This is a genomic window from Streptomyces sp. NPDC033178, assembly GCF_055577685.1.
Genome location: NZ_JBVIPT010000002.1, coordinates 400,229 through 456,199, shown reverse-complemented (window position 1 = coordinate 456,199; position 55,971 = coordinate 400,229). Strand labels below are relative to the sequence as shown.

Genomic DNA, 55,971 nt, shown 5'->3' with positions numbered 1-55,971 from the left:
AGCGCCGTCGGCACCGCCGAGCGCTGCACCCGGATCTCCGGGAGCGCCGGGGAGACGAGGGTGAGCGTGCGGACGAGATCGGGCCGTACGGCCGCGACGCGCGTGGTGACCGCGCCGCCCAGCGAGTTCCCGAAGAGGTGCACGGGACCGCGCTCGGCCGCGTCGAGGAAGCGAATGACCGCGCGCGCGTGCCCGGTCACCGAGTAGTCGCCGTCGTCCGGCGGCGGCGAGTCGCCGAAGCCCGGCAGATCGACGGCCTCGCTTTCCACGAGGCCGTCCAGGAGGGGCATCAGCGCCGACCAGTTCTGCGAGGAACCGCCGAGACCGTGCACGTACAGCGCGGGCGGCAGACCCTCCCGCACCGGCGGTCTCGACCGGACCGTCAGCGTGATCCCGGGGAGCCCGACCGTGCGCAGCCGCTCCCCCGCGGCCACCCTGACGGTCCCGACCTTCGGAGCGACGGAAGTGGCCAGCACGGACGGCAGTTCGGTCGAAGACATGCGGCAATGTTACGAGACGATCACGCACTGGATCGTGTGTTCGCAGTCACAGGGCCCGGTGTCGCACGACGGGCGGGCGGGCGGACGGCGGCGCGATCGCATAGCGTCCCGATCTCGACTCTCATACGCTTCATAAACGAGGGCACTCGTTACTCGCACAAGAGCGCACTCGCACCCACTCGGGAAGAGGACACATGACCGTCGACCCCACCGACCCCGAGACCATCGAGGAATCCGACGACACCGAGATCGGTGTCGAGGCCCCCGAAGCCGACGCGGCCGAACAGCACGCGGACCTGGCACCCCGCCGCGACGAATCGCTGACCGATGCGGACAAGGACAGCGCCGATGAGGCGGACCTCGCGGAACAGGCGAGGGTCGTCGAACTCGACGAGGACGACTACCGCTGAGCCGAGGTGAGGCGAACCGGGACGAGGTCGGAGAAGACACGACCGCCCGGTATGCCCCTTCATGAAGGTTTATGCAGGGTTTTCACCGGCGTCCGGTCCGTGAAATTCTGCGCTCGCACCGCGCACACCACGGTTACCGAAAAGTACGATGGCCGCGCGGCGCTCACCGCAATGTGGACGATTTTGGGAGGCGGCGTGACAGCCATCGAGCAGACAGAGGCGGCGCGCCCGCGGGGCACACGCCTGCCGCGCCGTGCCCGACGCAACCAGCTCCTCGGCGCTGCCCAGGAAGTGTTTGTCGCGCAGGGATATCACGCGGCCGCGATGGACGACATCGCCGAACGTGCGGGCGTCAGCAAGCCGGTGCTCTACCAGCACTTCCCCGGCAAGCTCGACCTCTACCTCGCGCTGCTGGACCAGCACTGCGAGTCACTGCTGCAGGCCGTACGTGCCGCCCTGGCGTCCACCACGGACAACAAGCTGCGGGTGCGGGCGACCATGGACGCGTACTTCGCGTACGTGGAGGACGACGGCGGCGCGTTCCGCCTGGTCTTCGAGTCGGACCTGACGAACGAACCCGCGGTGCGCGAGCGGGTCGACAAGGTCACGTTCGAGTGTGCGGAGGCGATCTGCGAGGTCATCGCGGAGGACACCGGCCTGTCCAAGGCCGAGTCGATGCTGCTGGCCTCGGGTCTCGGCGGGCTCGCCCAGGTGGTGGCCCGCTCCTGGCTGCACAGCGACCGCAGCGTGCCGCGCGACCAGGCGGTGCAGCTGCTGACCTCGCTGGCATGGCGGGGCATCGCCGGTTTCCCGCTGCACGGCAGCGAGCACCACTGATCGCGGGGATCGCAGCACCACTGATCGCGGAGACCACAGAGGTCACCATGGGGGATCACCACTGACCGCCACTTTGTTCCCACCGGATGTTCGCTCCTGGCGTTCTCGGGCGGAGCATGTACGTCCCCTCACCGGGCTAATGTGTGCTGCGTACGGCGCGGACGAACGCGCACATCAGTGACCGTCGGAGGGACATAGCCGTGGAGGTCAAGATCGGCGTGCAGCACGCGCCCCGCGAGATCGTTCTGGAGAGCGGTCAGACCCCGGAAGAGGTCGAGCGCGCGGTGTCCGAGGCGCTGGCCGGCAAGTCGCAGCTGCTCAGCCTCGTGGACGACCACGGCCGCAAGGTCCTGGTCCCGGCGGACCGCCTCGCCTACGTGGAGCTCGGCGAGCCGACGACGCGCAAGGTGGGCTTCAGCGCGCTGTAAGGCGATGAGAAGGGGCTCGGCGGCAGTTGCCGCCGAGCCCCTTTTCCATGCTCTCGCCCCAGGTGTCCGTGCTTCACCGATGGAGCACAACTCGCTCACAGAGGAGGATTGCATTCCGCAGGTCACGGGTATGCAGGGCTACGACCGAAGTGCACACGGCCGTGCGGGAGGGACCCCCTGATGTTCTTGGAAGCGCTCGGCTCCGCGATCCTCGGTCTGGCACTGGCCTGGGCCGCCGCGTATCGCCTGCCGCACCGCCTGCCCGCTCGCCGCCTCGTCCTCGGGACAGGCATCGCGGGAGGCCTCTTCGGCGCCTTCCTCACCCACACCGCCCTGGGATCCGTCGGCTTCCTGCCCGTGATGCTCGGCGCGGTGGCAGTCGCGGCAGCATCCGTCTCCCTGCTCCTGCGCCCCGCGGGAAGACTGAGCCGCCACTCGGCAACGGTGTGAGCGACGATTCCGATTAGCTTTTGGGGACGCGGGGCTGTGACAAACGCGGCTCCGCCGCGTGGGCGCGCCCAGCCCCCACGCACCCGCGGAAATCAATCGAGCCCGGAAAACGAACCGGCGCCAAAAGGGCTACGCGGCCAGCCCCAGCGCAGCCATCCGCTTCGTGTGCGCCTCGGTGATCCGCGAGAACATCCGCCCCACCTCGGCGAGATCGAACCCGTCGGCAACCCCGCCGACGAGCATCGTCGACAAGGCGTCCCGGTCGGCAACCACCCGCTGGGACTGCGACAGCGCCTCGCCCATCAACCGCCGCGCCCACAGGGCGAGTCGACCGCCCACCCGCGGATCCGCGTCGATGGCGGCCCGCACCTTCTCGACGGCGAACGACGCGTGCCCGGTGTCGTCGAGCACGGCCAGTACGAGCCCCCGCGTATCGGAGTCGAGCCGCGCCGCGACCTCCCGGTAGAAGTCACTGGCGATGGAGTCGCCGACGTACGCCTTGACGAGCCCCTCCAGCCAGTCCGAGGGCGCCGTCTGCTTGTGGAAACCGTCGAGCGCGGCGACGAACGGCTCCATCGCCTGCGTCGGCTCCGCCCCGATCTCCGTGAGCCGGTCCCGCAGCTGCTCGAAGTGGTGGAACTCCGCCGACGCCATCTTCGCCAGCTCCGCCTTGTCCGCGAGCGTCGGCGCCAGCTTCGCGTCCTCCGCGAGGCGCTCGAACGCCGCCAGCTCCCCGTACGCCAGCGCTCCGATCAGGTCCACGACCGCGGCGCGGTACTGGGGGTCGACGGAGGCCTTGGCCCAGTCCTGGGCGGCGACTCCGGTGTGAGCGGCAGATGCGTCGGAAGCGTTGTCAGGCGTCGTCATGAAGCGCACAATAGCCCGCCCACCGTACGACGGAAGGCCCTGGTCAATCAGCGTGACGACGACTACGTGACCAAATCGGCCATCGCATATGCGCGATTCCGGGGTATGGTGGTAATGCGCTCGCTGAGTTGATCTACGTAACTCGACGGGCCGCACGAATGAGGATGCCCGGTCGGTGGCCCGATCGGCTCCGACCAGACAGCCCTCCATGTCGGTACGGCACATTGCGTACGACACCCGGAGGGAACCCTCAGCGGTACGAGAGCTCGAGCGTCGGCAGTGGTCCCATGCCACCCGGCCCGCTGGTCAAGAGCGGCCGACGTCCCCGGCACGGTCCCGACACGACCCCCGCGCTCGCCTCGCACCGCGTACACAGAAGAGGCAGCACCCTGACTACTTTCCGAGACCTCGGGATCCTTCCCGAGACTGCCGAGGCCCTTGAGGCGGTCGGCATCACGAGTCCCTTCCCCATCCAGGAGATGACGCTCCCCGTTGCCCTGACCGGCACCGACGTCATCGGCCAGGCCAAGACCGGCACCGGCAAGACGCTGGGCTTCGGCCTTCCGCTCCTGGAGCGCGTGACCGTTCCCGCGGACGTCGAGGCGGGCCGGGCCAAGCCCGAGCAGCTCACCGACGCCCCGCAGGCCCTCGTCGTCGTCCCGACACGCGAGCTGTGCACGCAGGTCACGAACGACCTGCTGACGGCCGGCAAGGTCCGCAACGTACGCGTTCTGGCCATCTACGGCGGCCGGGCGTACGAGCCGCAGGTCGAGGCTCTCAAGAAGGGCGTCGACGTGATCGTCGGCACCCCGGGCCGACTGCTGGACCTCGCGGGCCAGCGGAAGCTCGACCTCAAGCACATCAAGTCCCTCGTCCTCGACGAGGCCGACGAGATGCTCGACCTGGGCTTCCTGCCCGACGTCGAGAAGATCATCAACATGCTGCCGGCCCGCCGTCAGACGATGCTGTTCTCGGCGACCATGCCGGGCGCGGTCATCGGCCTCGCGCGCCGCTACATGTCGCAGCCCACGCACATCCGCGCCACGGCGCCGGACGACGAGGGCCAGACGGTCCGCAACACCAAGCAGTTCGTCTACCGCGCGCACAACATGGACAAGCCGGAGATGGTCTCGCGGATACTGCAGGCCGACGGCCGCGGTCTCGTGATGGTCTTCTGCCGCACCAAGCGGACGGCGGCGGACCTCGCCGACCAGCTGCAGCAGCGCGGTTTCGCCTCCGGCGCGGTCCACGGCGACCTCGGCCAGGGCGCCCGCGAGCAGGCGCTGCGCGCCTTCCGCAACGGCAAGGTGGACGTGCTCGTCTGCACCGACGTGGCCGCGCGCGGCATCGACGTCGAGGGCGTCACGCACGTCATCAACTACCAGTCCCCCGAGGACGAGAAGACGTACCTGCACCGCATCGGCCGTACGGGCCGCGCGGGTGCCAAGGGCATCGCGATCACCCTCGTCGACTGGGACGACATCCCGCGCTGGCAGCTCATCAACAAGGCGCTGGACCTCGGTCTGAGCGACCCGCCGGAGACGTACTCCACGTCCCCGCGCCTCTACGAAGAACTGAACATCCCGGCGGGCACCAAGGGCGTCCTGCCGCGTGGCGAGCGCACCCGCGCAGGTCTCTCGGCCGAGGCGGTCGAGGACCTCGGCGAGACCGGCGGGCGTGGCGCTCGCGGCCGCGGTGGCCGTTTCGGCGCCCCGGCGTCGGCCTCGGCCCCGGTCGCCGAGCGCGACCGCGAGCGCCCGGCTCGTACGCCGCGCCGCCGTCGCCGCACCCGCAACGGCACGCCGCTCGACGGCACGGAGCAGCAGACCACGCAGCAGACCGCCCCGGAGACCACTGAGTCGGCGTCGGCCGGCGCGGCCACGGAGCCGCGCACGCCGCGTCGCCGTCGTCGTACGCGTTCCGGTGGCGCGTCGGAGGCGGCCGAGACGGCCGTCGCCACGGCCGAGGGCACGGTGGCGGAGGCCGCCGAGCCGACCGCGTCGGCCGAGCCGGTCGCCACGGAGGCCAGGTCGCGCCGCCGTCGTACGCGCCGGACCGCGGAAGCCGCTCAGCCCGAGATCGCCGTGGTCGAGGAGGCCCCCGCGGCCCCCGTCGCCGAGGCGGTCGAGGTGTCCGAGCCGGCGTCCGAGACCAGGCCGCGCCGCCGGACCCGCAAGTCCGCCACGGCGACGACGACTGCCACGGCTGCCGAGACCGCGGTGGACACCGCCGAGGGCACGGTCGTCGAGGTGGCGGAGGTCGCCGAGACGAAGCCGCGCCGCCGTACTCGTAAGGCTGCCCAGGCCCCCGAGGTCGTGGTGGAAGCCGCTGTCGAACCGGTGGAGGCCGTCGAGGCCAAGCCGCGCCGCACCCGCAAGGCGACGACCACGGCCGCCGCGGAGGCCGCCCTGGACACCGCCGAGGCCGCGGAGGCCAAGCCGCGCCGCCGTACTCGTAAGGCCGCCCCGTCCGTCGAGGCCGTCGAAGCCGCCATCCCGGCCCAGGTGGCCGAGGAGGCCGAGGCCAAGCCGCGCCGCCGCACCCGTAAGGTCGCCACGGCCACCACGGTCGCGGAGACCGCTGCGGCCGCTCCGGTGGACGAGGCACCCGCCGCGGACGCCAAGCCGCGTCGGCGTACGCGCAAGGCCGCCGAGGTCGCGGTGGACACCGCCGAGGGCACGACGGCCGAGGCGCCGGCGGCCACGGCGACGAAGCCCCGCCGCACGCGCAAGACCGCGGCAGCCGCAGAGGCCGCCGTGGACACCGCGGAGGCGGCCGGCACGAAGCCGCGCCGCACCCGCAAGGTCGCGGTCGCCGAGGCCGACATCCCGGCCCAGGCCACCGAGGCCGCTGCGGTCGAGGCCCCGGTCAAGCCGCGCCGCACCCGCAAGACGGCGGCCGCGGCCACCGTCGCGGACGCGGCCGAGACCGCCCCCGAGGCCACTCCCCGCCGCCGTGCGCGGAAGACGGCAGCAGCCGCCGAGCCGACGGAGAGCTGACGCTCACACTCGACGGCCCGGTCCCTCTTCGGTGGGGCCGGGCCGTCGGCGTTTCCGGGCGGGGCGCGGGTCGTCGTCGGCGTTCCCTCACGCGCGATCGCGGGCGCGTTGTCTGCGTGCACGCACACAGTCACGGGCGGGCCTCATCGTCGGCGTTCCCACCCGCTGGTCGCGGTCGCGTCGCCGACGCTCCCGTGCACAGTCACGGGCCCGTCCTCGGCACTCCCCCACACAATCGCGGGCCCACCGTCGACACTCCCATGCACGATCGCGGGCTCATCCTCGGCACCCCCGTGCACAGCCACGGCCCCACCGACGGCACCCCGCACACGGTCACGGACCCGTGTGCCCGGCCCGTCGTCCCCCGGTCGCCGCCCGGCATGCCGTTCGAAAGGTTCCCCGGATAGCCTCCTCCTCATGAGCAGGCCCGCCACCTTCGTCCCGCCCCCCGGAACCCGCGCGTATCGGCTCGCCACCGCGCGCGGGGAGTTCGCCGTGATCGAGGCGGGCAGCCCCGAGAAGGGCACCGCACTCCTGCTGCCGGGGTTCACCGGCAGCAAGGAGGACTTCATCTCGCTGCACGAACCGCTGGCCGCGGCCGGGTACCGGACCGTCGCCGTGGACGGGCGGGGCCAGTACGAGTCGCCGGGCCCGACGGACGACGAAACGCCTTATGCCCAGGCCGAGTTGGCGCAGGACGTCCTCGCCCAGATCGACGCCCTCACCGACGGCGTGACCGGCGGCCCGCAGGAGCGCGTCCACCTCGTGGGCCACTCCTTCGGCGGACAGGTCGCCCGGGCGGCCGTGCTGCTGGATCCGTCCCGTTTCCGGTCACTCACCCTGATGTCGTCGGGGCCCGCCGAGATCTCCCCCTCCCAGCAGCAGCGCGTGAAGCTCCTGCGGGACGCGCTCGCCGTGATGGACATGGGTCAGGTGTGGGAGGCCATCCAGGCCCTTGAGCCGCCGGAGGACGCCGAGGGCGACCTGGACGCCGGTCTGGACGACCAGGACGACCTGAAGCGCCGCTGGCTCGGCAACAGCCCGGCCCAACTCATCGCCGCGGGGCGGCAGTTGTGCGAGGAGCCCGACCGGGTGGCCGAGCTGGCCGCCGTCGGGCTGCCCGTCCACGTCCTGTCGGGCGAACGCGACGACACGTGGCCTGTGCCGCTCCTCGACGACATGGCGGTACGCCTGGACGCGCACCGCACGATCGTCGGCGGAGCCGAGCACTCGCCGAACTCGGACCGGCCGCGGGAGACGGCGGAGGCGCTGGGCGCGTTCTGGGACCGGGTGGGCTGACGCTCTGCCGGTGGGTTCCATGGCTGCGGGGTGCCCGTGGCTGGTCGCGCGGTTCCCCGCGCCCCCAACGGGGCGCGCCCCCACCTGGCCCGTAAGCAGCAGCCGGCCTAGTACTGCCCCTGCAAGTGTTCCCAGAACCCGTCCCGCAGTGACCGTCGCAGGTCCGCCTGCCCCCGCAGTGAGTACTGCAGCAGCCCCTCCGCCTCCACGAGCAGGTCCTGGTCGACCGGGCCGGGCAGGTACGGATGCCCGGGCAGCAGCTCCGCCAGCGCCTCGCGCCCCCGTGCGGCCAGCCACTTCGCGGCGATCTGCGCGCCCACGAACCGCACGTCCTCGCGCGTGGGCCGGCCCGCCGCCGACGTGTCGTACGAGGCGGCGGTCCGCCGGGCGACGTACGGCTTGAAGAACTCCAGGTCGAAGGTGCGCTGACTGTCGACCTCCCAGAGCAGCGGCTCCGCCTGGTTGCGCCCCTCCGGCGCCTCGATGCCCCACAGGTGCACGCGGGCCCCGTACCCCTGCGCCGCCTCGACCGCCGAGACCAGGTCCTCGTCGCCGCCGATGAGCGCCGCGTCGCTGATGGCGCGGTGCCGGGCCAGTGACTCCAGATCCGTACGGATCAGGGAGTCGACGCCCTTCTGCTGGTTGTTGGCGTTGAGGTTGCCGAGACGGACCTTCACGTCGGGCAGCTCGGCGATGGACTGCTGCTCCGCGGTGTGGATGCGGCGCCGCGCCCCGTCGTACCAGTAGACGCGCAGCAGCCTGCTGTCCGCGAAGATCGTGCGGGCGCGGTCGATGAGCGCCTCGATGAGTCCTTCGGCGTCCAGGTCGAAGGCCCGGCGGTCCTCCGTCCCGGCGACGAGCCGGCCGGCGGCCGCGTAGAGATACCCCGCGTCGACGAAGATCGCATGGGTCGACGGCGTCTTCGCCACCTCGGCGAGCATGCGCTGGAGCAGCTCGTTCGTGCGGTCGATACGCGCACCGAGCACCGCTGGATCGAGGTCGTCATTCATATACGCCTCATTGTCGCAGGCGGTCACGGGACGAACACAACCGGTCCGGAATCCCGTCCGAATACCGACCCGGGCACCGACCGGGACAGCGGTCGGATACCAGTCAGTAGTTAGCCGTTCGAAAAATTTCTTTAGCGTAGGGAATGTTTGTTACACACATGCCGTTGGATCCCTATGTAACCAAGTAGTTCTCCTCAGGAGGATGACCAGACGAAGGGAGAAGCCTGTGCGCTTCGAAATCATGCGCCTTGACGACGTCGACGGAACCCCCGTGGACAGCACCGTCGTGGACGCCGCCTCCGTCAACCGGATCGTTCAGCAGGCAGCAGCCATCGGGCAGCGCCTCTGGATCCGCCCGACCAACACCCCGGCGTCATGACGTCGGACGCTCGGCAGACCAGAACTGGCTGACCGACAGACTTCAGAACCCCCGTACGGCACCGACGCCGTACGGGGGTTCTGCGTGTACGACGCCATGGAAGGCGCCCGTACAACGGTCTTCGACCGCCGGCCCTTCAGCTGTTCTGGATGACCTGAGTCACGCCGTTGATGATCTGCTGCACGGCGATCGCGGAGAGCATCATGCCCGCGAGCCGGGTCACGAGCACGACACCGCCGTCCTTGATGACCCGGATGATCAGCAGCGAGTACCGCATCACCACCCACAGCACGACGTGGATGGCGACGATCGCGGCCCACACCGACACCTGCGACGCCACGCCGTCGGCCTTCTGCACGGCCAGGATGACGGACACGATCGCGCCCGGCCCGGCGAGCAACGGCATGCCCAGCGGTACGAGGGCGACGTTGACGTCCTTCGTCTGCTTGGGCTCGTCCGTCTTGCCCGTGAGCAGGTCGAGCGCGATGAGCAGGAGCAGCAGCCCGCCCGCGATCATCAGCGCGGGGACGGACACATGCAGGTAGTTGAGGATCTGGTGCCCGAGCAGCCCGAAGACAGTGATGACTCCGCCGGCCACGCAGACGGCCTGGAACGCCATCCGCTTCTGCACCTTGGCCGGCCGTCCGGCCGTCAGCGCGAGGAAGATCGGGGTGATCCCGGGAGGATCCATGATGACGAAGAGAGTGAGGAAGAGAGAACCGAAGACGGCGAGGTCGAACACGGTGAGCCTTGCGAGAAGAGGGACGAGACGAGGGGCGGGACGAGGGAGCGGAACAACGAGGGCAGGCCGCACCACCCACAGCCGTGGGCAGGCGTTACGCAGCCCAGTAGGGGTGGGCATGCGTCACGCAGCCCAGAAGGGGGGCGCAGCCAGGAGCGCAGGCGCATTCAAAGCGACCCGAGCGGGAACCGCACAGGAACCGGGCTGGACCGCTTACCGCTCGGCGCCCCCGCCCGCCCCCGGCACGGGAAACGCACCGGTCGCCCGCCGGGTGATCTCCCCGTAGATCTCGGGATCCGTCGTGAACTCCCCGAGCACACACGTCTTCCGGCTGCCGTGATAGTCGCTGGAGCCGGTCGGCAGCAGCCCCAACTCGCCCGCGAGCCCCCGCAGTCGGGCCCGGGTGGCCGGTTCGTGGTCCATGTGGTCGACCTCGATACCGTCGAGCCCGGCCGCCGCGAGCTCCGCGATCGCGGACTCCGGCACGGTCTGCCCGCGCTTGGCCGCGGCGGGATGCGCGAAGACGGTCACCCCGCCCGCGGCCTTGACGAGCCGGATCATCTCGAAGGGGTCCGACTCGTGCTTCTCGACGTAGGCGCGCCCGCCGTCGGCGAGCCACTCGGTCGTGAACGCGTCGGAGACGCTGCGCACGACACCCAGCTCGACCAGCGCCGTGGCGATGTGCGGCCGCCCCACGGAACCGCCGGCCGCGATCCGCTCCACCTGCTCCCAGGTCACCGGCACACCCAGCTCCTGGAGGTTGCCGATCATTGCCTGGGCCCGCGGCACCCGGTCGTCGCGTACGAGCTCGCGCTCGCGCAGCAGCTCGGGCTCCTCGGGATCGAAGAGGTACGCCAGCATGTGCAGCCCCACTCCGTCGAGACGGCAGGAGAGCTCGGCCCCGGTCACCAGCGTCAGCCCGGCGGGCAGGGCCGCGAGGGCCTCCGCGTACCCGCGGGTGGTGTCGTGGTCGGTCAGCGCGACGACGTCGAGCCCAGCGGCACCGGCGTTGTGCACCAGCTCGGCAGGGGTGTCCGTGCCGTCGGACGCCGTGGAGTGGCAGTGCAGATCGATGCGCACGACACGAACTCCAGACACGGACGGAACAAGAGGGACCGCTCAAGGATAACGGCCCCAGGAACGTCTCCTGTCACACCCAAAGCACAGGGTCACCCCCTACATGCTTTTAGGGGCACGGGGAACTGCGCACCCAGCCACCCACAACCCGCACCCGGCAGACCACGGCCACCCCACCCCCATGGCCGCCCCCACCGGCGGAGCGCTACGGCTCAAGAATCCGCGGGGACAACGCCCCACAAGGCAACAGATCCACTTCCGCCCCCGCGTCCCGCAGATCCGTCAGCACCAGCTCGTCGTACATCAGCAGCCCCGACTGCTCGGGCCACACAACGGCCCACAGCCACAACCCCCGCGCCTCCCCCGCGAAGACGGCCCGATCGTCGGGCGTCCCGGCGACGTGCCACAGCGGCGTGGGCCGCCCCGCCGCGAGCAGCTTCGCCTGGGCGGGCTTCTCGACGCTCATGTACGGCCCCGGATCGGGCCCGTCGATCCCCGCGTACCGCGCGCCGAGCCCGACCCCGAGCTCCTCGGCGATGAGCACCAGCTCCCCTATGCCACCGAGCGGTCCCGGCCCGGAGCACGCCACCGCCGTGGCCCGGCCGCCACTGCGGTCGTCGCCGGCGAACGCGGCACCCGTGAAGAGCCAGCCGACGGGCAGCGGCCACGGCATCCACACCGGTACGCGCGCACGGTGAACGACCACGCCGAGGGCTTCGACGCTGGGCGGGATCACGGGCTGCAGCGGATGCACGATGCCGTGCACATCGCACTGCCAGGAGTCGGCAAAGAGGCCGGGAGCCCTGACCCGGCCACCACACTTCGGGCAACTGGGTTCGCCCCTCATAGGGCCCAACGGTCCTCCCCGTATTTGGTTGCGTCAAGGACGATCACCCGTCCGGCGTGTGCCTGTCACCTTCCCCTCACCTCGGAAAACTAGATGTAGCTTGCATTCATTAGCTGACCTAACTTATTATGTGTATATGCCAACGATCCCGATGCGAGGAGTGAAGGAGCCGGCATGAACAGCAGTACGGCAGATCACGCAGGAGGTCCCGCCGAGGGGGACACGTTCGACGCGGGTGCCGGCGGCCTCCTGCGTCAGCCGAAGGCGGTCTGGGCGACCGCCGGGGCATCAGTCGTCGCCTTCATGGGCATCGGGCTCGTCGACCCGATCCTGCCCTCCATCGCCAGGGGCCTGGACGCCAGCGCCGGTCAGGTCTCGCTGCTCTTCACCTCGTACTTCCTGATCACGGCCGTCGCGATGCTGGTCACGGGCTTCGTCTCCAGCCGCATCGGCGGCCGCAGGACCCTGCTCCTCGGCCTCGCCCTGGTCGTGGTCTTCGCGGGCCTGTCCGGCACCTCCGGCTCGGTCGGCGAACTCGTCGGATTCCGGGCGGGCTGGGGGCTCGGCAACGCCCTGTTCGTCTCGACGGCCCTCGCCGTCATCGTCGGCGCGGCGGCCGGCGGCAGCGCCGCGGCGATCCTGCTGTACGAGTCGGCCCTGGGCCTCGGCATGGCCTGCGGGCCCCTGCTGGGCGCACTGCTCGGGGACGCCAGCTGGCGCTACCCGTTCTTCGGTACCGCGGTCCTGATGGCGATCGGGTTCCTGTGCATCACGGCGTTCCTGAAGGAGCAGCCGAAGCCCGCGCGCAAGACGGGCCTGCTCGACCCGATCAAGGCGCTCGGCCACGGCGGACTCGCGTCGGCGGCGGCCTCCGCGTTCTTCTACAACTACACGTTCTTCACCGTGCTGGCCTTCACGCCGTTCGTGCTGAACATGAGCCCGTACAGGTCCGGCGCGGTCTTCTTCGCCTGGGGTCTGCTGCTCGCGGTGTTCTCGGTGCTCGTGGCGCCGCGGCTGCAGGCACGGTTCGGGTCGCTGAAGGTGCTCGGCGGTTCGCTGGTGCTGCTCGCGGCCGACGTGCTCGTCCTCGGCTACGGCAGCCACACCACGGCCGTCGTCTGCACGATCCTCTCCGGCGCCTTCATCGGCGTGAACAACACCGTCTACACGGAGCTCGCGCTCGGCGTCTCGGACGCCCCGCGCCCGGTGGCGAGCGCCGGCTACAACTTCGTCCGCTGGTTCGCGGCCGCCGCCGCTCCCTACTTCGCGCCGAAGATCGAGGAGTGGACCGACATCCACATCCCCTTCGTGGTCGCGGCGGTCACCGCGGTACTGGGCGCGCTCGTCGTCCTCGTACGCCGCAAGTCCCTCACCCACGAGGCCGAGGAGCTGGAGACGCGGCACGCGGCCGAGGACAGTGTGGCCGTGTTTGCCAACTGACGGATTTCGGCCACGGGTTGGTGACGTTACTCACCCCGGGGCCGCCCGGATCAGTCCAGTGGGACGGACTTGCGCGAGGGATCGCGCAGGTCCGTTCCGCTCGTGAGCCAGAGCTCCTGGAGGGCCGCCGCGCCGTGCACCCGCTTCCACGCGGCCTCGTTCGGCGTCATGGGGAGCAGCGGCAGGAAACGTACGGGATCGAGGGGCGCGTCGAGCTCCAGGTCCTCGATCAGGCCGCCCGCCTCGGCGACCAGTACGGAGGTGAAGGGGGCTCCCGGCCACAGGGGGTCGCCCACGTCGAGCGAGGCGCCAGGGGCCACGACCAGTCCCTCGACCTGCGGAGAAGCGGCCAGTACGGCGAGGGGGCGGAGCACCTTGTCGGTGTCGGCGGCGCCGGCCCGTACGGAGAGGACCAGCTCGGCGCGGGGGCCCGAGACGGGATCGGCGACGACCGCCGTGGGGTCGGCCATCGGCTGGGCGGACATGCCGAGCGTCGCGTAGCGGACGATCCCCTCGTCCGTTCCTCCGGCGGTTCCGTCGGTGAAACGGAGCACCTCGATGCGGTCCGTGCCGAGGAAGGTCACCGCGGCGCGCGCGTCCGGTTCGCCCAGCGCGGTACGCAACCGGGCCTCGACCAGAGGAAGAACATCAGCCATGCGCCGAGCATAGAACTCGTCAGTGACGGGCAAAGCGACGGCTTGACACTTCAGTCGGCTGATAGTCTTGGCCGCTGGTCGGGGCAGCACGCAGAAGCGTCGCTCTCGAGTCCCGACTCAAGTCTCGACAGTCTCGACGCATGAGACTCCCCTACGGGGGATGGACCTCCCCTACGGGGGACCGGCCGGAGGAGGTGGGGCTCCATGGATCGAAGTCGACCGTGCAGTACCACCCGCTCTTCCGGCTGCTGAGTCCCTCTCAGCTCCAGAGCTCACGCTCTACTGGCTGCCACCTCTCGCACTCGCGTCCTGGCCTCCGGTGCACAACGGAAGAGCACTTCGTTTTTCCTGATCTGTCTGAATTTTTCTGATCTGTATCAGTAGCGAAGCTGCCACCGCGACGGTGCGGTGCTCCCCGCTTTGTGGACGTGCCAAACATCCGCAGTCAGGACGTCCCCATTCCGGGCAGTCTCAACCGTTGCCGGCGGCTCTCGTTCCGCGAAGGAGCCAGCCATGTCGATGATTCGTGACCTGCGTGCCGCGGTCCGTCCCTCGCTGCGCAAGGACGGCGGCGCGTACGACACCACCCGCGCGGCCGGGGACAGTTCGGCCGTCGTGGACTGCGCGGTCTACCGCGACGGCGTCCGCCTCCCGTCCGACGAAGGCCTCACGCCGCGTGCGGCGATCCGCCAGGCGCGGCGGGACGGCGGATTCGCCTGGATCGGCCTGCACGAGCCGACCGAGGCCGAATTCGCCGGTGTGGCCGCCGAGTTCGGGCTGCACCCGCTGGCCGTCGAGGACGCCGTCCACGCCCACCAGCGGCCCAAGCTGGAGCGGTACGACGACACACTGTTCGCCGTCTTCAAGACCATCCACTACGTCGAGCACGACGAGCTCACCGCCACCAGCGAGGTCGTCGAGACCGGCGAGGTGATGTGCTTCACCGGACGGGACTTCTTCATCACCGTGCGGCATGGCGGCCAGGGCTCGCTGCGGGCGCTGCGGCACCGGCTGCAGGACGACCCCGAGCTGCTCACCAAGGGCCCCTCGGCCGTGCTGCACGCCATCGCCGACCACGTCGTCGACGGGTACGTGGCGGTCGCCGACGCCCTCCAGGACGACGTCGACGAGGTCGAGACCGAGGTGTTCTCGCCCGGGCCCCGGGGCGGGGTGTCGCGCGGTGTCGACTCGGCGCGGATCTACCAGCTCAAGCGTGAGGTGCTGGAGTTCAAGCGTGCGGTGTCGCCGCTGATGCGGCCCATGCAGTTGCTGAGCGAGCGGCCGATGCGGCTGGTCGACCCCGACATCCAGAAGTACTTCCGCGATGTCGCCGACCATCTCGCGCGGGTCCAGGAGCAGGTCGTGGGCTTCGACGAGCTGCTCAACTCGATCCTCCAGGCCAACCTCGCGCAGGCCTCCGTCGCGCAGAACGAGGACATGCGCAAGATCACGTCCTGGGCGGCGATCATCGCCGTGCCGACGATGGTCTGCGGTGTGTACGGCATGAACTTCGACCACATGCCGGAGCTGCACTGGCGGTACGGCTACCCGGTGATCATGGGCATCACCGTGGTGCTCTGCCTGGGCATCCACCGCACCCTGAAGCGCAACGGCTGGCTCTGACCTGCCCCGAGGGGCCCGGCATTAGGCTGGCCCCCATGTCGGATCAGCTGCTCGATCAGGCCCTCGTCGAGGAGGCCACCAAGAAGTCCGGGCTCGTCTGGGTGCGGGGGCTTCCCGTGCAGAGTCCCGTCCAGGGTCCCCTCCCAGGGGACGGGGCGTCCTCCCAGGCCCTGTGGCACGTGTGGCACGACGGGGCGGTGTGCCTGGTCGGGGACGGGCCCGGTGAGCAGCCGTTGCCCGGGCTCGTGGACGGGGGCGAGGCCGTCGTCACCGTACGCAGCAAGGACAAGGGCGGTCGTCTTGTCTCCTGGTCCGCGACGGTGGTGGAGCTCGCTCCCGGGTCCGAGGAGTGGGACGCGGCCGTCGGCGAGCTGAAGGGCAAGCGGCTGAACGCGCCGGACGGCGAGGCCATGACCGGGCGGTGGGCCCGGGAGTGCCGGGTGGTTCGGCTCGCGCCGACGGGGTCGACTGCGTCGTTGCCGGACGGGTCGTTGGCCGCACCGCCGTTGCCTACGTCGGCGACTACGCGGCAGGCGATCCCTGCGGGGTTGCCGCGGCTGCTCTTCAAGAAACGCAAGCGCGGCTGAACGCTCCGGGGGGCGGGGTACGGCGGACCGTGTTTCGGGTGCGGGTGAGTCGGGGCTGGGTGCGCGGTTCCTCGCGCCCCCAAAAAGGCCCGGCCCCGCTTTGAGGCGCGAGGAACCGCGCACCCAGGCACGAACAACCCGCACCGCCCCCGCAACCCCCTCAGGACGACGGCAGTTGCTGCCCGTAGTCCACCGTGTCGTCCTTGTCCGGGGCCTCCAGGGCAAACCCCTTGCCCCAGTCCGTGAGGCGGAGCGTCCCCGCCCCGCCGGCGCGGACGAGCAGGAGAGGGTACGGCTTGCCCTCCAGGGAGACGTCAAGCTCGCCGCCGGAGCCCTTGTCGCCGGTGATCCGGATCGTGCGGAGCCCGCGCTGCTCATGGTGGCCGTCGGTGGCGAGCTCGCCCTGGAGGGTGAGGAGGCCGTCGAGGAGTACGTCCTTGTCGGTGAAGACGCTGAGCTGCTTGTAGGCGGGGTCGCCCTTGGGGACCTTCACGTACTTGCCCTCAAGTTTGCCCGCGGCCGTCGCGTCGGACGTACCGTCGTCGCTCTTGCCGTCCTGGTGGTCCCAGAAGTCCGCGTCGGCCTTGATGAAGAGGTGCTCGTCGACCCGCAGCAGCTGGAACGTCACTCCCTTCGAAGTGACCGAGCCGGTGCCGCCGTCGCCCTTCAGCTGCATGTCCAGCTTGTAGGTGCGCTTGCCGCTGATCACGGCACCGGACAGGCGTACGGTCTCCGCGGCCCGGGCGGCCGACTGCGTTCTGCTCTGGATCTTGGCCGGGGGCAGTTTCCCGACCCCGTTCGTGCCCGCGTCCGGGTCGTCACCGCCGCACCCCGTCACCCCTGTCCCCGTCACGACCAGCGCACACACGGCGCTCGCCAACGCGGCCCTACGGGTACGTCCCTGGGGAATCGCAGTCACAGGTGGCGCTGCCTCTCATGCGGGTGACCTCAACGGCGTACCGCAGCGTACCGGGGCTCCCTGCGCCACTCGGAGTCAGTCCGTCCGCACCGCTCACCAGGGCGTATCCGACCGGGACGGGCTAGCCTGAAGCCCACCCGAGCGGACATGACACATCAAAACGCCCGTAGTGGAGCCCGTACGAAGAAGGAGGCGCGGGCATGGCGGCAGGTGCCCCCAGGATCTTCGTCTCGCATCTCTCCGGCATCGCCGTCTTCGACCCGAACGGCGACCAGGTGGGCCGGGTGCGCGACCTGGTCGCCATGCTGCGTGTCGGGCGGAAGCCCCCTCGGCTGCTCGGCCTCGTCGTCGAACTGTCCACCCGCCGCCGCATCTTCCTGCCCATGACCCGCGTGACCGGCATCGAGTCCGGTCAGGTCATCACCACCGGTGTCCTCAACGTGCGCCGTTTCGAGCAGCGGCCCACCGAGCGGCTGGTCATCGGCGAACTGCTCGACCGGCGGGTCACACTCGTCGAGACCGACGAGGAGGTCACCGTCCTCGACGTCTCCATCCAGCAGTTGCCCGCCCGCCGGGACTGGGAGATCGACCGGGTCTTCGTACGGAAGGGGCGCATGGGCAGTGCGTTCCGGCGGGCCAAGGGCGAGACGCTGACCGTCGAGTGGTCGGCCGTCACCGGGTTCTCGCTGGAGGAGCACGGGCAGGGCGCCGAGAACCTCCTCGCCACCTTCGAGCAGCTGCGCCCCGCCGACCTCGCGAACGTGCTGCACCATCTGTCCCCCAAGCGGCGCGCGGAGGTCGCGGCCGCCCTGGACGACGACCGGCTCGCGGACGTCCTGGAGGAGCTCCCCGAGGACGACCAGATCGAGATCCTCGGCAAGCTCAAGGAGGAGCGCGCCGCCGACGTCCTGGAGGCGATGGACCCCGACGACGCGGCCGACCTGCTCGCCGAGCTGCCGGAGGAGGACAAGGAGCGTCTGCTGGCGCTGATGCGTCCGGACGACGCGGCGGACGTACGGCGGCTGATGGCGTACGAGGAACGCACCGCGGGCGGTCTGATGACGACCGAGCCGATCGTGCTGCGGCCCGACGCGACCGTCGCGGACGCGCTCGCGCGGGTGCGCAACCCCGACCTCTCCCCCGCGCTGGCCGCCCAGGTGTACGTGTGCCGCCCGCCGGACGAGACGCCGACCGGCAAGTACCTGGGCACGGTCCACTTCCAGCGGCTGCTGCGCGATCCGCCGTACACGCTCGTCGGCTCGATGATCGACGACGATCTGCAGCCGCTGGACCCGGACGCCGAGCTGCCCGTCGTGGCGGGCTTCTTCGCGGCGTACGACATGGTCGCGGCGCCCGTCGTCGACGAGAGCGGCTCGCTGCTGGGCGCGGTCACCGTGGACGACGTACTCGACCACATGCTGCCCGAGGACTGGCGCGAGACGGAGTTCCACCTGGACGGGGAGACACCGGCGGAGACGGCCGGTGAGGGGGCTTCTGATGGCTCCTGAGCGCGACGCCGCCCGCGAGCGGGCCGCCACCGGGGCGACCGCCGCCGGCCGGCCGCGCACCCGGCTCGACCAGCCGCAGCCGCCGCGTCGCCGCTTCCTGCCCGAGTACGACCCGGAGGCCTTCGGCCGACTGTCCGAGCGGATCGCCCGCTTCCTCGGCACCGGGCGGTTCATCGTCTGGATGACGGTCGTCATCATCCTGTGGGTGGTGTGGAACGTGTCCGCGCCGCGTGACCTGCGCTTCGACAACTACCCGTTCATCTTCCTGACGCTGATGCTCTCGCTCCAGGCCTCGTACGCCGCCCCGCTGATCCTCCTCGCACAGAACCGGCAGGACGACCGCGACAAGGTCAACCTCGAACAGGACCGCAAGCAGAACGAGCGGTCGATCGCGGACACCGAGTACCTGACGCGGGAGATCGCCGCGCTGCGCGTGGGCCTCGGCGAGGTCGCCACCCGTGACTGGATCCGCTCGGAGCTGGAGGACCTGGTCAGGGAGCTGGACGAGCGGCGTCCCGGGGCGCGCGGCGACGCTCGTGTCGTATTCCCGGCAGAACACCCTCGGGGACGTGACGTAGACGACCGGTGACAGGCTTTCCAGGGCCGGTGGGAAGCGCCGTACCATCGACCCTATGGCTACGGAAGACGCGGTGCGTGAAGCACTGGCGACAGTGAACGACCCCGAGATCCATCGCCCGATCACCGAGCTCGGAATGGTCAAGTCGGTGGAGATCGGTGCGGACGGTGCTGTCGCGGTCACCGTCTACCTCACGGTCTCCGGCTGCCCGATGCGCGAGACCATCACGAAGAACGTCACGGACGCCGTCGCGGCGGTCGAGGGCGTCACCCGTGTCGACGTGACGCTGGACGTGATGGGCGACGAACAGCGCAAGGAACTGGCGGCCGCGCTGCGCGGCGGCCAGGGCGAGCGGGAGGTCCCGTTCGCCAAGCCGGGTTCGCTGACGCGTGTGTACGCGGTCGCCTCCGGCAAGGGCGGCGTCGGCAAGTCGTCCGTGACGGTCAACCTCGCGGCGGCGATGGCCGCCGACGGCCTCAAGGTCGGTGTCGTGGACGCCGACATCTACGGTCACTCCGTGCCCCGCATGCTCGGCGCCGACGGCCTCCCGACCCAGGTCGAGAACATGATCATGCCGCCGTCGGCGAACGGCGTGAAGGTCATCTCGATCGGCATGTTCACCCCCGGCAACACGCCCGTCGTGTGGCGCGGCCCGATGCTCCACCGCGCCCTCCAGCAGTTCCTCGCGGACGTCTACTGGGGCGACCTGGACGTGCTGCTCCTGGACCTCCCGCCGGGTACGGGCGACATCGCGATCTCGGTCGCGCAGCTCGTCCCGAACGCGGAGATCCTGGTCGTGACGACTCCCCAGCAGGCCGCGGCCGAGGTCGCCGAGCGGGCCGGCTCGATCGCCGTCCAGACCCATCAGAAGATCGTGGGCGTCGTCGAGAACATGTCGGGCATGCCGTGCCCGCACTGCGACGAGATGGTCGACATCTTCGGCACGGGCGGCGGCCAGTCGGTCGCCGACGGCCTGACCCGCACGACCGGTGCCACCGTCCCGGTCCTCGGCTCCATCCCCATCGACCTCCGCCTCCGCGAGGGCGGCGACGAGGGCAAGCCGGTGGTCCTCACCGACCCCGACTCCCCCGCGGGCTCGGCCCTGCGAGCCATCGCGGGCAAGCTGGGCGGCCGCCAGAGGGGCCTGTCGGGCATGTCCCTGGGAATCACCCCGCGGAACAAGTTCTAGGACGTCGCGTTCGGCACCGCGGCTGCTTCTTGTGGGGCGGCTGCGGATGGTCTGTGGCTGGGTGCGCAGTTCCCCGCGCCCCTAAAGCAAAACCAGGGGCACAGGCCCGTTTTAAGGGGCGCGAGGAACCACGCACCCAGCCACGAAAGACCCGCACTTATACGCACCGGCCCCACCCCCCTTCAGCGGCGCAGACGAAACCGAGGAGGGCACCGTCAGCAGACGGTGCCCTCCTCGCTCAGCCCGCCGCCTAGGCGTACGTAGCGATGTCCTTGATCACGGCGAAGCCCAACCCGTACGCGCTCATCCCCCGCCCGTACGCCCCCAGGTGAACCCCCTCCTGCGTGGACCCCGCAAGAACCCACCCGAACTCGGACTCGCGGTAGTGGAACGGCGTCGGAACGCCGTCCACGGGAAGCGAGAGCGTGGACCAGTCGGCGCCGTCGAGATCGTCCGCGAGGACCCACGCCGTCTCGGTCTGCTGGTCCAGCCAGTCGTCCCGCAGCGTGTGGTCCATCTGGCCGGGCCAGGTGAAGGACAGCAGCCCGACCCCCGCGAGCCAGGCCGCCGAGGACACCGAGGTGGCCTCCAGCAGCCCCGTGCCGTCGGCGCTGCGCCGCACCGGGCTGGCCGCCACGGTCACCACGACCGCGAACCGCTCCTTGTCCTCGGTGGTCTCGCCGCGTACCGAGGGCTCGTCGCCGTGCCCGATCGAGCCGTGCTCGATGGCTCCGTCGGCCGAAGCACCGACCTGCATCAGCCAGCGCGGTCCCGTGAAGGCCTCGTCGAGGCCGTACCACGGGAAGGGCGCCAGCAGGTAGCCGTCGACCGTGCGCCGGGCGGAGGGGACCTGTTGTCCGCCCTCCGCAGCCGGCGCCTGCGCGCCTACCCGACTTGTCGTCTCCATCGCCCGGAAGCCTCCTCGCTCTAGTCGAACCGGGCGGCCCGCCCCCCTTCGGGCGTCCTTCCGGTCCGCACAACAACTAGGCAGGATAGCCACAGGTCCGCGGCGCCCCGGGAAACCGGTCGGCTCGTGGGTCGCGTACGCGTCAGATCCAGCCCTCTTTGAGCAGGCAGAACGCAGGTGGCGTACGGGGAAGGGGAGTGCGGGCAACCGGGCGACCCGGCTGAAGCGCGCTCCGGACGGCGGGCGTGCCGCACGTCGACGGCCCGCGGGCGTACGCCTCGGACCCGGGCCGTTCGGAGCAGCCCGGGTCGGCCCAGGTCAGAGCCGGTCGGCCGAGCGGCCGGGACCGGCTCAGGTCGCGTCGGCGTCGAACGGCGGACGCTCGTCCTGATCGAGCTTCTCGCGCTTCTTCGTCATGTCGACGGTGCCGCCGGTGGAACCGGCCGAGGAGGAGGACGACGAGGCGGAGGACTCGGACTCGCGGCCGTGCACCGCGTCCGTGACGTCGGCCATCTCCTTCTTCAGGTCGAAGCCGTTGCGGATCTCCTTGAGCCCCAGCTCGTCGTTGTCCAGCTGCTTGCGGATGAACGTCTTGGGGTTGAGGTCCTCGAACTCGAAGTCCTTGAACTCCGGGCCGAGTTCCTCGCGGATGTCCGCCTTGGCGCTCTCCGAGAAGTCACGGATCTTGCGGATGGTGCGCGTGACGTCCTGGATCATCTTCGGGAGCTTCTCCGGGCCGAAGACGAGCACGGCAAGGACAACGAGCGTCACGAGCTCGAGCGGTCCTATGTCATTGAACACCTTCAGCTCCTTGCGATGTCCTCGGCCCTCGGCAGGTCGTTCCGTGGTCCGGGCCGGGTCCACGGTACCCGGCGATCCTGTCTGTCCGGTACTGTCCAGGGCCCTCCGACCGCGTGTACACGCCGGGTTTTCCAGGATGTTTGCCTGATGGGGTCCTGGTTCCGCCCGCTTCCTGTGAAGTTCCTGTCGGTTGTCCCGCGCAATCGTTCCGTCAGTCGCCGTCAGTCGCCGTCGGCTGAACCGAGGACGAGCGTGACCTTCTTCTCCTTGCCGTCGCGCTTCAGCGTCAGCTCCAGTCGGTCGCCGGGGCGGTGGGCCCGGGTCTTGACGATGAGCTCCTCGCCGGAGTGCACGCGCTGCCCGTCGACCTCGGTGATGACGTCACCTGGCTTGATGCCGGCCCGGTCGCCGGGGCCGTCCTGGTTGACCGGGGGGCTGCCGTCGTTGCCCTTGGTGCCGACGCGGGCGCCGTCGCCGCTGTAGTCCATGTCGAGTGTCACGCCGATCACCGGGTGCGTGGCCTTGCCGGTGTTGATGAGCTCCTCGGCGACGCGCTTGCCCTGGTTGATGGGGATGGCGAACCCGAGGCCGATCGAGCCGGACTGGCCGCCCTCCAGGTCCGAGCCGCTGTCGGCGGAGCGGATGGCGCTGTTGATGCCGATGACCCGGGCCTTGGAGTCGACCAGCGGGCCGCCCGAGTTGCCGGGGTTTATCGGGGCGTCCGTCTGCAGCGCGTCCACGTACGAGATGTCGCTGCCGTCGCCCTCCTCGCCGCCCGCCGTGATGGGGCGCTCCTTGGCGCTGATGATGCCCGCGGTGACGGTGTTCTCCAGGTCGAAGGGGGCGCCGATGGCCACGACCGGGTCGCCGACCTGGACGTTGTCGGAGTTGCCGAGGGCCAGGGGTTTGAGGCCGCTGACACCGCTCACCTTCACGACGGCGAGGTCGTAGCCGCTGTCGTGACCGACGACCTTGGCCTTGGCGGTCTGGCCGCCGCTGAAGGTCACGGTTATCTCGCCGCTGCCGTCCGCGGGGTCGACCACGTGGTTGTTGGTGAGGATGTGGCCGCGCTGGTCGAGCACGAACCCGGTGCCGGTGCCCTGCGCCTCCGACCCGCTCACATGCAGGGTCACCACACTGGGCAGCGCGCTGGCGGCGATCCCGGCCACGCTGTCCGCGGCCCGTCCCTTGGCCTCGGTACCGGCCTGCGGCAGCTCGACGTCGTCGATCCCGCCGTTGCGCTCCAGATACGCCCCTACGGCCCCGCCGACGCCGCCGGACACGAGGGCGAGGAGCGCGGCCCCGAGGACCAGCGCCTGCCCCCTACGCCGACGCCGCCCGGTCGTGGTCTCGACGGCCGCCCCGTTCTGCTGGAGGGGGGCGGCGGCCCAGGGGTCGTAGTTCTGCCAGGGGGTGTGGGGTGCTTGGGGGTGGGGCCGAGGGTGGGGCTGGGGATGTGTCTGGGGGTGGGGCTGAGCGTCGGGCCGAGGGTGGGGCTGAGGATGTGTCTGAGGGTGGGCCTGAGCATCTGCCTGGGGCGCCGCGGGTGCGGGGGCGGCCGGGACGTGCGGGGCCGAGGCGTGCGGTCCAGGGGCGTGCGGTCCAGGGGCGTGCGGGGCCGCGGGGTGGGGAGACGGGGCCTGGGCGGGGGCCCCGTGGTCGGTGGGGCCGTGGTCGGGAGTGGCATGGAGGGGGGCCGCCGCCTGGTGGTAGCCGGAAGGCAGCGCCGAGCCGAGGATGCCCTGTGTGGCGGCCGGCCGCGGGGCGGAGTCCTCCGGCCCGGCTCCTGCCGGAGTGCCCTGGGGCGGAGTCACCGGATGGACGGCCGTGCCGTGCGCGGGAGTCGTCCCCGGGTGCTGGACCGGGGGCGCGGGAGCCCAGGGCCCGGGCCCGCCGTAGGGAGGCGTGCTGTAGGGATCCGGGTCGTGCAGAGGCCTGGACCGCTCGCTCAGAGACTCAGGCCGCTCGTCCGGAAACCTGGGCCGCTCGCCCGTGGGTTCGGGCCGCTCACCGGCCGCGTCGGCGCCACCCCTCGCGTCGGCCGGCACCTCGCTCGAAGCCCGGCCAGGTGTCTGGTTCGGCGCCCGGCTGGGTGTCTGGTCCAGCACCAGGTTCGGTGTCGGGTCCGGCACTCGGCTAGGTGTCTGGTCCGGCACTCGGTTCGGTGTCTGGTCCGGCACCCGGCTAAGTGTCTGGTCCGGCACTCGGTTCGGTGTCTGGTCCGGCACCCGGCTCGGTGCCACGGCGGAACCGGTCGGGGCGTCGCCGCCCAATGCGTTCGCGGCGCCGGTCGTACCCGCAACCGCACCCGCACCGCCGGAAACGCCCGCGCCGTCCGAGGCACCGGAGCCACCCGAGGCATCAGCGGCACCGGAGCCCCCCGGGGCGCCTGATGCAGCCAAGGCGCCTGAAGCGCCGGCAACCGCAGGCTTCTCCAGCTCGAAGTCGCCGTCCATGTCACCCCCGTGGAACCCACTCGTGCCGTCCCCCGTGGAAACCGGGTCCACCGGAGCGGATTCCGGCACGTGGGTCCGGGGCCGGCTCCACCACTTCGGCTTCGTGGGCTTCCCCTCGTCCATGCTCTCCCCACACCTGACCCGCGGCTCGACGCGTCGGCGGTCACCGCGGTTTGTCCACTCCGAGCCCGGGTTTCTACCGCGGGCACGGCCCATCCCTGGATTCAACCAGGTTCACGGGCCGCCGCGCAGAGGGCCGGTTCAGCCGGGGGAGGAAGGCGAGGGCGAGGCGGACGAGTCGGACGGCGGCACCAGTGGCAGCAGGGACGTCTCCAGCTCCGACGCCGTCGAGAACGCGGTCAGCGCCACCGGTGGGGCGGGGCTGAAGGGGCGTATGAGCGGGGACATGGCGGCGGCACCGGCCACCACGGGGGTGGTCAGCGCGTGCAGCGTGCGCGCGCCCTGCTCGGCGGGCGAGGGTGTGAGGGGCGCGGGCACCCCGGGCAGCAGCGGCGCGGACATCTCGGTCTGCGCGCCCCCCTCCCCGGTGAAGGAGCGCTGTCCCTGTGCGAGCAGCGGTGTGAGGGACCGGCGGCGCTGCGAGTCGGGGTTGGTCGCCCCGCCCGCGTTCGCCGTCCGCATCGGGGTCACATTGCTTCCTGAGCCCGACCCGCCGCGCGCGTCCGTGGTGTCCGTCGGCATGCCGGTCGACACCCCGCCGAGCGCGATCGCGGCGAGCGACACGGCACCGGCCGCGGCGGCCGCGAAGCGCAGTCCCCGTGAGGCCGAACGCTCGGCCTCACGCCGGCTTATGTCATGGATGCGGAATCCGCGCTGCTCGGAGGGCAGCACGGCGGCATGGGGGCCGGACGGCACGTAGCCGAAGGAGTCCGGCTTCATGCCGAAGGCTCCGGACGTGCCGAACCCTCCCCCGCCCAGCGGAGAACCGTCGCCGTCCGGGTCGCCTCCTCCGGGGAGTCCCTGCAGACGGGCCAGGAAACTCTCCGAGGGGGGTGGCGGAGCGACCTCCGCGAACACGTTCTTCAGTCGTCGCTGCTCGTCGGCCTCGGCTTTGCACTTCGCGCACGTGGCGAGGTGTGCGAGGACACGCTCGCGCGCCTCGTGACCGAGCTCGCCGTCCACGAGGGCGGAGAGCCGGTCTCCGAGGTGCTGCTCGGTAAGGGGCCGATCGGCAGGATTAAGCCGTGATCCACTCACGCGCTCGCGCCCCCTCCTCCCAGAGCGGGCACTCCGGTGACCGCGAAACCGCGGCGCTCGGCACGGGCCTCGGGCGAGCGGTGGGCGAGCGCCTTGCGCAGCTGGGAGCGGCCGCGGTGGATGCGGCTGCGGACCGTGCCGAGCTTGACGCCCAGGGTCGCGGCGATCTCCTCGTACGAAAGGCCTTCGATGTCGCACAGGACGACCGCGGCGCGGAACTCCGGGGCGAGTGTGTCGAGGGCCTGCTGGACGTCCGCGTCGAAGTGCGTGTCGTTGAAGACCTGCTGCGGGGAGGGCTCGCGGCTGGGCAGTCGCTCGGCCGCGTCGTCGCCGAGGGCGTCGAAGCGGATGCGCTGCTTGCGGCGGACCATGTCCAGGAAGAGGTTGGTGGTGATGCGGTGGAGCCAGCCCTCGAAGGTGCCCGGTGTGTACGTCGACAGGGAACGGAATACCCGGACGAAGACTTCCTGGGTCAGGTCCTCGGCGTCGTGCTGGTTGCCCGTCAGGCGGTAGGCGAGACGGTAGACCCTGGTGCTGTGCGTGCTGACGATCTCCTCCCAGGTGGGCGGAGTCCACGCCTGCGAGTCCGCGTCGGACGTGAAGGTCGCGGTCTGAGCGGAGTCAGCGATGGGGGTCCCCCCGTTCGGGCGCAGCCGAGAATGGGGGAGGAAACGGTCAGCGGTGTCGTTCACAGATTTCGGCTCACCCGCCGATCTGAGCAGGCGCCTCAGCACCCCTCCCCGATCCACAGGCGCAGCCGCACCTCCCCTGTCGGCTCTGGTGGTGTCCGGTGGAGCCCCTACCATAGCCACCTCGCCCGTTAGCTCCGGATAAGCGGTTTTACGAGAAATTGATACGCGCTCATATGGCTGCGTCAGCACTTGCTCGGTGTCCTGATCCATCTGCTACCCCCGCGTAGTTCTCCACCCCCTCTAAACGCCCGGTCCCATCTGCGGGTTCCCGGCGGCAACGGATACAGTCACGCCCAGGCAACCACGGGGACAGGAGAGGGCCATTACCGGCAACCGGCTGACGAGCTGGGCGTTCGCCGACGCCTTTGTCGCCGAGGACGAAGCACTGAACTGGGCCCGGGACCGGGCCCGGGACGCAGGGCTGCGCTCTGTGTCGCCCGGCACGGGCGCCGCGCTGCGACTGCTCGCCGCCACCGTGGACGCCAAGGCGGTCGCGGAGATCGGGACCGGCACCGGAGTCTCCGGAATGCATCTTCTGCACGGCATGCGGCCGGACGGTGTACTGACGACCGTGGATCCGGAGCCGGAGCACCAGCAGTTCGCCCGCCAGGCCTTCCGCGCGTGCGGCTTCGCGAGCAACCGGGCCCGCTTCATCCCGGGCCGCGCGCTGGACGTCCTGCCCCGGCTGGCGGACGCCGGCTACGACCTCGTCTTCTGCGACGGCGACCGTCTTGAGAGCCTCGACTACCTCGCTGAATCGTTGCGCCTGCTCAGGCCCGGCGGCCTGGTCGTCTTCGAGGGTGTCTTCGCGAACGGCCGGACCGTGGAGTCGGGCCCGCAGCCCACGGAGGTCCTGCGGCTGCGCGAACTGCTGCGCACGGTCCGCGAGAGCCAGGAGCTGATTCCCTCGCTCCTGCCGGTCGGCGACGGCCTGCTGTGCGCGGTCAAACGCTGATTCCGGCCTCTCGCCGAACTACCCCTGAACCCCTGCTGACCTGCGCGAACACGCATGGCATACGTCGCTGACGTACCCCTGAAAACCCACTGCCCCGGCATCACTTTGGATGCCGGGGCAGTGGACAGGTATGGTCGCGTTCCGCGTCAGCCGACGACCTTCTTGAGGGCGTCGCCGAGCGCGTCGGCCTCGTCAGGGGTCAGCTCGACGACGAGCCGACCGCCGCCTTCGAGCGGAACGCGCATGACGATGCCCCGCCCCTCCTTGGTCACCTCGAGCGGGCCATCGCCCGTCCGCGGCTTCATGGCCGCCATGCTCGTTCCCCTTCCTGAAACCAGCTCATCGTCGCCGACGGCCCCACTGAAGGGCACGCATCCTCTCGTCGGACACGCGTCACCGGCATCGAACACATTGCTTCCAGGCCATTATCCCGCATCTCAGGACCCGATGACCAACATCAGTCGGCATCGCTTGCGCAACGCGCTTGAGCAAAACCACTCAATTCGCCGAAGTGGCTGCGATACTGCGCCGCTGCCGCGCCGCTGCATGGACTTTCGGACGCCGGAATTCTTTGACGCAGGTCACATGTCCGAACCCCGCCGCCGCTCATGATCTCCGCCATGCTGTCCTCAGACCAGAACGTACCGACGGGTACGACGGAGCCGCGAACCGGAGGGGACCCCCATGGCCGACACCGTGCTCTACGAGGTGAGCGACGGACTCGCGACGATCACGCTCAACCGCCCCGAGGCGATGAACGCGATGAACATCGAGACCAAGGTCGCCTTCCGCGAGGCGGCACAGGCGGCCGCGGCGGACGACTCCGTACGGGCCATCCTGCTCACCGCCTCCGGCGACCGGGCCTTCTGCGTGGGCCAGGACCTCAAGGAGCACATCGGCGGGCTGACGGCGGCGCGCGAGTCCGGTTCGGGCGAGGGTGTCATGAGCACCGTCCAGGAGCACTACAACCCGATCGTGCGGGCCCTGACCGGGGCGGCGAAGCCGGTCGTGGCGGCGGTCAACGGGGTCGCGGCCGGCGCCGGCTTCGGTTTCGCCCTCGCGGCGGACTATCGCATCGTCGCCGACACGGCTGCCTTCAACACGTCGTTCGCCGGGGTCGCGCTGACCGCCGACTCCGGGATCTCGTGGACGCTGCCCCGGGTCGTCGGGCCTTCGCGGGCCGCGGATCTGCTGCTGTTTCCGCGCAGCATCACCGCCCAGGAGGCGTACGAGCTGGGGATCGCCAACCGGATCGTGCCGGGCCCCGAGCTTGCCGCCGAGGCGGTGAAGGTGGCTCGGGGGCTGGCCGAGGGGCCGACGCTGGCGTACGCCGCGCTCAAGGAGTCTCTTGCCTACGGGCTGACCCACTCGCTGGAGGAGACCTTGGAGAAGGAGGACGAGTTGCAGACGCGGGCCGGGTCCTCCGAGGACCATGTGATCGCTGTGCAGGCGTTCGTCGACAAGGAGAAGCCGAAGTATCTGGGGCGGTGACGCTTCGCCGGATCGGGCCGGTTCACAGACTGCCGGCCCGGTGGAGGCTTGTCGCGCCCACGCGGCGGAGCCGCATGTCGATACAGCCCCGCGCCCCTGGAGGGCGCGCCTCAGTGGGGTCTTGCCACGCAGTCCTGCAAGTGGTCGTTGACCAAGCCGCACGCCTGCATCAAGGCGTAGGCCGTTGTGGGGCCGACGAAGCGGATGCCCTGCTTCTTGAGGGCCTTGGAGAGGGCTGTCGACTCGTCGGTGACCGCGGGGACGTCGGCGAGGGCCTTCGGGGCCGGGCGGGTCGCCGGGTCGGGGGCGAAGGACCAGATCAGCTCGTCCAGCTCACCCGGGGCCCACTCCGTGAGTATGCGCGCGTTGGCCACCGTCGCCTCGATCTTGGCGCGGTTGCGGATGATGCCGGGGTCGGCGAGGAGGCGCTCCTTGTCGGCGTCCGTGAACGTGGCGACCTCGGAGATCTTGAAGCCCGCGAAGGCGGTACGGAAGCCCTCGCGGCGGCGCAGGATCGTGATCCAGGAGAGACCCGACTGGAAGGCCTCCAGGCACAGCCGCTCGTACAGCGCGTCGTCGCCGTGGACGGGGCGGCCCCACTCCTCGTCGTGGTACGCCACGTAGTCCTCGGTGGACAGGGCCCAGGGGCAGCGCAGGGCACCGTCGGGGCCCTTCAGGGCGTCGCTCACCGGTGGTCCTCCTCGTCGGGCTTCTCCAGGGAGGTGGACCGGGCCGCGTGGGCCGCTCCGGCCAGCGCGGCCTCCAGGTCGGAGATCCGGGCGTCCCGCTCGGCCAGCTCGGCGCCGAGGCGGCCCAGGGCGTCGTCCACGTCCGCCATGCGGTAGCCGCGCATCGTGAGCGGGAAGCGCAGGGCCTCCACGTCACCGCGGTGCAGGGGGCGGTCCAGGGGCAGCGGATCCTGGAGGCGCTCCGGCGGGGTCTCGGGGAGGGCGCCGCTCTCACCGCCGCCCACCACGGAGAGAGTCACCGCGCCGACCACGACGACGAGGGCGACGACCAGGAACAAGAACATGAACATCGCTGAGGTACCCCTTCTATTGTGCTGTGCCTCCGGGGCGCCTCAGCCGGAGGCGAGGGGACGATCGTGCTCGACCCTCCGGGCCTCCGCGCGCTCGTTCCCTCGCCTCCGGCGCGCCCCTCCGGCTCCGCCACACTCTGGTGCCGACGCGGACGCGTCGGCGCGGAAAGTATCAGGCTCCGATCGTGCCATGCGACTCTGACAGTTAGGGTCGCAGGCGGCGGAACGCCGACATCCGTTGCCAACTACTGGGAGAGGTCACAGGGGATGCTCAGGCTGGGCAGGCGCGAGTTCGAGGCGCACGAGCCGGTGATCATGGCGATCGTGAACCGGACCCCGGACTCCTTCTACGACCAGGGCGCCACCTTCCGCGACGAGCCCGCGCTCGCGCGCGTGGAGCAGGCGGTGTCCGAGGGCGCCGCCATCATCGACATCGGCGGGGTCAAGGCCGGGCCGGGCGAAGAGGTCACGGCCGAGGAGGAGGCGCGGCGGACGGTCGGCTTCGTCGCCGAGGTGCGGCGCCGTTTCCCCGACGTGATCATCAGCGTCGACACCTGGCGGCACGAGGTGGGCGAGGCCGTGTGCGAGGTGGGGGCGGACCTGCTCAACGACGCGTGGGGCGGGGTCGATCCGCGGCTCGCGGAGGTCGCCGGGCGGTACGGGGTGGGGCTGGTGTGCACGCACGCCGGTGAGACCCGGCCTCGGACCCGTCCTCACCGCATCGCGTACGACGACGTCATGGCCGACATCCTGCGGGTGACGCTGGCGCTGGCCGAGCGGGCCGTGGAGGCGGGGGTGGCGCGGGAGTCCGTGCTCATCGATCCCGGGCACGACTTCGGGAAGAACACGCGGCACAGTCTTGAGGCGACGCGTCGTCTTGGGGAGATGGTGGAGACGGGGTGGCCCGTGCTGGTCTCCCTGTCCAACAAGGACTTTGTGGGTGAGACGCTCGACCGGCCGGTGAAGGAGCGGGTGGTCGGGACGCTCGCGACCACCGCCGTGTCTGCGTGGCTGGGGGCTCAGGTGTACCGGGTCCACGAGGTCGCCGAGACGCGGCAGGTCCTGGACATGGTGGCGTCGATCGCCGGCCATCGCCCGCCTGCCGTCGCCCGGCGGGGGCTGGCGTAGGGCCTTTTTCGCCCCCGCCGCCCCTACCCATTCCCGTCCCTTCCTCAGGGGCTCCGCCCCCGAACCCCCGCTCCTCAAACGCCGGAAGGGCTGACTACTAGCCCGTCCGGCGTTTGAGGACGAGGCCGTTCAGGCCGAAAGGGGGGTCTGGGGGCGCAGCCCCCAGGGGACGGGACGGGTAGGGGCGGCGGGGGCGAGAAAAAGGCAGGCCCTACCTCCCCGCCTCCTTCGACACCAGTGCCACCGCCTCGTCCACGTCGTCCGTGAGGTGGAAGAGGAGGAGGTCCTTTTCCGAGGCCTTGCCCTGGGCGATCAGGGTGTTCTTGAGCCAGTCGACGAGGCCGCCCCAGTACTCCGTACCGAAGAGGACGATCGGGAAGCGGGTGACCTTCTGGGTCTGGACGAGGGTGAGGGCCTCGAAGAGTTCGTCGAGGGTGCCGAGGCCACCGGGCAGGACCACGAACCCCTGGGCGTACTTCACGAACATCATCTTCCGCACGAAGAAGTAGCGGAAGTTGAGGCCGATGTCGACGTACTGGTTGAGCCCCTGCTCGAAGGGCAGCTCGATGCCGAGCCCGACCGAGATGCCCTTCGCCTCGCAGGCGCCCTTGTTGGCGGCCTCCATGGCACCGGGACCGCCGCCCGTGATCACGGCGAAGCCCGCCTCGACCAGTCCGCGCCCGAGCGCGACCCCCGCCTCGTACTCCGGAGAGCCCGCAGGCGTCCGCGCCGAGCCGAACACGCTGATCGCGGGCGGGAGTTCGGCCAGCGTGCCGAAGCCCTCGATGAACTCCGACTGGATGCGCAGCACCCGCCAGGGATCGGTGTGGACCCAGTCCGACGGCCCGCCCGCGTCCAGCAGCCGCTGGTCCGTCGTGCTCGCCTGCACCTGCCCCCGCCTGCGCAGCACGGGGCCCAGCCGCTGCTCCTCCGGTGGCCGCTTCTTGCCCTCCGGGTTGCCAGTAGCCATGTCCGCTCCCTTCACGCGTGCGGGTCGTTCCACCCCAGCGTAGATCTACGCGGGTTACGGAGGGGGGACGCCGACATGTCCGCCATGAACCGCCGTCAGGTACGGGTCAGGCGGTCAGCCATGCCCTCAGCCGCTCCTCGCCCGCGAGGATCTTCGCGGTTTCCACCCTTTCGTCCCGTTTGTGTGCCAGATGCGGGTTTCCAGGGCCGTAGTTGACGGCCGGGACGCCGAGCGCGCTGAAGCGGGAGACGTCCGTCCAGCCGTACTTGGGCTGGGGGGTTCCCCCGACGGCCTCGATGAAGGCGGCGGCCGCGGGGTGGGAGAGGCCGGGCAGCGCCGCGCCGCTGTGGTCGTCGACCACGAACTCCTCGACACCGCAGTCGGCGAAGACCTCGTGGACGTGGGCCAGGGCTTCGGCCTCCGTGCGGTCCGGCGCGTAACGGAAGTTGACGGTCACCACGCATTCGTCGGGGATGACGTTGCCCGCCACCCCGCCCGAGATACCGACGGCGTTGAGGCCCTCGCGGTACTCCAGGCCGTCGATGACCGGGTAGCGCGGCTGGTAGGAGGCGAGGCGCGCGAGGATCGGGGCGGCGGCGTGGATGGCGTTGGAGCCCATCCAGCTGCGCGCGGAGTGTGCCCGCTCGCCCTTCGTCCTCAGCAGCACCCGCAGGGTGCCCTGGCAGCCGCCCTCGACCTGCCCGTCGGACGGCTCCAGGAGGACCGCGAAGTCGCCCTCCAGCCACTCCGGGTGTGCCTCGGACACATGCTTCAGCCCGTTGAGGTGTGCGGCGACCTCTTCGTTGTCGTAGAAGACGAAGGTGAGGTCGCGGTTGGGGGCCGGGACCGTGGCCGCGATCCGCAGCTGGACGGCGACGCCCGACTTCATGTCGCAGGTGCCGCAGCCCCACAGCACTCCGTCCTCGTCGAGGCGCGAGGGCACGTTGTCGGCGATCGGGACCGTGTCGATGTGGCCGGCCAGGATCACGCGCTCGGCCCGGCCCAGGTTGGTACGCGCGACGACGTTGTTGCCGTACCGCTCGACCGTCAGGTGCGGCAGGGCCCTCAGCACGCCCTCGATCGCGTCCGCGAGGGGCTTCTCGGTGCCGCTCTCGGAGGGGAAGTCGACGAGCTGCGCGGTGAGCCGGGCGGCGTCCAGGGCGAGGTCAAGTTGGGTGTCGGCCATGGCGTCGACCCTAACGCGAGGCGGGTCCCGGCCCGGTTTGTGGCCTGATACCTCTGCCGTCACCGGCTTGTCCACAGTCCCACAGATGGCGGACAGTACTCTCCAGTACCTTGTACGCGTGCCAGAGCCGTCCCCCACCTCCGCCAGGTCCGTACGCCGTGGCCGTCTCCTCCGCTCCGGAGCCGCCTTCGCCGTGCTGCTCGCCCTCGCCGGCTATCTCGCCGTGCAGTACCTGACAGGGAGCACAGGAGAACCGAAGTGCACGGTCGTCTCCGGCAAGGGCGACGGAGCGTCGTACCGGTTCACGGCGGAACAGGCGGTGAACGCGGCGACGATCACGGCTGTCGGCACCAACCGCGGCGTGCCCCAGCGCGCCGTCACGATCGCCCTCGCGACGGCCCTCCAGGAGTCCGCCCTGCGCAACATCAGCCACGGCGACCGTGACTCGCTGGGCCTGTTCCAGCAGCGGCCGTCGCAGGGCTGGGGCACCGAGAAGGAGATCCTGGACCCGGCGTACGCGGCGGGCGAGTTCTACGAGCACCTGGAGAAGGTGCCGGACTACACGAAACTGCCGCTCACCGTCGCCGCGCAGCGCGTCCAGCGCAGCGGCTTCCCGGAGGCGTACGCGAAGCACGAGCCGGACGCCACGCTCCTCGCCGCGGCCCTGACCGGGCGCGCGGCCGCCACCTTCACCTGCGAGGGCCGGCCGAGCACACCGCTCGAGGGCCCGGACGCGGTGCGTGCCGCGCTCGTACGGGACTTCGGGCGCGACGCGTTCCAGGAGACCGGCGCCGAAGTGGCCGCCACACCCTCGGCCTCCCCGTCGGCCTCGACGGCCGTACCGTCGACCTCGTCGACCGGTACGAGCGGCCCCGGCGGCACCCGCACCGTGACCGTCGCCGTCCCGAAGACCCCGGCCGCGCAGGGCGGAGAGCGGCGGCGCGGCTGGGCCCTGGCGCACTGGGCGGTGGCCAACTCGTCGGCGCTGCACGTCGAGCGCGTCTCGTACGCGGGCCGGGCGTGGACGGCCGGGAGCACCCGGAGCGAGTGGCGCGACGAGCCGGGTGCGAGGAACTCGACGGGCGAAGTCCGAATCGTCACCGGGCAGTAGTACGGGCCTTCACCCGTTGGGGGCATGCCCGGCGCGGCATGTCGACGGCCGCCCAGGTATTTCCTCCGGCCCTTCCCGCGCCTCTCGCGAATGCGCCAAATCCCTTGGGATCAAAGGGCCGTAACCATTCGGCAGACTTTCTCACCGGGCGTTCTTTGCCCGGGTTTCTCCACAGCTGATAATGCGACACATTGCCAACTCTTTACGTTGGACCACCGCAACCTTCGCGGACTTCGAGCGGTAGTCACTGCGTCCGAGCCCGGAACGATCAACAGCCGGTCGATCGACGGCAGACCGACAGCCAGTCGGTCAACTGCCGGGCACGGCACGACACTTCACCGTTCTCTTCCGTCAAAGGAGCATCATGTCCCTCCCCCTGACCCGCCGGATCGCCCGTGCCGCGCTGCTCGTCGCAGCGGGAGCGGCAGCCGGGGTCGGTGCGGCCGGCTCCGCGAGCGCGGCCGAACTGCCTGCCACCCCCGACCTCGGCGGGCTGTCCGCGCTGGACAACGCGGGCACGACCGTCGACGGCGCCGCGCAGAACGCCACCGGGCTCGCGGGCAACGCGGGCAGCAAGGCCGTCAAGAAGGCTGTGCCGATCGCGGGCAAGACCGGCGGCAAGGCCGTCAAGACCACGACTCCCGCCGCGCAGAAGACCGCCGGGGACGCCGCCGGGACCGCGGGTGAGGTGCTCGGTGACGCCGCGGGCGCCACCGGTGGTGGGTTGCCGACCGATTCCGTTGCCAAGGGTGGGCTGCCCGGGGCGGAGCAGCTGCCGCTTCAGGGCCTGCCGCTCGGCTAGTCACTCCGGGAGCCGTACGGCGAAGGGGTCCAGGGAGTTTCTTCCCTGGGCCCCTTCGCTTGTGTTCCCTCTTGACCGGTGAGTCGGCGGGTGCGGGCGCGCCGTGGCCGGTCGCGCAGTTCCCCGCGCCCCTGAAAGCCCACTCCCACGCAGACAGTCAGGTCAAGCGGGATACCGCTGCCGCTACCCGGTCGTCCGTCGCCGTCAGTGCCACGCGGACGAACTTGTCGCCCGCCGGGCCGTAGAAGTCGCCCGGGGCCACCAGGATGCCCAGGTCGGCGAGGTGGGCGACGGTGTCCCAGCAGGGCTCGTCCCTGGTGGCCCAGAGATAGAGGCTGGCCTCGCTGTGTTCGATGCGGAAGCCGTGGGCCAGGAGGGCGTCGCGCAGGGCGGTGCGGCGGGCCGTGTAGCGGGCGCGCTGCTCCTGGACGTGGGTGTCGTCGGAGAGGGCGGCGACCGTCGCGGCCTGGGTGGGCGCGGAGGTCATCATGCCGCCGTGCTTGCGGACCTGCAGGAGGTCACCGAGGACCGCGGGGTCACCGGCCAGGAACGCCGAGCGGTAGCCCGCCAGATTGGACCGCTTCGAGAGCGAGTGGACCGACACGATCCCCTCGTACGAGCCGCCGCACACCTCGGGGTGCAGGACCGAGACCGGGTCGGCCTCCCAGCCCAGCTCGATGTAGCACTCGTCGGAGAAGACGAGGATGCCGTGCTCGCGCGCCCAGGCCACGATCCGGGTGAGTTCCGGAAGGGAGAGCACCCGGCCGGTCGGGTTCGACGGGGAGTTGAGCCACAGGAGCTTGAGACCGGTGGGGTCCAGGTCTGTCGGATCGTCGTAGTCGACGTAGTCCGCGCGGGCCAGGCGGGCGCCGACCTCGTACGTCGGGTAGGCCAGGCGCGGGTAGGCGACCCGGTCGCCGGGGCCCAGGCCCAGCTGCGTGGGCAGCCAGGCCACCAGTTCCTTGGAGCCGACCACCGGTAGGACGTTGCGGTGGGTGAAGTCCCGTGCGCCCAGCCGTCGCTCGCACCAGGCCACGAGGGCGTCCCGCAGCTCCGGGGTGCCCCACACCGTGGGGTAGCCGGGCGAGTCGGCGGCCGCGACCAGGGCTTTCTGGATCAGGTCGGGCACCGGATCGACCGGGGTGCCGACGGACAGGTCGACGATGCCGCCCGGGTGAGCGGCGGCCGTCGCCTTGAAGGGCTCCAGCTTGTCCCAGGGGAAGGTGGGAAGCCGGTCGGAGACTGCGGACACGGGTTCTGGCTCACTTTCTCGTACGGACGGGAGCGTCCGCACGGACGGGTGGCACGTACGGCAAACGCCTCGGTCCCGTACGGCGGCAGGCCGTACGGGACCGAGGCGGCGCTTCTACCGCCGGGCGGGGCCCCGGCGTCGCTGGGCGAGGCCCCCGGCGTACGTACCGCTTACTGGTTCTGCGGCGGCAGCGCTGCGACGAAGGGGTGGTCGCGCTCGATGAGTCCCAGCTTGCTGGCACCGCCGGGCGAGCCGAGCTCGTCGAAGAACTCGACGTTCGCCTTGTAGTAGTCCTTCCACTCCTCGGGAGTGTCGTCTTCGTAGAAGATCGCCTCGACCGGGCAGACCGGCTCACAGGCACCACAGTCGACGCATTCGTCCGGGTGGATGTACAAGGACCGGGAGCCCTCGTAGATGCAGTCGACCGGGCACTCCTCGATGCACGCCTTGTCCTTGACGTCGACACAAGGCTGCGCGATGACGTAGGTCACGCTGTCGTTCCTCCTCGATAGGGCGCTGGCGAGCCGTCTTCAGGCCCCGCCACCTGGCGCGCGGGAGCGCGGCGTCGTCGATGCCCGCACCTAGTATCTCCGTTCTTGGGCATGATCCGAACAGGAGGGTTGGACTGAGCTGTGGAATTCTCCGCACACTTCCGTCTCGAAGTCCGTGTTACCCCCGCTGACGTGGGGAAACGCGTCTCGGTGCGACGGTTGCGCGAAGACCCTCCTGAGGGTGAGAAGTTCACCGACACGGTTGGCGTTCTCACATCATGGGACGACGGTGTGCTGCTGATCACACGACGGTCCGGGGAGAGCGTCCGTATTCCGGAATCGGCGCTGGTGGCGGGCAAGGTCGTGCCGGCCGCGCCCGCTCGGCGGAGGGGCCCGGCCGCCTCCTACGAGGAGCTGGCGCGGGTCGCCGCCCGGGCCTGGCAGCCGGTCGAGCGGGAGCGGCTCGGCGAGTGGGAGCTGCGGGCCGCCGCGGGGTTCACCCGGCGGGCCAACTCGGTGCTGCCGCTCGGCGACCCGGGCGTCCCGCTGGACGACGCGCTGTCGCTCGTACGGGAGTGGTACGCGGCCCGGGAGCTGCCCGCGTACGTGCAGACCGCGACCGGGGCCGAGGGCACGCAGGAGCTGCTGTGCGCGGAGCTGGAGGCGCGGGGGTGGGTGCGCGAGGTGACCGCGGAGATGTGGATCGGCAGGCTGGCGGCGATCGGTGATCTGCCGGACCCCGGACCGGACCGGCCCGTCGTGCTGGCGCGCGAGGCGGACGAGGCGTGGCTCGGCCGCTACCAGCGCAAGGGCGTGAGCGAGGTGGCCCTGGAGGTGCTGGGGAGCGGGCCCTCCGTGTGGTTCGCGACCGTGCCCGGCGCCGAGCCGGGCATACCCGCGGCGATCGGCCGCTGTGTGATCGACGGACGCTGGGCCGGTTTCGCGGCGGTGGAGGTCGATCCGTCCCTGCGCCGTCAGGGCCTGGCCACCACGGTCATGACCGCCCTGGCCCGCCGGGCCCTTTCCGAGGGTGCCTCGGCGGCATGGCTCCAGGTGGAGGCGGACAACGCGGGCGCCCGGGCCCTGTACGCGGGGATGGGCTTCGCGGCGCATCACGCGTACCACCACTACCTCGGGCCCGCGGCAACGGGCGGCGGGAGCTCTGGGGGCGCCGACGAACACGTCGGTCGCCTCCCCGGCGGCGAAATCGGTGGCGGAGCCTCAGAGCGGTATCGATCGGTGTGAAAGGGCACGAGGCAGCTATGCGTCCTCTTCATCCTCCCGGGCCCGAGCGGAGCGCCGAGTGGCGGCGGCGGTTCGGCGACGAGGCGCGGGCCGAGCGGCCCGACCTGTCGGCGTTGTGTCTGCTGGTGGGTGCCCAGGCGGACGGGGAACTGGACGAGACCGGGCTGGACGCGGCGCAGATCGAGCTGGACCGGCTGGCCGGGGAGCTGCCGTTCCGGCCCGGCGGACCGCGGTCCTGGGCAACGGCGCTCGCCGAGCACCTCGGCAGCCGCTGCGGGTTCCGGGGTACACCCGGTGACTATCAGCGACTGGACTCCTCGCTGCTGCACGAGGTGCTGCGGCGGCGGCGAGGGCTGCCGATCCTGCTGTCGGTGGTGTGGATGGAGGTCGCGAGGCGGGCGGGGGCCCCGGTGTACGGGGTTGCTCTGCCGGGGCACTTCGTCGTCGGGTTCGGGCCGCCGGAGCAGCAGGTACTCGCCGATCCCTTCGACGGGGGCCGGGTGCTGACCGGGACCGATGCCGATCTGCTGGTGGCCGGTGCGACGGGGGCGCCGCTGGATCCCTCGATGCTGTCGCCCGCCGATCCGCTGGACGTCGTGCTGCGGATCCTGAACAACATCCGCGCCTGGGCCGCTGCCCGGCCCGAGCGCTCCGATGTCGCGCTCTGGGCCGTCGAGCTTTCACTGCTGCTGCCGTCCCATCCCGCCCGTCTTCGGTACGACCGGGCGCAACTGCTCGTCGGGCGGGGGGACTTCCTCGCGGGGGCGACGGAACTCGATGCGTACGCGGAGGTGGTGGCCGCCGTTGACGAGCCTGCCGCCGATCGGGTTCGGCGGCAGGCCCGGGCCGCCCGGGCCATGCTCAACTGAGATGCCTGACGGGGCCTTACAGCCAGCCCTTCTCCCTCGCGATCCTGACCGCCTCCGCCCTGTTCCGTGCCGCCAGTTTCTGGATCGCGGTGGAGAGGTAGTTGCGGACCGTGCCGTGGGACAGGTGGAGGGCCGTTGCCAGGTCTGCGTTGGTGGAGCCGTCGGCCGCCGCGCGGAGTACCTCGCGTTCGCGGTCGGTCAGGGGGTTGGCGCCCTCGGCCAGGGCGGCCGCGGCGAGTGCGGGGTCGATGACGCGTTCGCCGGTGAGGACCTTGCGTATCGCTTCGGCGAGTTGGGCGGCGGGGGCGTCCTTCACCAGGAAGGCGTCGGCGCCCGCCTCCATGGCGCTGCGGAGGTAGCCGGGGCGGCCGAAGGTCGTGAGGACGACCAGCTTGAGCGCGGGAAACTCCCGGTGGAGCTCGGCAGCCGCCTCGATGCCGGTGGCGCCCGGCATCTCGATGTCCAGGAGCGCCACGTCCACGTCGTGCCCGCGTACGGCGGCCAGCACCTCGTCGCCGCGGGCGACCTGTGCCACCACGTCGATGTCGGGTTCGAGGCCGAGCAGGGCGGCCAGCGCCTCGCGGACCATCGACTGGTCCTCGGCGAGCAGGACCTTGATCGTTCGGCTCATGCCCCGGATCCTACGGCCGCGGTGACCGCGGGAACGCGGGCCAGCAGCCGGAATCCGTGCCGTGCGCTCCCCGCCTCCAGCTGCCCGCCCACCTTCTCCAGCCGCTCCCGCAATCCGGTCAGCCCGTTGCCCGGACCGCTGTCCGCGCCGCCGCCGTCGTCCTCCACGCTCAGCTCCAGCACCGGCCCCTCCAGCGTCTGGCGCCGCACCAGCTCGACCGTGCAGCGCCGGGCCCCGCTGTGGCGTACGACGTTGGTGACCGCCTCGCGCAGCGCCCAGGCCAGTGCGGACTCGGTCTCCGAGGCGACGCCCGTGAGGTCCGGTTCGGCCGGCAGTTCGGCCGTGATGCCCGCCGCCGTGAGGGCGACCCGCGCGCCCGCGAGTTCGCCGGGCAGCCGGGGCCGCCGGTAGCCGGTGACCGCCTCCCGGACGTCGACCATGGCCTGCCGGCTGACGTTCTCGATGTCGGCGACCTGGTGGGCCGCCCTGTCGGGGTGCTCGGGCAGCATCCGGCCCGCGAGCTCGCTCTTCAGCGTGATCAGCGAGAGCGAGTGGCCGAGCAGGTCGTGCAGGTCGCGGGCGAGCCGCAGCCGTTCCTCGTTGGCGGCGAGCTGGGCGACGGTGGCGCGGGCCTCGCGCAGTTCGACGGTCGTACGGATCAGGGTGCGGACGCCGACCATGGAGAAGCCGCCGAGGAGCGCCGGGAGGAGCAGCGAGGCCAGGTACTCGTTCCCCTCCGGTACGGAGAGGGCGATCACCGTCATCAGCGCGGACACGCCCGGGACGGTCAGCCGGGCGAACCGCGGTGGCAGTGCCGCGCCGGACGCGACCGAAACGTACACGAACAGGACGAGCCACTCGCGGCCGAGGGTGAGTGAGAGGACCGACGACTGGGCCGCGAGCACGGCCAGCGAACCGAGGACGACCCCGTTGGCCGCGCCCCGTCCGGCCCGGAAGACCAGGGCGAAGTACCAGGCGACGAAGGCCACCAGGCCGACGGCGCCCAGGACGCGGACGCCGTCGCTGTGCCCGCCGTGCAGCAGGTCGCTCACCGGCGCGCTCAGATAGGCGAGCCAGATGCCGGTCCAGAGGAACTTGACCGCTCTCTGCCTGTTGTTCTGCGGGCGCTGCCCGATGCCGATCTCCACGCCGCTCACGCCTTCAGCGTGTCCTTCCTGTACAGCCAGGCCGCGCCGCCCGCGAACAGGACGAAGGAGACGGCGAGGATGGCGAGGTCCTGCGCGTGCGGGGCCCGGCTCTGTTCGATGGCCTGCCCGAGGGCAGCGTACGCGTGCGTGGGCAGCCACTTGGCGATGTCCTGCAGCCAGTCGGGGAAGGTCGTCGTCGGCATCCACAGTCCGCCCAGCATGGACAGACCGAAGTACACGATCATCGTGATCGGGCGGACCGCGTCACCGCTCGCCAGGTAGCCGATGGCGACGCCGAGCGCGGCGAAGACGAGGCTGCCGGCCCAGATCGCGCCGGTGAGCGCGAGCCACTGCCAGACGTCCAGACGTACGTCCTTCACGGCTGCCGCGACCACGAAGACGACGACGATCGACGGCAGGCTGATCACGGCCGCACTCGCGGTCTTCGCGAGGACGTAGCCGCGCCCCGGCAGTGTGGTGAGCCGCAACTGCCGTACCCAGCCGCTCTCCCGCTCCTTGGCTATGCGCTCGCTGTTGCCCATGAGGACGGCGGTCAGGGCGCCGAAGGAGGCCATGGAGACCATGAAGAACGTCGGCAGGGTGAGCCCGGTGCCGTCGACCTCGGTCGTACTGTCGGCGCTGCCCGCGATCAGGAGGAACAGGGCCGAGGGGTAGATCACCGAGAAGAACAGGAACTTGCGGTTGCGCAGGGCGCGGGTGATCTCCAGCTTGATCAGACCGTTCATGCCGGTCATGCCGGTCATGCCGCTCATGGGGTTCCTGGTGCTCGTGGCCTTCATGGAGTTCGTGGCCTTCATGGAGTTCGTGGCGTTCATCGAGTTCGTGGCGTTCATGAGGTGCGCGCCTCCTCGGCGGCGGTGATGGCGACGAAGGCCTGCTCCAGACCGAGCCCGGCCACTTCGAGGTTGCGGGGGTGGAGGCCGAGCCCGTACAGGGCGTGGACGGTCGCGTCGGCGTCGGAGGACTGGATGCGGACCGTGTGGCCCGACACGTCGAGCGAGGTGAGGAAAGGCAGGTCGCGCAGCGCGGGCTCGTCGATCGGGCCCTCCAGGTCGAACGCGATCCGCCGGGCGCCGGCCTTCGCCTTGATCTCGGCGGCGGTGCCGTCCGCGAGCAGCCGCCCCCGGTGCAGGACGAGCACGCGGTCGGCGATGGCGTCGGCCTCCTCCAGGTAGTGCGTGGCGAACAGGACCGTCCGCCCCTGGTCGGCCTGCTCCCGCATGGTGGCCCAGAAGGCCTGGCGCGCGGAGACGTCCATGCCGGTCGTCGGCTCGTCGAGGACGATGAGGTCGCTGTCCCCGGCCGTGGCGAGCGCGAAGCGGACGCGCTGCTGCTGACCGCCCGAGAGTTTGTTGACCTTGCGGTCCGCCATCTGTGTGAGGCTCGCGCGGGCGAGCACGTCCGGCACGGGGAACGGCTTCGGGTGCAGGTCGCAGGCGAGGCGCACCAGCTCGCCGACCGTGACCTCGTCCATCAGCCCGCCGCTCTGCAGCATCGCGCCGACGCGCCCGGCGACGATGGCCTCTCGCGGGCTGCCGCCGAACACCCGCACCGAGCCGCTGTCCGCGTGCTTCAGGCCGAGCAGCAGGTCGAGCGTGGTCGACTTGCCCGCACCGTTGGGCCCCAGCAGGGCCACGGTCTCGCCCGGATGCAGGGCCAGCGTGAGCCCGTCCACGGCCCGTCCGCTTCCGTAGGTCTTGGTCACCTGATCGAACCCGACCACCGAGCCGGTGGCCTCCGCTGTCGCAGTCGCTGTCATGTGACCCAGCGTGGCGGGAGGCGGGCCCCGCCCGGCAGTGTCGGCCATCGTCACTCACGGATGACAGATGTCATGTGCGGGTACGCGAAACTCACCTCCTGGCCCCCAGCACCTCCAGCGCGTCCGCCACCGAGCGGAGGAACGCGGCGTACGCGTGGGCGCTGCACGGCAGTTCCGGGTTCCAGGGCGTCACGGCCGCGGTCGAGGTGAGGGCCTCCCAGGCGGGCACGGACTCCAACTCCCCCACAGGCACGGCGTTCGCGCGGGCGTCCGCGAGGACCAGGTCGGGGGCGAGGTCGAGGGCGTGCTCCCACGTGGTCGTGGACCAGTTCGCGCCACCGGCGCCGGGCTCGGTCAACTGCACGCCCAGTTCGGCCAGATGACGCAGTTCGGGCCAGGTCCCGGGCCGGGCGAGATGGGCCTGGCGGGTTCCGGCGGCCGACAGCGCGAGCACCTTCAGCGGCACGGAGGCGGCGGACCGTACGGCGTCCTCCGCCGCGGCCAACTCGCTGTCCCCGCCCGTCGGTTCGCCGCCGAGGGCCACCGCCAGCTGGACGAACCGCGCCAGGATGCCGGGCAGCGAGGTGTCCCCGCCGACCGCCAGGGCGAGGACGGGTGCGCCGGCCCGTTTCGCCGCCGCCTCCGTGACGGCGTACGGCTTCTCCCGGTCGTACGTGACGTCGACGACGATGTCGGGCCGTACGGACCGTATCGCCCCGTCGTCCAGCCCCTTGCCCGCGCCCAGGTACGGGACGTCGGCCAGGGCACCGGACTTGGCGCGGTCGGGCTCGTCGCCGTCGTGGCCTGATCCGTACACCCCGACGGGCCGGACCCCCAGATCCCACAGTGCCGCGCCCGCGCGGACGTACGCGGCCACCCTCTCGGGCCGCCCGATGCGCCGTAACGTGATCCCCCGGTCGTCCGTGAACTCCCAGCCCATACGGCACCCGCCCCTTCGACACCCGCCCGGCGCGGGCCACTCGGGCCACGATGAGCCGGACGCCGGAACGAGACAAGGGGACACCCGGCCATCACCGGGTGCCCCCTTCAACCAGTCCGCTCAACCGGTCCGCGACTAGCTGGGGTTGGTCTCGATCACTCCCACACGGTCCGCCGCCGTCTTGCCGAGGAGTGCCGGGCGCATCGCGCCGACCACGTCCTGGGGCGTCACGGGGGTCTTCTTGCCGTTGCCCCGGGTGATCAGTACGCCGTCGAAGGCGCCGCCGTACAGCTCCTTCAGCGCTTCCAGGTCGTAGTACTCGACCAACTTGCCCTGGGCGTTGGCCTTGACGCCGAGGAACTTCCACAGGGAGTTCTCCGGGCTGAACGGGAGCTCCACCCCGCCGGCCTTGATCGTCACGTTGGCCGACATCGCCGGCTGTGCGAACGTCTTCATCATGCGGTCGACCTCGGCCTTGGTGACCTTGGGCTCCTTGGCCGTGGTGGGGACCTTGACGGTCGCCGCCTTGCCGGTCTCCACCTGCGCGCGGTACGCCTCCTCGACGGCCTCCGTCGACTGTCCGGTGTCGATGCCCTTGCCCGCCTTGCCGTAGACGGCAACGGCCTTGCCCGACTCGAACTTGATCGTGCCCTCGGTCGCCGAGCCGGAACCGCCCGCGGCGCGCTCCAGGGCGGCCGCCAGCTTCTCCTCGTCGACGGGCATCGCGGGGTCGACCACGCGATGGTTGCCGAACAGCGAGCCGATCACCGAGACGGGGTTGTAGTCGCTGCCCGCCGCGGACCGTACCGTCGCCTGGCTGTCGAGCTGGAGACCGGCCTGGTCCGGCCTGAGCGCGACGGTGTCGCCCTCGACCGAGAGCTGCAGCGGCTTGGCCGCCCGTGCCTTGAAGGCGTCGTCGAGCTTCTTGACGGCCTCATCACGGGTGCCGCCGCCGATGTCGACGCCGAGCACGGTGGTGCCCTTGGGCACATCGGAGTGGTTCATGAGCAGACCGGCGCCGTACGCGATGCCGCCCAGCGTCACCACGCCGGTGACCAGGAGCACCAGCTTGTTGCGGCCCTTTTTCTTCTTGGTCCGCGAGGCCGCGGGCGCCGCCGGCGAGACGGGCTCGGGCAGCTTCGGGGGCTGGTGCGGCAGCGGTCCGTCAGTGTGCGCGCCCGGTCCGAACGGCGAGTTCGGGGCGGGCGGCACGACGGGGATGCCGCTGGTCAGCGTGTGTCCCGAGACGTTCTCACCGGCGCCGCCGTAGCCCGGCGTACCGGGTTCCGGGGCGGGCTTCTGCGGGGTGAGGATCGCGGTGTCGTCGCTCATCCCGCCGCCGGGGCCTCCGGTGAAGGACGAGCCGTGCTGGGCACCGTTGCCACCGGGGAAGCCGGAGGCGCCGGGACCGCCAGACGCGCCGCCCTGACCACCAGGGACACCCTGACCGCCGGGGCCACCCGGACCGCCAGGTCCGCCGGGGAAGCCGGAGCCGTTCTGGGCACCGTTGGGGCCGGGGAAGCCCGAGCCGTCCGGGGCTCCGGGGCCGCCGGGTCCACCCGGTCCGCCGGAAGCGCCGTGGAACGCGGCGGCACCCTGACCGTTCTGGTCACCCATGCCACCACGGACACGCGGACCGCCGGGTCCACCGGGAGCGCCCTGACCGCCGGGAGCGCCCGGACCACCGGGAAGTCCCTGGCCGCCGGAACCGCCGGGAACCTGGCCACCGGGACTACCAGGGCCGCCAAGTCCGCTCGGGGCTCCGCCGCGCACCGCGCCGGGCGGTGTCAGCTGACCGTCGCCGGTGACCGGCCCGCCGGTCGGGCCCGAAGGTCCGCCCTGGCCGCCGCCGGAGAAGTACGGAAGCCCGTCGCGCCGCGGCTCACCGCCGCCGTCGCCCGCGCCGTCCGTCGGATACGGCGAGTTGCCGGGCCCGCTGCCCAGCGGCCCCGCCGCCAGTGCCGCGGACACGTCGAAGGAACCGGTACCGCCGCCGTGGCCGGGCGCCACGGGCCCGGTACCGCCCGCGCCGGGCAGCCCCGCGCCGTTGGTGCCGCCGGGCCGGGAGCCACCGGGCCTGGCCGCACCACCGGCACCGGCGCCCTTGGGCGCGGCCGAACCGGAGGGCCGCGCACCGGGTGCACCGGAACCGCCAACTCCCGCTCCGGCACCCGTACCGGGGCCCGGCGCACCCGAACCGCCGGGCGTACCGGCGCCGTTGGTGCCGCCACCGCCCGGACCGCCCTTGGGCGCACCGGACTTGCGTGGCGCGAACCAGTCGCTCGTCTTGTCCTCGGCGGAGGGCGTGGGCATGGGGTGGGACCCGGTGTCGGAGTCCACGGGCCCGCCCACGCCGGTGCTCGGCCCGGTGTCGACAGGGGCCGGTGTGGGCACACTCGTGCTGTCGGAGGACTCGCCGCCCCCGACGGGTGTGCGCACGACGACCGGCGGAATGGGCCGGGATCCGGGGATGTTGATGCGGATCCGCGTCGTCAGCGTGGTCTCGGTCTTGGGCTGCTCCGGCCGGTCACCGGCGGAACGCCCATTGTCGGCGGCGCCGTCGGAAGCCTTGGGCGTTCCGTACGGCGGAGTCCCCGACGGGTATGCGGTTCCGCCGCGCCCGTTGGGCCCGGAGGACGGACTGTCAGTTTCACGACTCAAGGCAGGTTCTCCTGGTTGGCTCCACCGCCCGTGTACTCGACCTCGATTCGGGCGGCTCGGCGGCGCGCACCACCATACTGGCCACTTGTCGTCCGCATCCTGCGGCCGTAGGGGAAACCCACACCGGACTTGCACCTGCGCACTGCGGCGAAGTGGTACGTCACTTGCCAAGTCGGGCGGCGGGCCCACCTGGTTGCCGCCCCGGGCCAAGGGTGGCGCACATCACAGCCACGGCCATTCCGCCGAGCAGGAAGAGGTAGGAGCCCGCTCCTGCGGCGAAAAGGAAGTCCCCCTCGGGCCGACTCGCGGTGAGCAGGACAACGGCGATCATCCAGCCGGCGGCGGGTGCCACGGCCCCGCCCCGGCCACCGGTCGCCCGTCCCCCGCCGACGAAGAGCCCCGCCGCGCCGGCCAGCGCGAGCAGCAGCCCGCCCGGGAACAGGCCCGCCTGGACCAGTCCCCCGGCCGCCCCGACCACGGCACCCAGCACGAAGAGCCCCAGGTGGACGAGGATCCGTCCCGCCGAGGGCGCTCGCGGGGGCTCGGCGAGCATGCTGCCCGCACCCGGCCTGTTCGCCGTACTCATCAGCCACTCACTTCATTACGTGTCGGACATCCATCACGACTCATCGGACACCCTCATCCTTTTCGGCCGTCCCGGCGAACAGGTCCGTCTCCCACGCCGGTCCTTCGCGCCCGCCGCGCACCAACTCGTAGTACTCCACGACGAACAGCGGCTGCGCGAGCTGGTTGGAGAGGGCGAACCACGGCTCGACGACCTCGATCTGGGTGGCGTGCGCCCGCATCGCGGCGGCCTTGGCCGCGGCGAAGGGGGTGCCGTCGATCTCCGTGGAGATCAGCGAGTCGTCCACCACGCCCGGCACGTCGTCGACGGCGGCGGAGGCGGGGAACGGCAGTTCGTCGAGCACGTCCTTCAGCCGGGCGAAGCCCTCCTCGGCGACCGTGCGCGGTACGCGGTTCCAGTAGATCTTTGCGATCGTCCACGGTTCGCCGAGCTCCGGACGGAAGCCCGGCTCCGCGGCCAGGTCGGCGGCGCGCATCGCGACGCGGTGGGCCTGGATGTGGTCCGGGTGGCCGTAGCCGCCGTTCGTGTCGTACGTCACGAGCACCTGGGGGCGCACCTCGCGGATCACCTGGACGAGGTCCGCGGCCGCCTCGTCGACGTCCGCCTGCCAGAAGCAGCGCGGGTCGTCGTTGTCGGGCAGGCCCATCATCCCGGAGTCGTGGTAGCGGCCGGGGCCGCCGAGGGAGCGGAAGTCGCTCACCCCGAGCTCGCGCATCGCCGCGCCGAGCTCGGCTTGGCGGTGATCGCCGAGGGCCTCGCCCGACAGGTGGGCGAGGCCGGGCGGGATGACCTCGCCCCGCTGGCCCAGGGTGCAGGTCACGAGCGTGACGTGGGCGCCCTCGGCCGCGTACCTGGCCATGGTCGCGCCGTTGTTGATCGCCTCGTCGTCCGGGTGCGCGTGCACCAGGAGCAGACGCCGGGAGGGCAGTTCCGTCATGGGCCCCACCCTACGAGGCGGGTCAGAACTTGATGCCTCCGACCATGTCCGCGATGTTCGTGGTCACCTCGCTGATCGTCGGGGCCATCGTCGAGCTGGCGAGATAGAAGCCGAACAGGACGCAGACGATGGCGTGAGGCGCCTTCAGCCCTGATTTCTTGATCAGGATGAAGACGATGATCGCCAGCAGCACCACCGCCGAAATCGAGAGTGCCACGGCGGCTCACCTCCAAGGATCCCAGGGACGCGGGGGGTCGGATGATGGGGGCAGTAAATCCGTACAACGGCCAGCAGGTTGATACCCACGCAGCAGTAGTGATCATAACTATTCGTACGTGCGCATTGATCGGCGCACGGCCGCACAAGGGGGCGCATGGCCAATATGGTCGGAGCATGACGACCGAGCCTCTCTCCTTTCCGCGCCGGCAGGCGCGCACCCTGCGCTTCACGCTCGGCGCGCCCCGTGCGTTCACCGTGGCGCCCGACGGTTCCCGGGTCGTGTACCTGCGGTCCTCGTCCGGCACGGACCGGGCGAACCAGCTGTGGGTTCTCGACGCGGCGGACGGCGAGGAGCGTCCCGCCGCGGATCCGGGCGCGCTGCTCGGAGGCTCCTCGGAGAGACTGTCGGCGGCGGAACGGGCCCGGCGCGAGCGCAGCCGCGAGGGCGGCGCGGGCATCGTCGGCTATGCCACCGACGCGGCCGTGGAGTTGGCGTCCTTCGCCCTGTCGGGACGGCTGTTCACCGCGGAGCTGCGGGCGGGCACGGCACGTGAACTGCGGGTTCCCGGGCCGGTCCTTGACCCCCGCCCGTCCCCCGACGGACGGCTCGTCGCGTACGTCTCCGGGGGTGCCCTGAGGGTCGTCGGCGCCGAGGGGGAGGACGACCGGGCGCTCGTGGAGCCGGAGTCCGACACGGTCACCTACGGTCTCGCCGAGTTCATCGCGGCCGAGGAGATGGGCCGTTCGCGTGGTTTCTGGTGGTCGCCGGAGTCGGACCGGCTGCTGGTCGCCCGGGCCGACGACGCCCCCGTACGCCGCTGGTGGATCTCCGATCCGGCGCATCCCGAGCGGGATCCGCAGCAGGTCGCCTATCCGGCGGCCGGAACGGACAACGCGGACGTGCGGCTCTTCGTGATCGGACTCGAAGGGGCGCGCACGGAGGTCGCATGGGACCGGGCGCGCTACCCCTACCTCGCGCGGGTGCACTGGTCGGCGGCCGGAGCGCCGCTGCTTCTCGTCCAGGCGCGCGACCAGTCGAGCCAGCTCTATCTGGCCGTCGACCCGGACACCGGGGCGACCCGGATGGTGCACGCGGACGAAGATCCACAATGGCTTGATCTTTTCCCCGGGGTACCGAGCTGGAGCCCGAGCGGACAGCTCGTGCGGATCGCCGACGAGGGCGGGGCGCGAGTGCTCGCCGTGGGCGAACGCCCCCTGACGGGACCGCAGTTGCATGTGCGAGCGGTCCTGGACGTGTCGGACGACGACGTGCTGGTCTCCGCGTCGGCCGGTGCGGCGGCGGCCGCCCCGGAGACCGGTGAGGTGCACGTCTACCGGGTCAACGACCTCGGTGTGGAACGGATTTCACAGGAACCCGGCGTCCACTCGGCGGTGCGCGCGGGCGGGGTGACGGTCCTCGTGTCGGCCGTGCCCGGTCAACCGGGCGCCCAGGTACAGGTACTGCGGGACGGCAAGCGCACGGCGACCGTGATGTCGTACGCCGAAGACCCCGGGCTGAGCCCGCGCGTGACGCTCACGGAGGCGGGCGAGCGCCGTGTGCCGTGCGCCGTTCTGCTCCCCACGGACTACACCGACGGTCCGCTGCCGGTGCTGATGGACCCGTACGGCGGGCCGCACGGGCAGCGCGTGCTGGCCGCGCACAACCCGTATCTGACCTCGCAGTGGTTCGCCGACCAGGGGTTCGCCGTGATCGTCGCGGACGGGCGGGGCATGCCGGGCCGCTCGCCCGCCTGGGAGAAGTCGATCAAGGATGATCTCGCGGCGGTCGTCCTCGACGACCAGATCCACGCGCTCCGGGCGCTCGCCGAACGCTTCCCGCTGGACCTGGACCGGGTGGCGATCCGCGGCTGGTCGTTCGGCGGCTATCTCGCGGGGCTCGCGGTGCTGCGCCGCCCGGACGTCTTCCACGCGGGCGTGGTGGGCGCGCCGGTGACGGACCAGCGGCTGTACGACACCCACTACACCGAGCGGTATCTGGGCGATCCGAACAGGCAGCCGGAGGTGTACGCGGCGAATTCGCTGATCGACGACGACGGTCTGGTGGGGGCCGCCGAGCCGGCCCGGCCGATGATGATCGTGCACGGTCTCGCCGACGACAACGTGGTGGTCGCGCACTCCCTGCGGCTGTCCTCCGCGCTGCTGGCCGCGGGCCGCCCGCACGAGGTGCTGCCGCTGTCGGGGGTCACGCACATGACCCCGCAGGAGCAGGTCGCGGAGAATCTGCTGCTGCTCCAGGTGGACTTCCTGAAGCGGTCCCTGAACCTGGTGTAGAGATGCGACCGGCCGGGGAGACATGGCGCGCCCCGGCCGGTCTACGGCACCCGCACGGCCGTACGCTGTTCAGACTGACGCGTCCGTATATCGGTATCGGGTCGGTGAAGTTGCCTGCGTGTTAACGAAGTTGATGCGCATTTGTCATGCTATTTCACGTCGTCCGTGGGTCCGTCAGGGCTCTCGCCTGTCGGCTCCTCCGGTGGGACCACCTGCTTCTCCTCCGCGAAGTGGCACGCCGAGTCGTGGGCCGCGGGACCGGCCGCCTCGTACCGGAACTCCGCGGGCACCGCGAGCAGCGGGACCTCCAGGGCACAGCGCTCCTTCGCCTTCCAGCAGCGGGTGCGGAAGCGGCAGCCGGAGGGGATGTTCGCCGGTGAGGGCACGTCGCCGAAGAGGATGATCCGCTCCCGGTGCTCGCGGGCCTCGGGGTCCGGGACGGGCACGGCGGACAGCAGCGCCTGTGTATAGGGATGCGTCGGGTGGTCGTAGATCTCGGCGTCCCTGCCGATCTCCACGATCCGCCCGAGGTACATCACCCCGACCCGGTCGGAGATGTGCCGCACGATCGAGAGGTCGTGCGCGATGAACACGTACGACAGGTCGAACTCGCTCTGGAGCCGGTCCATCAGGTTGATGACCTGGGCCTGCACCGACACGTCGAGGGCGGACACCGGCTCGTCGGCGACGATGATCTCGGGGCGCAGGGCCAGTCCGCGCGCGATGCCGATGCGCTGGCGCTGGCCGCCGGAGAACTGGTGCGGATAGCGGTTGATGTACTCCGGGTTGAGCCCGACCACGTCCAGCAGGTCCTGGACCTTTCGGCGCCGGTTGCCCTTCGGCGCGACCTCGGGGTGGATCTCGTACGGCTCCCCGATGATGTCGCCGACGGTCATGCGCGGGTTGAGCGAGGTGTACGGGTCCTGGAAGACCATCTGGATGTTGCGGCGCACGGCCTTCAACGCGCGGCCGGAGAGCCTGGTGACGTCCTCGCCCTTGTACGCGATCTCGCCGGCCGTCGGCTTCTCCAGGTTGACCAGCATCTTGGCGACCGTGGACTTGCCGCAGCCGGACTCGCCGACGATGCCGAGGGTCTCGCCCGCGGCGAGTTCGAAGTCGACGCCGTCGACGGCCTTCACCGCGCCGATCTGTTTCCTGAAGACGATGCCCTGGGTGAGCGGGTAGTGCTTGACCAGGCCCCGCACCTGGAGGATCGGCTCAGCCATGGAGGCACTCCCGCCAGAAGTGGCAGGCGCTCACGCGGTCGGTGCCCGCCTCGGTCACGTCGTACAGCGGCGGTACGTCGGTCCGGCAGACGTCCTGGGCCAGTGGGCAGCGCGGGTTGAAGGCGCAGCCGGGCGGGATGTGCATGAGGTTCGGTGGCAGGCCCTTGATGGCGTACAGCTCCTTGCCCTTCTGGTCGAGCCGCGGGATCGACTCCAGGAGGCCCTTCGTGTAGGGGTGCGCGGGGGCCTTGTAGATGTCGTGGACCGGGGCGGACTCGACGATCCGGCCCGCGTACATCACGGCGATCCGGTCGGCGACGTCCGCGACCACGCCGAGGTCGTGGGTGATGAGGATGAGCCCCATGTTGAGCTCGCGCTGGAGCTCGGCGAGGAGGTCCATGACCTGGGCCTGGACGGTGACGTCGAGGGCGGTGGTGGGTTCGTCGGCGATGATCAGGTCCGGTTCGAGGGCCAGCGCCATGGCGATCATGATGCGCTGGCGCATACCGCCGGAGAACTGGTGGGGATAGTCGCCGACCCGGGCGGCCGCGGCCGGGATGCGCACCCGCTCCATCAGCTCGATCGCTTTCGCCTTGGCGGCCTTCCTGGACATGCCCTGGTGGACGCTGAACATCTCGCCGAGCTGGGCGCCGACGCTGAGCACCGGGTTCAGGGAGGACAGCGCGTCCTGGAAGATCATCGCCATCCGGGCGCCGCGGACCCTGCGCCGCTCCTCCTCCCTGAACTTCAGGAGGTCCTCGCCCTGGAAGAGGATCTCGCCCGCGGTGATCTTCCCGGGCGGGGTGTCGAGGATGCCCATGATCGCCTGGGCGGTCACGGACTTGCCGGAGCCGGACTCGCCGAGCACGGCGAGCGTCTCGCCCTCGTCCACGCTGTAGGAGACGCCGTTGACGGCCTTGGCCACCCCGTCCCTGGTCCTGAACTCCACGTGCAGATCGCGCACTTCGAGCAGCACAGCGGTCACCTCAGCTTCGGGTCGAGGGCGTCGCGCACCGCGTCGCCGAGCATGATGAACGCGAGGACGGTGACGGCGAGGGCCCCGGCCGGCCACAGGAGCGCGTGCGGCGCCGTGCGGATGTACTGGGACGCCGAGGAGATGTCGATGCCCCAGCTCACGGTGGGCGGCTTCAGCCCGACGCCGAGGTACGAGAGGGTCGCCTCCAGCGAGATGTACGTACCGAGCGCGATGGTCGCCACGACGATGACCGGAGCGATGGCGTTGGGCGTGATGTGCCGCAGCATCATCCGCGAGTTGGAGGCGCCGAGCGCCCGGGCCGCCTGGACGTAGTCGTTCTGCTTGGTGGTGATGACGGAGCCGCGGGCGATACGGGAGATCTGCGGCCAGCCGAGCAGCACCATGAACCCGATCACCGGCCAGACCGTGGAGCTGGTGACGACGGACAGCAGCACCAGACCGCCGAGGACGACGGGGATCGCGAAGAAGATGTCGGTGATCCGGGACAGGATCGCGTCCCACACCCCGCCGAAGAACCCGGCGAGCCCGCCGAGCACCGAGCCGAGGATCGCGACCCCGAGCGTGGCGCACACACCGACGGTGACGGACACCCGGGCCCCGTACACCGTGCGGGTGTAGACGTCGCAACCCTGGCCGTTGAAGCCGAAGGGGTGTCCGGGCTGGGAGCCCTCCTGGGCCTTGGCGAGGTCGCACTTGAGCGGGTTCTGGGTGGCGATCACCCCCGGCCACAGGGAGATGAAGACCAGGAACAGGATGATGAGCGCCGAGATGATGAAGACGGGGTTGCGGCGCAGATCCCGCCAGGCGTCGGACCAGAGGGAGCGCGGCTTCTCGGCGGGGCCCGCGCCGTCCGGCCGGCCCGGAGTCTTCTCCAGGGTCGCGCCTTCCGCCGTGGCCAGGTCCATGGCGCCGCCCATGCCCGTGGCGGCGATGGCCCCGTCCTCCGGGGCGCGGCCCCCGCCCGACAGGTGCGGCTCGCGCGGCATCGGTTCAGGCATAGCGGATCCTCGGGTCGAGTACGGCGTACAGGAGGTCGACCAGCAGGTTGGCCACCAGGAAGACGAGGACCAGGACGGTCACGAAGCCGACGACGGTCTGGGTGTTCTGGCGCAGGATGCCCTGGTAGAGCTGGAAGCCGACGCCGTGGATGTTGAAGATGCGCTCGGTGACGATCGCGCCGCCCATCAGCGCGCCGATGTCGGTGCCGATGAAGGTGACCACCGGGATCAGCGAGTTGCGCAGCAGATGCCGGGTGATGACCCGCCGCCGGGGCAGCCCCTTGGCGACGGCCGTACGGACGTAGTCGGCGCGCCGGTTCTCCGCGATGGAGGTGCGGGTCAGCCGGGTCACGTACGCGAGGGAGACGGACGCGAGCACCAGGCCCGGCACGATCAGCTCGTCGAAGGGGGCCTCCGGGGAGACGGACGGACTGATCCAGCCCCATTCGACGCCCAGCAGCAGCTGGAGCAGCAGACCGGTGACGAAGGTCGGCACGGAGATGACGACGAGGGTGACCAGCAGGACGCCGGTGTCGACGGGACGGCCGCGGCGCAGTCCGGTGACGACGCCGAGTGTGATGCCGATGACGATCTCGAAGAGGATCGCGACGATCGTGAGCCGGATGGTGACCGGGAACGCGGTCGACATCAGCTCGGTGACCTCCTGGCCGTTGAACGCGGTGCCGAAGTCGCCGGTGAAGACGTTGCCCATGTACGTCACGTATTGCTGCCACAGGGGCTTGTCGAGGCCGAACTCCTTGCGCAGCTGGGTGGCCGTCGCGGGGTCGCACTGCCGGTCGCCGCACAGGCCCGCGATGGGGTCGCCCATCACGTTCACCATCAGGAAGATCAACAGGGTGGCGCCGAAGAAGACCGGGATCATCTGCAGCAGGCGCCGGATCACATACCGTCCCATGAGGGCTCCGGAGGTAGGCGGGGGCACCCGTGTGTCGACGGGTGCCCCCGCGGCTCAGCTGACCTTGATCTCGTTGTAGACGGGGACGCTGAACTGGTTGAGCGCCACGTCGGAGACCCGCTCCGAGTAGCCGGCGCTGCCGTTCTGGTACCAGAGCGGGATGGCGCCCATGTCGTCCCGCAGGACCTCCTCGGCCTGCTGGAAGAGGTCCACGGCCTTGGCCTGGTCGGTCTCCGCGTTGGCCTCGTCGACGAGCTTGTCGAACTCGGCGCTGGTCCACTTGCCGTCGTTGGACGAGGCGTTGGTGTAGTACAGCGGCTGCAGGAAGTTCTGGATCAGCGGGTAGTCCATCTGCCAGCCGGCCCGGAAGGGGCCCGACATCTTGGACTGGGTGATCTGGTTGCGGAAGTCGGCGAAGGTGCCGATGGGGTTGCCGACGCAGGCCTTGTCGTTGTCCAGCGCGTTGTTGACGGAGTTGCAGACGGCGTCCACCCACTCCTTGTGGGAGCCGGTGTCCGCGTTGTACGAGATCTTGACCTGGCCGCCGGGCAGCCCGCCGCCCTCCTCGATCAGCTTCTTGGCCTCCTCGGGGTCGTACTCGCAGGCGTCACCGCACAGCCCCTCCTTGAAGCCGCCGGCCTCGCCGAGGACGGGCGAGGTCCAGTCGGAGGCGGGCGTGCGCGTCTTCTGGAAGATGGTCTCGGTGATCTGCTCGCGGTCGATGGCCCGGGACAGGCCCGTGCGGACCTTTTCCATGCCGTCCTTGTCCCAGGCCTTGTCGTAGAACGGGAAGGCGAGGGTCTGGATGATGCCGGCGGGCGTGTTGATGTACCGGTCGCCGAGGTCGCTCGGGGCGTTCTTGAGCTGGGAGGCGGGCACGTCGTCGACGAGGTCGAGGTTGCCGGCCATCAGGTCCGTGTAGGCGGTGTTGTTGTCGGTGTAGACCTTGAGGTCCACACCGCCGTTCTGCGCCTTGTCCTCGCCCGGGTACTGCGCCCACGCGCGCATCTTCATCACCGAGCCCTTGGCGTACGAGTCGACGGTGTACGGGCCGTTGCCGACCGGCTTGTTCAGCCAGGCCGCGTGGTCGTCGAAGAACGCCTGCGGCAGCGGGGAGAAGGCCGAGTAGCCGAGCGTGTCGGGGAAGGTCGAGAACTTCTGGTTGAGCTTGACCGTGAAGGTGTTGTCGCCGGTGACCTTGAGGCCGGAGAGGGTGTCGGCCGTCTGCTTGCTGCCGTCCTCGGGGTGGACCTTGTCGTAGCCGTCGATGTACCCGAAGAAGTACGCGTTCTTCTGGTTGTTCTTGAGGCTGGCGCCGTAGTTCCAGGCATCCACGAACGACTTGGCGGTGACGGCCTCGCCGTTGCTGAACGTCCAGCCGCTCTTGACGGTGACGGTGAAGTTCTGCGAGTCCGAGGTCTCGATCTTCTCGGCGAGCATGTCGTTGGCCTTGCCGGTCTTGGCGTCGTAGCGCTTCAGACCGCGGAAGAGCATGTCGAGGACCTTGCCGCCCTGCACCTCGTTGGTGTTGGCCGGCTCCAGGGGGTTCTGCGGGTCACCCCACGAGGAGCTCACGATCCCGGAGCCGTCGCCGCCGCCGCTGTCGCCGCCCCCGTTGTCCCCGCAGGCCGTCGCGGCGAGAGCTACCGCCGCCGCGCATGCGGCCCATCTGGCGTGCGTGGC

The 55,971-nt window shown here is 70.9% G+C and carries 55 protein-coding genes (2 of these 55 only partly in view); 21 read left to right on the top strand and 34 right to left on the bottom strand.

Translation table 11 applies throughout. From position 1 onward, the window contains the following. Positions 1–500: the 5' portion of an alpha/beta fold hydrolase gene (locus ACZ5VQ_RS05945; protein ID WP_469103858.1), read on the bottom strand. It extends 490 nt beyond the left edge of the window; only the first 500 of its 990 coding nucleotides appear in the window; it begins with the start codon at positions 498–500; the stop codon falls past the left edge of the window. Positions 501–694: 194 nt separating this feature from the next. On the opposite strand from ACZ5VQ_RS05945, the gene ACZ5VQ_RS05940 reads away from it, so the two are divergent. The 4 genes from ACZ5VQ_RS05940 (at position 695) to ACZ5VQ_RS05925 (ending at position 2,625) form a co-directional block, all read left to right on the top strand. Next, positions 695–910 (top strand): hypothetical protein, encoded by a 216-nt coding sequence (locus tag ACZ5VQ_RS05940; protein ID WP_469103857.1) that lies wholly within the window; start codon positions 695–697, stop codon positions 908–910. Between the two features lie 195 nt (positions 911–1,105). Then, entirely contained in the window at positions 1,106–1,747 is a 642-nt protein-coding gene (locus ACZ5VQ_RS05935; protein WP_143636525.1) for a TetR/AcrR family transcriptional regulator, read from the top strand. 200 nt (positions 1,748–1,947) lie between these two features. Then, on the top strand, positions 1,948–2,175 hold the full coding sequence (locus tag ACZ5VQ_RS05930; RefSeq protein ID WP_055610545.1) for a DUF3107 domain-containing protein: 228 nt from the start codon (positions 1,948–1,950) through the stop codon (positions 2,173–2,175). A gap of 180 nt (positions 2,176–2,355) precedes the next feature. After that, positions 2,356–2,625: a hypothetical protein gene (locus ACZ5VQ_RS05925; protein WP_362081432.1), complete on the top strand. Its 270-nt coding sequence runs from the start codon at positions 2,356–2,358 to the stop codon at positions 2,623–2,625. 129 nt (positions 2,626–2,754) lie between these two features. Here ACZ5VQ_RS05925 and ACZ5VQ_RS05920 read toward each other — a convergent pair whose 3' ends face one another. After that, a complete protein-coding gene (locus tag ACZ5VQ_RS05920; RefSeq protein ID WP_079052748.1) occupies positions 2,755–3,492 on the bottom strand; it encodes a ferritin-like fold-containing protein in 738 nt (245 codons plus the stop codon). Between the two features lie 479 nt (positions 3,493–3,971). Here ACZ5VQ_RS05920 and ACZ5VQ_RS05915 point away from each other — a divergent pair, with 479 nt between their 5' ends. Both ACZ5VQ_RS05915 and ACZ5VQ_RS05910 read left to right on the top strand, forming a co-directional pair. Further along, entirely contained in the window at positions 3,972–6,491 is a 2,520-nt protein-coding gene (locus ACZ5VQ_RS05915) for a DEAD/DEAH box helicase (RefSeq protein ID WP_469103856.1), read from the top strand. A 417-nt stretch (positions 6,492–6,908) separates the two neighbouring features. Continuing rightward, entirely contained in the window at positions 6,909–7,790 is an 882-nt protein-coding gene (locus ACZ5VQ_RS05910) for an alpha/beta fold hydrolase (protein ID WP_469103855.1), read from the top strand. Positions 7,791–7,897: 107 nt separating this feature from the next. Here ACZ5VQ_RS05910 and ACZ5VQ_RS05905 read toward each other — a convergent pair whose 3' ends face one another. After that, entirely contained in the window at positions 7,898–8,800 is a 903-nt protein-coding gene (locus tag ACZ5VQ_RS05905) for an NYN domain-containing protein (RefSeq protein WP_362081420.1), read from the bottom strand. Between the two features lie 226 nt (positions 8,801–9,026). Between ACZ5VQ_RS05905 and ACZ5VQ_RS05900 the strand changes: the two genes are divergently transcribed. Beyond that, the gene (locus ACZ5VQ_RS05900) at positions 9,027–9,179 is read left to right on the top strand and encodes a hypothetical protein (RefSeq protein ID WP_359719704.1); all 153 of its coding nucleotides are present in this window, start codon (positions 9,027–9,029) and stop codon (positions 9,177–9,179) included. Positions 9,180–9,315: 136 nt separating this feature from the next. Here ACZ5VQ_RS05900 and ACZ5VQ_RS05895 read toward each other — a convergent pair whose 3' ends face one another. The 3 genes from ACZ5VQ_RS05895 to ACZ5VQ_RS05885 form a co-directional block, all read right to left on the bottom strand. Then, positions 9,316–9,921 carry a MarC family protein gene (locus ACZ5VQ_RS05895; protein WP_143636540.1) on the bottom strand — a complete coding sequence of 202 codons (606 nt, stop codon included), beginning with the start codon at positions 9,919–9,921 and terminating at the stop codon, positions 9,316–9,318. Positions 9,922–10,134: 213 nt separating this feature from the next. Further along, positions 10,135–11,001 (bottom strand): PHP domain-containing protein, encoded by an 867-nt coding sequence (locus tag ACZ5VQ_RS05890; RefSeq protein ID WP_469103854.1) that lies wholly within the window; start codon positions 10,999–11,001, stop codon positions 10,135–10,137. A 202-nt stretch (positions 11,002–11,203) separates the two neighbouring features. Next, a complete protein-coding gene (locus ACZ5VQ_RS05885; protein WP_055610553.1) occupies positions 11,204–11,845 on the bottom strand; it encodes a DUF6758 family protein in 642 nt (213 codons plus the stop codon). Between the two features lie 174 nt (positions 11,846–12,019). Here ACZ5VQ_RS05885 and ACZ5VQ_RS05880 point away from each other — a divergent pair, with 174 nt between their 5' ends. Beyond that, positions 12,020–13,285, top strand: coding sequence for an MFS transporter (locus ACZ5VQ_RS05880; RefSeq protein WP_469103853.1), 1,266 nt, complete (start codon positions 12,020–12,022; stop codon positions 13,283–13,285). 50 nt (positions 13,286–13,335) lie between these two features. Here the strand turns inward: ACZ5VQ_RS05880 and ACZ5VQ_RS05875 are convergent, their stop codons facing one another. After that, positions 13,336–13,941: a suppressor of fused domain protein gene (locus tag ACZ5VQ_RS05875; protein ID WP_469103852.1), complete on the bottom strand. Its 606-nt coding sequence runs from the start codon at positions 13,939–13,941 to the stop codon at positions 13,336–13,338. 513 nt (positions 13,942–14,454) lie between these two features. Here ACZ5VQ_RS05875 and ACZ5VQ_RS05870 point away from each other — a divergent pair. Beyond that, complete coding sequence (locus ACZ5VQ_RS05870) at positions 14,455–15,564, top strand: magnesium and cobalt transport protein CorA (protein WP_362081407.1); 1,110 nt, start codon at positions 14,455–14,457, stop codon at positions 15,562–15,564. A gap of 35 nt (positions 15,565–15,599) precedes the next feature. Further along, on the top strand, positions 15,600–16,151 hold the full coding sequence (locus ACZ5VQ_RS05865; protein ID WP_469103851.1) for a hypothetical protein: 552 nt from the start codon (positions 15,600–15,602) through the stop codon (positions 16,149–16,151). 160 nt (positions 16,152–16,311) lie between these two features. Here ACZ5VQ_RS05865 and ACZ5VQ_RS05860 read toward each other — a convergent pair whose 3' ends face one another. After that, a complete protein-coding gene (locus ACZ5VQ_RS05860) occupies positions 16,312–17,070 on the bottom strand; it encodes a hypothetical protein (RefSeq protein WP_469103850.1) in 759 nt (252 codons plus the stop codon). 200 nt (positions 17,071–17,270) lie between these two features. Here ACZ5VQ_RS05860 and ACZ5VQ_RS05855 point away from each other — a divergent pair, with 200 nt between their 5' ends. From ACZ5VQ_RS05855 to ACZ5VQ_RS05845, 3 genes are read left to right on the top strand one after another with little or no spacing between them, the layout of a single operon-like run. After that, entirely contained in the window at positions 17,271–18,578 is a 1,308-nt protein-coding gene (locus tag ACZ5VQ_RS05855) for a magnesium transporter MgtE N-terminal domain-containing protein (RefSeq protein WP_469103849.1), read from the top strand. Then, entirely contained in the window at positions 18,568–19,167 is a 600-nt protein-coding gene (locus ACZ5VQ_RS05850; protein WP_469103848.1) for a DUF1003 domain-containing protein, read from the top strand. The genes ACZ5VQ_RS05855 and ACZ5VQ_RS05850 overlap by 11 nt, the downstream gene beginning before the upstream one ends. Positions 19,168–19,210: 43 nt before the next feature. Next, the gene (locus ACZ5VQ_RS05845; protein ID WP_362081393.1) at positions 19,211–20,344 is read left to right on the top strand and encodes an Mrp/NBP35 family ATP-binding protein; all 1,134 of its coding nucleotides are present in this window, start codon (positions 19,211–19,213) and stop codon (positions 20,342–20,344) included. A 250-nt stretch (positions 20,345–20,594) separates the two neighbouring features. Here the strand turns inward: ACZ5VQ_RS05845 and ACZ5VQ_RS05840 are convergent, their stop codons facing one another. From ACZ5VQ_RS05840 to sigE, 5 genes are all read right to left on the bottom strand, one after another. Next, entirely contained in the window at positions 20,595–21,251 is a 657-nt protein-coding gene (locus ACZ5VQ_RS05840; RefSeq protein ID WP_143636559.1) for a hypothetical protein, read from the bottom strand. 351 nt (positions 21,252–21,602) lie between these two features. Beyond that, entirely contained in the window at positions 21,603–22,052 is a 450-nt protein-coding gene (locus ACZ5VQ_RS05835) for a sec-independent translocase (protein ID WP_362081388.1), read from the bottom strand. A gap of 221 nt (positions 22,053–22,273) precedes the next feature. Further along, complete coding sequence (locus tag ACZ5VQ_RS05830) at positions 22,274–24,184, bottom strand: S1C family serine protease (protein ID WP_469103847.1); 1,911 nt, start codon at positions 24,182–24,184, stop codon at positions 22,274–22,276. Between the two features lie 585 nt (positions 24,185–24,769). Continuing rightward, positions 24,770–25,726: an anti-sigma factor family protein gene (locus tag ACZ5VQ_RS05825; RefSeq protein ID WP_469103846.1), complete on the bottom strand. Its 957-nt coding sequence runs from the start codon at positions 25,724–25,726 to the stop codon at positions 24,770–24,772. Continuing rightward, a complete protein-coding gene (gene sigE, locus ACZ5VQ_RS05820) occupies positions 25,723–26,460 on the bottom strand; it encodes an RNA polymerase sigma factor SigE (protein WP_469103845.1) in 738 nt (245 codons plus the stop codon). Before sigE ends, ACZ5VQ_RS05825 begins: the two co-directional genes overlap by 4 nt. 214 nt (positions 26,461–26,674) lie before the next feature. On the opposite strand from sigE, the gene ACZ5VQ_RS05815 reads away from it, so the two are divergent. Then, the gene (locus tag ACZ5VQ_RS05815; RefSeq protein WP_469104073.1) at positions 26,675–27,373 is read left to right on the top strand and encodes an O-methyltransferase; all 699 of its coding nucleotides are present in this window, start codon (positions 26,675–26,677) and stop codon (positions 27,371–27,373) included. 146 nt (positions 27,374–27,519) lie between these two features. Here ACZ5VQ_RS05815 and ACZ5VQ_RS05810 read toward each other — a convergent pair whose 3' ends face one another. Next, on the bottom strand, positions 27,520–27,687 hold the full coding sequence (locus tag ACZ5VQ_RS05810) for a DUF3117 domain-containing protein (protein WP_003966491.1): 168 nt from the start codon (positions 27,685–27,687) through the stop codon (positions 27,520–27,522). A gap of 370 nt (positions 27,688–28,057) precedes the next feature. Between ACZ5VQ_RS05810 and chcB the strand changes: the two genes are divergently transcribed. Next, entirely contained in the window at positions 28,058–28,864 is an 807-nt protein-coding gene (gene chcB / locus ACZ5VQ_RS05805; RefSeq protein WP_469103844.1) for a 2-cyclohexenylcarbonyl CoA isomerase, read from the top strand. A 110-nt stretch (positions 28,865–28,974) separates the two neighbouring features. On the opposite strand, the gene ACZ5VQ_RS05800 is transcribed toward chcB, so the two are convergent. After that, complete coding sequence (locus ACZ5VQ_RS05800) at positions 28,975–29,553, bottom strand: DNA-3-methyladenine glycosylase I (protein ID WP_469103843.1); 579 nt, start codon at positions 29,551–29,553, stop codon at positions 28,975–28,977. Continuing rightward, complete coding sequence (locus ACZ5VQ_RS05795) at positions 29,550–29,903, bottom strand: DivIVA domain-containing protein (RefSeq protein WP_469103842.1); 354 nt, start codon at positions 29,901–29,903, stop codon at positions 29,550–29,552. Before ACZ5VQ_RS05795 ends, ACZ5VQ_RS05800 begins: the two co-directional genes overlap by 4 nt. A gap of 267 nt (positions 29,904–30,170) precedes the next feature. On the opposite strand from ACZ5VQ_RS05795, the gene folP reads away from it, so the two are divergent. Further along, a complete protein-coding gene (gene folP, locus ACZ5VQ_RS05790; RefSeq protein WP_469103841.1) occupies positions 30,171–31,031 on the top strand; it encodes a dihydropteroate synthase in 861 nt (286 codons plus the stop codon). Positions 31,032–31,242: 211 nt separating this feature from the next. On the opposite strand, the gene ACZ5VQ_RS05785 is transcribed toward folP, so the two are convergent. Continuing rightward, positions 31,243–32,001, bottom strand: coding sequence for an LOG family protein (locus ACZ5VQ_RS05785; protein ID WP_469103840.1), 759 nt, complete (start codon positions 31,999–32,001; stop codon positions 31,243–31,245). A 106-nt stretch (positions 32,002–32,107) separates the two neighbouring features. Then, a complete protein-coding gene (gene dapE, locus ACZ5VQ_RS05780) occupies positions 32,108–33,187 on the bottom strand; it encodes a succinyl-diaminopimelate desuccinylase (RefSeq protein WP_469103839.1) in 1,080 nt (359 codons plus the stop codon). A gap of 118 nt (positions 33,188–33,305) precedes the next feature. Here dapE and ACZ5VQ_RS05775 point away from each other — a divergent pair, with 118 nt between their 5' ends. Next, on the top strand, positions 33,306–34,298 hold the full coding sequence (locus ACZ5VQ_RS05775) for a VldE C-terminal domain-containing protein (RefSeq protein WP_469103838.1): 993 nt from the start codon (positions 33,306–33,308) through the stop codon (positions 34,296–34,298). 364 nt (positions 34,299–34,662) lie between these two features. Further along, the gene (locus ACZ5VQ_RS05770; RefSeq protein WP_469103837.1) at positions 34,663–35,100 is read left to right on the top strand and encodes an ATP-binding protein; all 438 of its coding nucleotides are present in this window, start codon (positions 34,663–34,665) and stop codon (positions 35,098–35,100) included. A gap of 157 nt (positions 35,101–35,257) precedes the next feature. Here the strand turns inward: ACZ5VQ_RS05770 and ACZ5VQ_RS05765 are convergent, their stop codons facing one another. Both ACZ5VQ_RS05765 and fdxA read right to left on the bottom strand, forming a co-directional pair. Then, positions 35,258–36,352 carry a bifunctional succinyldiaminopimelate transaminase/glutamate-prephenate aminotransferase gene (locus ACZ5VQ_RS05765; protein ID WP_469103836.1) on the bottom strand — a complete coding sequence of 365 codons (1,095 nt, stop codon included), beginning with the start codon at positions 36,350–36,352 and terminating at the stop codon, positions 35,258–35,260. Between the two features lie 170 nt (positions 36,353–36,522). Then, on the bottom strand, positions 36,523–36,843 hold the full coding sequence (fdxA, locus tag ACZ5VQ_RS05760) for a ferredoxin (RefSeq protein WP_019058397.1): 321 nt from the start codon (positions 36,841–36,843) through the stop codon (positions 36,523–36,525). A gap of 141 nt (positions 36,844–36,984) precedes the next feature. On the opposite strand from fdxA, the gene ACZ5VQ_RS05755 reads away from it, so the two are divergent. Together ACZ5VQ_RS05755 and ACZ5VQ_RS05750 are read left to right on the top strand one after the other, a co-directional pair. Then, positions 36,985–38,088, top strand: coding sequence for a GNAT family N-acetyltransferase (locus ACZ5VQ_RS05755; protein WP_469103835.1), 1,104 nt, complete (start codon positions 36,985–36,987; stop codon positions 38,086–38,088). A gap of 17 nt (positions 38,089–38,105) precedes the next feature. After that, the gene (locus ACZ5VQ_RS05750; RefSeq protein ID WP_469103834.1) at positions 38,106–38,957 is read left to right on the top strand and encodes a transglutaminase family protein; all 852 of its coding nucleotides are present in this window, start codon (positions 38,106–38,108) and stop codon (positions 38,955–38,957) included. Between the two features lie 16 nt (positions 38,958–38,973). On the opposite strand, the gene ACZ5VQ_RS05745 is transcribed toward ACZ5VQ_RS05750, so the two are convergent. The 9 genes from ACZ5VQ_RS05745 to ACZ5VQ_RS05705 all read right to left on the bottom strand — a co-directional run bounded on the left by ACZ5VQ_RS05745 (position 38,974) and on the right by ACZ5VQ_RS05705 (position 47,857). After that, positions 38,974–39,588, bottom strand: a complete 615-nt coding sequence (locus tag ACZ5VQ_RS05745) for a response regulator (RefSeq protein WP_469103833.1) — start codon at positions 39,586–39,588, stop codon at positions 38,974–38,976. Then, positions 39,585–40,745: a sensor histidine kinase gene (locus tag ACZ5VQ_RS05740; protein ID WP_469103832.1), complete on the bottom strand. Its 1,161-nt coding sequence runs from the start codon at positions 40,743–40,745 to the stop codon at positions 39,585–39,587. Before ACZ5VQ_RS05740 ends, ACZ5VQ_RS05745 begins: the two co-directional genes overlap by 4 nt. Then, on the bottom strand, positions 40,742–41,482 hold the full coding sequence (locus tag ACZ5VQ_RS05735) for an ABC transporter permease (RefSeq protein WP_362081500.1): 741 nt from the start codon (positions 41,480–41,482) through the stop codon (positions 40,742–40,744). Before ACZ5VQ_RS05735 ends, ACZ5VQ_RS05740 begins: the two co-directional genes overlap by 4 nt. Before the next feature lie 104 nt (positions 41,483–41,586). Next, a complete protein-coding gene (locus tag ACZ5VQ_RS05730; protein WP_469103831.1) occupies positions 41,587–42,516 on the bottom strand; it encodes an ABC transporter ATP-binding protein in 930 nt (309 codons plus the stop codon). A gap of 91 nt (positions 42,517–42,607) precedes the next feature. After that, positions 42,608–43,456: a substrate-binding domain-containing protein gene (locus tag ACZ5VQ_RS05725; RefSeq protein WP_469103830.1), complete on the bottom strand. Its 849-nt coding sequence runs from the start codon at positions 43,454–43,456 to the stop codon at positions 42,608–42,610. 135 nt (positions 43,457–43,591) lie between these two features. After that, positions 43,592–46,117 carry a hypothetical protein gene (locus tag ACZ5VQ_RS05720; RefSeq protein ID WP_469103829.1) on the bottom strand — a complete coding sequence of 842 codons (2,526 nt, stop codon included), beginning with the start codon at positions 46,115–46,117 and terminating at the stop codon, positions 43,592–43,594. Between the two features lie 160 nt (positions 46,118–46,277). Then, positions 46,278–46,703 carry a DUF6113 family protein gene (locus tag ACZ5VQ_RS05715; protein ID WP_362081335.1) on the bottom strand — a complete coding sequence of 142 codons (426 nt, stop codon included), beginning with the start codon at positions 46,701–46,703 and terminating at the stop codon, positions 46,278–46,280. A gap of 40 nt (positions 46,704–46,743) precedes the next feature. After that, positions 46,744–47,640, bottom strand: coding sequence for an N-acetyl-1-D-myo-inositol-2-amino-2-deoxy-alpha-D-glucopyranoside deacetylase (gene mshB, locus ACZ5VQ_RS05710; RefSeq protein WP_469103828.1), 897 nt, complete (start codon positions 47,638–47,640; stop codon positions 46,744–46,746). A 22-nt stretch (positions 47,641–47,662) separates the two neighbouring features. Further along, positions 47,663–47,857 (bottom strand): hypothetical protein, encoded by a 195-nt coding sequence (locus tag ACZ5VQ_RS05705; RefSeq protein ID WP_359719782.1) that lies wholly within the window; start codon positions 47,855–47,857, stop codon positions 47,663–47,665. A gap of 176 nt (positions 47,858–48,033) precedes the next feature. Between ACZ5VQ_RS05705 and ACZ5VQ_RS05700 the strand changes: the two genes are divergently transcribed. Next, positions 48,034–50,151: a S9 family peptidase gene (locus tag ACZ5VQ_RS05700; protein WP_469103827.1), complete on the top strand. Its 2,118-nt coding sequence runs from the start codon at positions 48,034–48,036 to the stop codon at positions 50,149–50,151. 149 nt (positions 50,152–50,300) lie between these two features. On the opposite strand, the gene ACZ5VQ_RS05695 is transcribed toward ACZ5VQ_RS05700, so the two are convergent. The 5 genes in view from ACZ5VQ_RS05695 to ACZ5VQ_RS05675 are tightly spaced (at most 54 nt apart) and all read right to left on the bottom strand, a layout consistent with a single transcriptional unit that may run on beyond the window. Next, positions 50,301–51,377, bottom strand: a complete 1,077-nt coding sequence (locus ACZ5VQ_RS05695; protein ID WP_469103826.1) for an ABC transporter ATP-binding protein — start codon at positions 51,375–51,377, stop codon at positions 50,301–50,303. Further along, positions 51,370–52,353 carry an ABC transporter ATP-binding protein gene (locus ACZ5VQ_RS05690; RefSeq protein ID WP_469103825.1) on the bottom strand — a complete coding sequence of 328 codons (984 nt, stop codon included), beginning with the start codon at positions 52,351–52,353 and terminating at the stop codon, positions 51,370–51,372. The genes ACZ5VQ_RS05695 and ACZ5VQ_RS05690 overlap by 8 nt, the downstream gene beginning before the upstream one ends. A 5-nt stretch (positions 52,354–52,358) precedes the next feature. Then, positions 52,359–53,372 carry an ABC transporter permease gene (locus ACZ5VQ_RS05685; protein ID WP_469103824.1) on the bottom strand — a complete coding sequence of 338 codons (1,014 nt, stop codon included), beginning with the start codon at positions 53,370–53,372 and terminating at the stop codon, positions 52,359–52,361. Then, positions 53,365–54,288, bottom strand: coding sequence for an ABC transporter permease (locus tag ACZ5VQ_RS05680; protein WP_469103823.1), 924 nt, complete (start codon positions 54,286–54,288; stop codon positions 53,365–53,367). The genes ACZ5VQ_RS05685 and ACZ5VQ_RS05680 overlap by 8 nt, the downstream gene beginning before the upstream one ends. A 54-nt stretch (positions 54,289–54,342) precedes the next feature. Continuing rightward, on the bottom strand, positions 54,343–55,971 hold the 3' portion of the coding sequence (locus ACZ5VQ_RS05675) for a peptide ABC transporter substrate-binding protein (protein ID WP_469103822.1). The gene runs 9 nt beyond the window's last position; only the last 1,629 of its 1,638 coding nucleotides appear in the window; the start codon falls outside the window, past its right edge — the gene reads right to left on this strand; its stop codon occupies positions 54,343–54,345.

Bases quoted from the DNA above. Each gene is read 5' to 3' on its own strand.
- ACZ5VQ_RS05875 (WP_469103852.1), bottom strand. From the start codon at position 13,941: ATGGCTGATGTTCTTCCTCTGGTCGAGGCCCGGTTGCGTACCGCGCTG.
- ACZ5VQ_RS05750 (WP_469103834.1), top strand. From the start codon at position 38,106: ATGCGTCCTCTTCATCCTCCCGGGCCCGAGCGGAGCGCCGAGTGGCGG.
- ACZ5VQ_RS05735 (WP_362081500.1), bottom strand. From the start codon at position 41,482: ATGAACGGTCTGATCAAGCTGGAGATCACCCGCGCCCTGCGCAACCGC.
- ACZ5VQ_RS05700 (WP_469103827.1), top strand. From the start codon at position 48,034: ATGACGACCGAGCCTCTCTCCTTTCCGCGCCGGCAGGCGCGCACCCTG.
- ACZ5VQ_RS05865 (WP_469103851.1), top strand. From the start codon at position 15,600: ATGTCGGATCAGCTGCTCGATCAGGCCCTCGTCGAGGAGGCCACCAAG.
- ACZ5VQ_RS05855 (WP_469103849.1), top strand. From the start codon at position 17,271: ATGGCGGCAGGTGCCCCCAGGATCTTCGTCTCGCATCTCTCCGGCATC.
- ACZ5VQ_RS05680 (WP_469103823.1), bottom strand. From the start codon at position 54,288: ATGGGACGGTATGTGATCCGGCGCCTGCTGCAGATGATCCCGGTCTTC.
- mshB (WP_469103828.1), bottom strand. From the start codon at position 47,640: ATGACGGAACTGCCCTCCCGGCGTCTGCTCCTGGTGCACGCGCACCCG.
- ACZ5VQ_RS05840 (WP_143636559.1), bottom strand. From the start codon at position 21,251: ATGGAGACGACAAGTCGGGTAGGCGCGCAGGCGCCGGCTGCGGAGGGC.
- ACZ5VQ_RS05885 (WP_055610553.1), bottom strand. From the start codon at position 11,845: ATGAGGGGCGAACCCAGTTGCCCGAAGTGTGGTGGCCGGGTCAGGGCT.
- chcB (WP_469103844.1), top strand. From the start codon at position 28,058: ATGGCCGACACCGTGCTCTACGAGGTGAGCGACGGACTCGCGACGATC.
- ACZ5VQ_RS05715 (WP_362081335.1), bottom strand. From the start codon at position 46,703: ATGAGTACGGCGAACAGGCCGGGTGCGGGCAGCATGCTCGCCGAGCCC.
- ACZ5VQ_RS05745 (WP_469103833.1), bottom strand. From the start codon at position 39,588: ATGAGCCGAACGATCAAGGTCCTGCTCGCCGAGGACCAGTCGATGGTC.
- ACZ5VQ_RS05850 (WP_469103848.1), top strand. From the start codon at position 18,568: ATGGCTCCTGAGCGCGACGCCGCCCGCGAGCGGGCCGCCACCGGGGCG.
- ACZ5VQ_RS05925 (WP_362081432.1), top strand. From the start codon at position 2,356: ATGTTCTTGGAAGCGCTCGGCTCCGCGATCCTCGGTCTGGCACTGGCC.
- ACZ5VQ_RS05785 (WP_469103840.1), bottom strand. From the start codon at position 32,001: ATGGCTACTGGCAACCCGGAGGGCAAGAAGCGGCCACCGGAGGAGCAG.
- ACZ5VQ_RS05870 (WP_362081407.1), top strand. From the start codon at position 14,455: ATGTCGATGATTCGTGACCTGCGTGCCGCGGTCCGTCCCTCGCTGCGC.
- ACZ5VQ_RS05695 (WP_469103826.1), bottom strand. From the start codon at position 51,377: ATGGCTGAGCCGATCCTCCAGGTGCGGGGCCTGGTCAAGCACTACCCG.
- folP (WP_469103841.1), top strand. From the start codon at position 30,171: ATGCTCAGGCTGGGCAGGCGCGAGTTCGAGGCGCACGAGCCGGTGATC.
- dapE (WP_469103839.1), bottom strand. From the start codon at position 33,187: ATGGCCGACACCCAACTTGACCTCGCCCTGGACGCCGCCCGGCTCACC.
- ACZ5VQ_RS05910 (WP_469103855.1), top strand. From the start codon at position 6,909: ATGAGCAGGCCCGCCACCTTCGTCCCGCCCCCCGGAACCCGCGCGTAT.
- ACZ5VQ_RS05725 (WP_469103830.1), bottom strand. From the start codon at position 43,456: ATGGGCTGGGAGTTCACGGACGACCGGGGGATCACGTTACGGCGCATC.
- ACZ5VQ_RS05940 (WP_469103857.1), top strand. From the start codon at position 695: ATGACCGTCGACCCCACCGACCCCGAGACCATCGAGGAATCCGACGAC.
- ACZ5VQ_RS05770 (WP_469103837.1), top strand. From the start codon at position 34,663: ATGTCCCTCCCCCTGACCCGCCGGATCGCCCGTGCCGCGCTGCTCGTC.
- ACZ5VQ_RS05915 (WP_469103856.1), top strand. From the start codon at position 3,972: ATGACGCTCCCCGTTGCCCTGACCGGCACCGACGTCATCGGCCAGGCC.
- ACZ5VQ_RS05880 (WP_469103853.1), top strand. From the start codon at position 12,020: ATGAACAGCAGTACGGCAGATCACGCAGGAGGTCCCGCCGAGGGGGAC.
- ACZ5VQ_RS05845 (WP_362081393.1), top strand. From the start codon at position 19,211: ATGGCTACGGAAGACGCGGTGCGTGAAGCACTGGCGACAGTGAACGAC.
- ACZ5VQ_RS05795 (WP_469103842.1), bottom strand. From the start codon at position 29,903: ATGTTCATGTTCTTGTTCCTGGTCGTCGCCCTCGTCGTCGTGGTCGGC.
- ACZ5VQ_RS05730 (WP_469103831.1), bottom strand. From the start codon at position 42,516: ATGACAGCGACTGCGACAGCGGAGGCCACCGGCTCGGTGGTCGGGTTC.
- ACZ5VQ_RS05685 (WP_469103824.1), bottom strand. From the start codon at position 53,372: ATGCCTGAACCGATGCCGCGCGAGCCGCACCTGTCGGGCGGGGGCCGC.
- ACZ5VQ_RS05905 (WP_362081420.1), bottom strand. From the start codon at position 8,800: ATGAATGACGACCTCGATCCAGCGGTGCTCGGTGCGCGTATCGACCGC.
- ACZ5VQ_RS05920 (WP_079052748.1), bottom strand. From the start codon at position 3,492: ATGACGACGCCTGACAACGCTTCCGACGCATCTGCCGCTCACACCGGA.
- ACZ5VQ_RS05810 (WP_003966491.1), bottom strand. From the start codon at position 27,687: ATGGCGGCCATGAAGCCGCGGACGGGCGATGGCCCGCTCGAGGTGACC.